This is a genomic window from Actinacidiphila sp. bgisy160 (assembly GCF_057707815.1).
In genome coordinates this window covers 1-46,142 of record NZ_JBYIQW010000058.1, presented here as the reverse complement: position 1 = coordinate 46,142, position 46,142 = coordinate 1, and the positions used below count along the sequence as shown (strand labels likewise).

Genomic DNA, 46,142 nt, shown 5'->3' with positions numbered 1-46,142 from the left:
CGGGCGCGTGCGGCAGCACTGCCGCACCTGCGGTCGGGGGCCGCCTCTCGTTTCCCGCCGGCCGCCGCACAGGAGTACACCGGACAGGAGACATCCAGCCGCAAGCAAGGGAGGGAGGGAACGACGATGCCAGCCGAGCCGCTGCCGGAGGCATTCGGGGCCTGGGCACGCGAGATCGTCAAGGCCTTCCCCCACATGTCGGATGAATCCCTGCAGAAGGTCGCGGACATTTTCGACGAGATGGATGCGCGGCTCATCGAGGAAGTCGCCCGACGCCAGACACACCCCTCCGCGGGCTCGACGCCCGACCCGCACAGCCCCGCCCCTCCGTCACCCCGGGCGGCTGCCGGGGAAGCCTGACGCGTGTTGCGTCCCTGCCGCAGGTCGATGCGCAACGTTCGCCGGCGTCGGGCTGAAGGCGGGCGTACCGGCAGCGGTGACCAGGTCGGCCAAGTGCAGGCCGTGCATCCGCCGGTCCGGCGACCCGGCCGGACGGCTGCCCCGAGACGGCAGGCGGCACGCGACAGGCCGTCGCCCCGCGTACACCGTGCGGCACGCCGCGCGGTGCTTGTTCAGCCGGTCCTGGACGACCCGATGCAGGCGCGTGAGGAGCACCGTATTGCCGAAGTCGCCCACCGCGAGCCTGACGTCGCTGTCAGGCTCTCCCACCGACCGCGTCCGCCTGGGTGCTCCTGGGCGCTGCCGGCGGTCCGGGCGGGTTCGGGCGCCGCCGTGCGTAGGTCCACAGTTGGTCGATGAAGGCGAAGCCGAAGGATTCGAAGAGCCTGGGGGCGGCCTGGTGGCCGGGGACCGTCTCCGGGAGGTCGTCGACGACGAGGGCGACCTCGGTGGCGCCCTGCTCGGCCAGCAGGGCCAGGGCCTGGCTGAGCAGCTGCTGGGCCAGGCCGTGACGGCGCTGCTCGGGCAGGGTCTCGATCCACCACACGGTCGCGGTGTGGTCGGGTCCGACGCTGACCAGGGTTTCGGCGACCGGCTCGTCCGCCTCACGGATGATCAACCGGTAGCCAGGAGGGAATTCGCAGGGGAAGACGTCGGCGACCAGCTTTGCGGGCAGCGTCTCGACGGGCAGCGGGCGGTGCAGGTAGCAGCCCCGGCGGCGACCGGTGAAGCCGGTCCCCAAGAGCGCGTCGTGGGTGGCGGCGCGGCGGGTCCGGGGCAACCCGCCCGGGCCGAGGGCGTCCGGCGGGGCACCGACGAAGGCCTCGACCAGCGGGCAGCCGGCGAGTTCCGCGACGGCGTGCGTGAGCAGGGCACGCAGCACGACGGGGTCCTCTCGGGCGTGCAGCCAGCAGATCAGGCCGACCTGCACATCGGGCCAGGCCAAGAACACGATGACGCCGCGGGGCCGGTCCTCGGCGTCAGCCAGCACACTGATGCAAGGCCGGGCAGGTGCCGCCCAATCAGCGAGGTGGGACGGCCCCCGGGCGGCGTCAGCCAGGATGTCCCGGGTGCAGCACGGCTGTCCCGGCGGCCGGTCGGCGTTGATCAACTCACGCACCACCGGCTCGTCCTTGGGGCGATACGGACGCACCACCGACCCTCTCGCAGGGCGGGGCGAAAAGGCTTCTTCATCCTTTCGCATGCTGCTGGCCTTCTTCCGACAGCTGCAGCACTCACGTCTTTCAGCGTGCCGTGTTCTGCTTGTCCTGTCACGGGGCCGCCCGGCAACAGGGCGCGCCGTCATGCGGCGGGCGTGACCTGCTGGGCCTCGGCCAGCACCGCACAGATCTCGTCGATCAACGGCTGGTGGATGGGCAGTGCCAGGTGGCCGACGCCGTGGACGAGCACGCTGCGGGCCTGCAGGTCGGGGTGGTCGATGCGGGCTCTGCCGGCGGGGATGACGGCCTCGTCCAGGTCGCTGTAGAAGGCGACGAACCGGGTTCGGCAGCCCGCAGTCGGCTCGGCGAGCTCGGCCAGCAGTTCGCTTCCCGGCCTGAGCTGGCGCAGCAGCGGGTGGGGCGGGGCCAGCAGCGCGGTTGCGGTGCCGCCGTGCGGCGTCCCGAGCGTGATCACCAGCGGGACGCAGGCGTCTCCGCCGAGCCGCTGCACGTAGTAGCGCGCGATCAGCCCGCCCAGGCTGTACCCGACCACGCGGACGGCCTGTCCGCCGCTGCGGGCGCGCAGCTGCTCGACCTCATCGCCCAGCACCTTCGCCGCCACGCGGATGTCCGGGGTGAGCACGCTGTAACCGACCGTGGTGACCGGGCCCGCGCCGGAGCCGCGCAGCCCCTGCCGCAGCAGCGTGAACACCGAGGCTCGATCGGCCAGTCCGTGCACCAGCAGCACCGGCGTCCCCCGTTCGACCGCCTGCTCCTCGGCCCGGCCCGGCGGCAGCCAGGACACGGCAGGGGCGAACCGCCCGGTGAGCTGGCGCAGACCCCAGCCGGCCAGGTCCACCGGCATGCCGGCCAGGCGCCGCGCGGCCCATCCCGCCTCCACGCCGGCGCCGCGAGCCGCCGCCACCCATGGCACCGGCAGCTGCGGCCTCCACGCAATGCTCGTGTCGTCCACCTTCTCCAGACGACCCCCACATTAATGACACGTAAATACAGGGTTACACGCACCGCCCTGGATGTGCATCCCGCGAGTGATGACGTGCCCTCATGCGCTGCGCCGGCAGCAGCCCGGCGGCCGGCTTGGACGCAGGACGTGGCGGGCGAGCCCCTCAGCGCGGCCCGGGCCGGGTTCTCGAGCCGCCCGTCGTCCGCGCCGTCCCGATCAGGCTCAGGCCGGCAGGCCTGGTTGCTATGCACCGTGGAGGTGTCGGCCTTGCGGCGGGGGCGGATGGTGCGGGTCCCTCGGTTCGGGCGGGGCGGTGGCGGCGTCGACGACAGCCTCGGCGTGCCGCTGGAGGGTGCGGTCGAGTTCTTGGAGCTGGTCCTCGTCGGCACGGCGGATGGAGCCGAGCAGGTCCGAGCTGCTGGTGTCGCCGGTGGTGTGGGCGATGTGCTCACCGGCCCGGCAGGTGGCCACGGCGTACGCGGTGACGGCGTACTGCTCCTCGATGTTCTTCAGCTGCTGTTGCTCTGTGGCGGTCTTGCCCCGCAGCAGGGCGGCCGGGATGGCCATCGCCGTGTGGAAGGGGAGCCAGGCGGCCTGACGGGTCAGGTGCCAGACCCCGCCGAGGATCTGGGCGGGCCCGGGAGGCTGCAGCATGTTGAGATGGTCGTCGAGGCGGCGCAGGTGATCGCGGGCGTCGCCGATGCTGTCTTCCAGGGACGTGCGGTCCTGGCCGGCGGGAGTGAGCGCGGCGTGTGCCGTGAGCCGTTCGGTGACGGCGGCCTCGGCCCGGCGGGCTTCGCGCAGCGCCGGTACGAGTGCCTGTGTCGTGGCGGTCATCATGCTCCCTTGGCTGGCAGGTGAGGTGTGCGGGCCCGGTCTGCCCGGCATCACAGGGCAGCCGCTCATGCGCCCGCCCCCTCTTCCACGGTGACCCGGGGCGGGACCGCGCGCACCTGCTGGGGGCGGAGGGGGATCCCGCCGCTGTCGTCGGTGGCGGATCAGGCCCGTGCGTTCGACGGTCGCCGGCAGCGGAGTGGTGTCGATGGCGGTGACCGCCTCCAAGGGGGCCGACTGCCTCGGTGCGGAAGGTGTACAGCGCATCGAGGTTCGCGGCGGCGACAGCGACGACCAGGTTGGAGGGACCTGTGGTCGCGGCGCAGAACCGGACGTGCGGGTGGGTGCTCAGGGTCTGCGCGGTCTCCTGCAGTGCCCCTGGCCGCACGGCGATCCACAGCAAGTCCTCGGTCTGCGCGCCCAGCAGTGCGAGATCGAGCTCACCACCCGCTCCGGCGGCAGACAAGCGGTCGCTGGCAGCGCCACGCCCGCCCAGCTACGCGCCGACGCCGCTCGCCATCGTCAACCGGAGCCCCGCGCGCGGCCGGCTCACCCTGCCTCCTCCGCTCCCGGCAACCGGCGGACGGTTCAGCGCGTCGCGGCGAGGTGTGCGGCCATTTCCCGAGCCGAGGAAGGGAGCCCGCGGACGGGGTGGCCGTACTGCGGGTGCGCCTCGTCCAGGCCCGGGACCATCGACCGGGACCGTTCCCCCGGCACGCGTTCCAGCACGGTCGTGCCGGTCTCCGCCTCCAGGGCCGGGGCGTAGCCCGCCGTACGCAGGGCGGCGAGGGTCTCGTCCGGGGGCGCCGTGGAGATCAGCACGGTCGGCGCGATCTTCCGCAGGCCCAGTTTGGCGAGCCCGCGCGCCTTCGCGACCTCCTCGATCAGGGCCGTGTCCTCGGACCGGACGCAGCAGGCGGAACGCACCACCCGCAGCCGCCCATGGGTCCGCGCGACGTCCTTGACCGTGTACGTGAGCGGCTGCGGCAGTTCCGTCCCCGGCCGGCACACCGCGGCGAGACGTTCGAGGATCCCGCCGGCGTCCCATCCCGCGTCGAAGGCCCGGCGCAGGGAGGCGGGGGTGATGCGCCAGACCACGGCGTGCCCCTCGGACTCGATGTCGCCGACCGCGGACAGCAGTGCCGCGAGCTCCGGTGCGGGGGTGCCGGTGACCGTCGCCGTCGAGTCGGCCTGGAACCGGGCCGTGGTGCTCGGCGCGGGGAGCGACGAACGGAGGGCATCGCGCAGCGCCGCTACCGCCTTGGCCAGCACGGGGCGTTCGGCCAGGCCCCGTCCCAGCCGGTCGGTGCCTTCTGCCGCCGGGTCGGCGTCCGCGCCGGGCACGGCCGGGTAGTGGCGGGCGGCCCCGGCGTCCAGGAGGTCGGCGACCGCGCGGCCGGCCTCGGTCAGCGCACCGTGTGCCACCAGGCCGAGCAGCTCCGCCTCCGCCAGCGTGGCCTCGAGCCGGCCTTCGAGCTCCTCGTCCTCGTAGGGCGCCAGCAGCACCGGCCGCAGCCACACGGCCCGCTCGAGGAGTCCCTCGCGTCCCTCGTCCCCGGCGGCGAGTCCGCGCCCTTCCGGCAGCGTGGCGAGCGCCCGCAGGACGCCGTGCCGCAGCGGCGCCGCGTACGGGTCCTGGGGGGTGACCAGCGCGACCGGCGTCTCGTCGTCCTCCGGCCAGTACGTGAACACCTCCGGCACCACGGCCCAGGCGGCCACCAGTGGCAGCAGCTTCCCGGCGGGCGTGGCCGCCGCCCAGGCGTCGTACCGTTCGCTGGGCAGCAGTCGCACCGGCTGCTTCGCTGTGGCGGGTCGCCGGCGCCCCCGACCGCGAGCGGCGCCTTCCTCCTCCTCGGCCTGAGGCGCGGCGAGGCCCGCGTTCACCGCGAGGTCGAGCCACAGCCGGGTGTGCTCCTCGCTCGTCCCGGCCGCCTTCGCCAGCCTCCTGGTGTCGCGCACCGCGATCCCGCCCGCCTTGCGCACCGCCACCGGGTGCGCGGCCAGCTCCCGCAGCACCAGTTCCGCCCGCCATGCGGCGGTCCCCGCCGCCACCGCGCCCTGGCCCGGTCCCGGGGCAGCGGCGCGAGGCACGTCAGCGGTTCCGGGTCCAGGCTCGGCGCGGGCGCCGCCTGCTCCCCGCGCAGTGCGCGGCCCACCTCGTACGGCAGTTCCACCAGATCCGGCCCGACCGGCACCACCATGCCGTGTTCCGCGAGCCAGTCGGTGCCCTCGTCCCCGCTGCCGCCCTCCCGGAAGGTGTACTTGTCGTCCGGCCCCGCGTAACCGCCGTACCGGGAGACGAAGCAGTGCGTGCGCAGCAGCGGGGGTCCCTGCAGCATGTGCCCGAGCAACTCGTGGGCCGCCGCCGGGGCGCCGGCGACCAGTTCCCGTACCCGGTCGCCGTCGGCGAGCAGGGCGCCGATCGCCTTCTGCGCGTCCGCGCGGGTGCGCTGCTCGACGCCGAGTACGGCGGCGATCCGTTTGATCTCCGGCGCGTTGTACGCCTGCGTGAGCAGCGTGTCGGCCGGCCTTCCGTAGCCGTCCATCCGGGCCGCCAGCGCGTGCACCCGGGACGGCAGCGCCAACCGGCCGCGTGGCGCGGGAAGCAGCAGCGCCCGCTCCCGCAGCCCTTCCAGCGCTCGGACCGTCCTCTCGCGGGGCGTGCCCCCCTGTTCCAGCCAGTCCAGCACCTCGGACTCGGGCACCAGCCGGGTGTAGGGGTCGACCGGCGGCGGCGCCGGGCGCCAGGCGTAGACCTGCCGGTCGGCGGCGGGCACCGGCCCGTACGTCTCCAGGGCGCGGGCCGCCACGCACGCCAGCAACTGCGCCTCGCCCGCCGTCCCGGCGGCGACGGCCCGCTCCACGGAGCCGTCGGTGAGGAGGTGCTCCGCCAGTTGCCGGAACGTCGTCACCGGCTCATAGCCCGCGGCGTGCGGCAGTTCACGTTCTTCCAGCAGGGCGGTCAGACGCTCGGCGGAGAGTCCGGCGAGCCACTTCTCCAGGGCGGTACGCGCATCCACCCCCTGAGCCTAGAACAACTCGAGGGGACGCCGATGCCATCCGGGACGGGCTCACCCCGGCGGGCGGCCGAACGAGGTGCGGCCTCGCGACACGGTCTGCCGCCGTGTCGCGAGGCCGCGCTGACGCCGACGGAGCCCTGTCGGAGGTGGATCGTCTGTGGTTCCTTCACGCCTCCCGGAACAATCTCTTCGACCCGGGCGGATCGTTCCTGATCAGTGCGGCGGGCCAGGACAGCCGCGCCCTCGGCTGGACTCAAGTCCAGTGGCAGGAAGGCGGCGACTGGCGCCCAACCTCCAGGACGAGCAGTCACCGGAGTTCCTGGCGCTTTCCATGGACGGCCGCTGCATTTGCGCCGTAACGACGGAGGAATACGAATACTGGATCGTGGTCCACCGTTACAACTGATCGAGGGTTCCGCCTGCGGAAAGCTCAGGCGAATTCGCCGCCGCGGAACCACCCCGGCTCGAAACCGCGCGCTCCTGCGCAGGTGGCTGGGCAAGGCAGCGGGCCGAGCCCGATCCCTCCGCCGGCGGCCTGGACCGCACCCTCGCAGGCCCGGCCGAAGGCGACTGCGCGCGCCGGCGGCTCCTCTTGCGCCCTGGCGGGCCTCCTACGGCGCGCGGGCCCGACACCCCGACCGAGTCCTGTCCGATCGGCCGTGGCGCGATCACGGCTTCCTGCCGCCCAAGCGATCTCTCTGGCGCGGTCTGCCGGCGCGGAGTTGAGGCCGGGGATACCTCGCACCGCGGAAAGAGGTCGCGTGCGTCACGCACTGACGCCAACGAGCCCCATAGCCATGACACGCGACGACTGTATACTATCCGCCTGTATACAACCGCCCGCCCCGAGGACCGGAGGAGACATGGCAGATCTGGACTCCGAGGTAGTGCTGGGCATGACGGCCCAGGCACCCGACGGCGTGGTCATCATCGACCGCGAAGGACTCATCCGTTACTGGAACCACGGGGCGGAGCGGATCTTCGGGTTCTCGTCGGCCGAAGTGGACGGCCGCAGCCTGGACGTCATCATCCCGGAACGGCACCGTCAGCGGCACCGGGACGGTTTCGACAAGTCCATGGCGAGCGGCACCACCAAGTACGGGGACGACGACCTCCTGACCGTCCCGGCAGTGGGCGCCGGCGGCCGGAAGCTGTCCATCGAGTTCAGCGTGGTGCTGCTGAACGACGCCGAGGGACGGCCGGGTTACGTCGGGGCGGTCATCCGGGACGTCACCGCGCGGCGCGCCAAGGAGAAGGAGCTGTACCGCCAGGTGGCGGCCGCCAAGGTGGACCAAACGACGGCGACCTGACTTCTGCCCCACGCGAACGAAGCCCCTGTCGGCGTCGCCGGGATCGCCACGACATCGGCAAGTGCCGCCGACTGCTCCTCGGGGGCGACCGGCGTGCTGGGTGCGGGTGCGCGGAGGCCGTCCCCTCACTCGGCACGCCCGCCGATCAAGTACTGTACCGTCTTGATGCCGCCGGCGAGGGTGGAGAGGTAGCCCCAGCCATCGCGGCTTAGGTAGCAGGGCTTTCCCTCCGAGCTGGTCCACAGCAGAAGCGGGGACCTACCCCGCCCAACGCGGCGTCGTACAGCTCTCTGCGAGGCATGCGGTCTGCATCGCTTCTGGGCCGGCTCACTGGGCACCCCCGGCCTGGATCGCTGACCGTAGCCACTGATCGACCGTCACTTCAGGCGTCATCATGGCAGCTCTTTGGCATGCCGCTCGCCCCCCGAGCGGTGCGATTACCCGGGCGCGGTGCTGCGGAACTCGCACGTCTTGACCCTATGGGCCGTTTCACCACTTATCCACGATGCGAGATCGCACCGGCCAAGTCCGTCCCCTTCCACGCCGCCATCCGCCTCGAGGGACCCAACGCCCACCAGCGTCCCGACCGCCTGGGCCACCACCGGGCTCCTCAACCACGCCATCCGCGCCGCCGTCGCACGCACCCGCATAGTGCATGAGGGCGAGCCGCCACAGTCCGCCGGGAACACCTCCAAAGCCCGGAAGTCGGCCGGAGCGGTTGGTGTTCCGGTTCGGACGGCATATCAATCCGCGCCACGGAATTCACCCGCGACACACGGTCTTCCACTCCGCATGAATCACTGCACTTCACGGCACACCCACGACCTCCGCCACCCTCATACTGGAACAGGGCGTCGAACTTATCGTGATCAAGGAACTCCTCGGCCACGCCCACATCGACGTCACCGCCACCGTCTACGTGTACGCCTCCGCCTCCAACGCAGAAGCCATGACCGTGCTCGGAAACGTGCTCTGAGCCATCCCTGACCCGCACACCACAACGGCGGCGAACTGTTGTTCGCCGCCGTTGCCGCCAACTATCGCTGTCGGACGTCGAATCTCGTGCCCTCGGAATCCATTCGCCGACGCCAGATTGGCCATCGGGAACCCCTGCACGGGATCGAGCAGATCACCGCTAGCGGTGTTCACTTCCCCAGGCGAAGCCCTTTACGCGCCATGAACTCCAGAAAGCTATCCGCCTCAAGATGAAATCGGCCATCCTCGTGATCCCGAAAATAGACCTCGGGCGAGCACCGACCTTCAGCCGACAAGAAGCCCCACCAGTCACCAGTTCCGACAGGAGCCACAGGCACAAAGTTCGCGTACTTGAACTCCCGTTCATAGACCTTCAACAGGTCATCGTCTGGCCCTTCGTGAGCAGCAATAGGCAGCAGATCAAGGAATAGGAACATTCCTCCACCGTACCGCTGCATGAACTCCTTGTATTCGGCGGGGAGAGACGTCCCCAGGATGACTTCCGCATCAGATAGCTCTGCCTCGGATGCCCGCCGCGACTCAAAGACGTCACCACCTTCCGGGCTGCTCAGGGCCGCACGCTTCGCACGGGCAGTCGACAAGTGCTCCTCGAACTCTGCGAAATCCATGACTCACAAACCGATCATTGTCCAGGCCAGTTGTCGTACCAGTGGTCAGGACTGTACGTTCCCCAGCCCTGCTCTTGAGACCTGTACCACCAGTGTAGTTGCGTGTCTTCACTCCGCATTGCACCGTCGACGCCTTGATTGATGCCTACGCCGCCCGGAGTCTTATTCCGATGAAGATCCGTACCGGCGCCTCGGTGCACGTTCTGATCTAGTTCATGAATCGGCGACCCGGGCATCTGATCCGCGTGGTGAATCTCAATTCGATCACCGAGTTGATTCGGGCGCAACCCCAGAGAGCCTCGGATGATGTCGGACCGAGTCCAAGGTCCCGAATGCCTGATTGGGTCATCCGCTGGCCCTGCCCCCGTTCCTTGAGCGCAGTTGCATTCCACTCCATCTGGAGTGTCACCGCAGTTGTGAACGAGTACCGGAGTGGCCCCCGCCAGCACATAGTACGTGTGGAGGTCGGAGACGGTCAGGTTGTTGACCGTGGACTGCTTGACGGTCCAGCGTTCGATCGACGTGATCTGGACGTACGTGCCGGCGCTGGTCCGCAGCCACTGGCCCGACTTCAGGTCGGTGGCCTTGATCCACTCACCGAGCTCGGCTACCCAGAAGGGGTGGCCGTCGGTCGCGGTGACCTCGGCGGTCTTCGAGCCGTGCTTGCCGTCGATGTCGATGGTGACCTTGACCAGGTGCTTGAGGCCCTGGCCCTTGATCTCGGCGGTGACCGTCTCGATCCGGGTCTCCCCGGACTCGGGATCGGTCGCGACGACCTTGTCGCCCACCTTGATCTTCTCGATCGCCTTGGTGGAGCCGTCGGCCATCAGCACCTTCGTGCCCGGCACGAAGCTGTTGCAGGTGTCGCCCTCCCCTGCCTTGCCAGAGCCGCCGCCGCCGCTCGTACCACCCTTGCTGCGGGAGGAACCGCCGGACTTGCCGCCGCCTCCGCCGCCGCCGGACTTGCCGCCTCCGCCCTTGCCCCCGCCGGCGTGCGAGGAGGCCTTGGGTGCGGCCTTGGCCTGCGACTGCTTCTGGACGGGGTTACCCGTCTTCCGCTTCGCCGCGGCCGCCGCGTCGGCTCTTCTCTTGGCGGCCTCGGCCGCCTTCTTCTTGGCCCTCTGCGCGGCTTCCTTCTTCGCCCTCTCGATCGCCAGCTTCTTGGCCCGTAGCGCGGCGGACTCCGCCGCCTTGGCCGCCTTGAGCACCGCCTCGGCCGCCCGCTTGGCGACCTTGAACGCCTTGATGGCGTCGATGGTGCGGTTGACCGCCTTGATCACCGCCGGGATCTTCCCGAGCTTTGCCCACGGGATGGCGTCGACCGCGATGCTGACACAGGACCACATGTCGCCGCCGAAGCAGGCGATGGCGTCGTTGATGCCGATGAAGTCCTTCAGCGTCTCCCACGCGACCGCCAGGATGACGGAGGTGAGGGATTTGCCCTGCATCGCCTGCGCCTGCGCGACCTGCGCCGCGGACAGACCCGCGCCGGCGAGGGCCGCGGCCTTCTCCGAGGCGGTCAGGCTGATGGACAGACCCGTCGGGTCGGAGTACGTGACCGGGTTGTTCTGCGCGTACGCGTACCCGTTCGACTGCAGGGGGTCGTTCAGGTCGAGCACCGGGTCGACGGACAGGAAGCGTCCGACCACCGGGTCGTAGAGACGGACGCCGAGCGGCTGGTAGCCGGAGGAGTCGTCCCTGGTCTGGCCCAGGAACCCCTTGTGGTTCTGGAGGTTGGCACCGGCGGTGCCGCGCTCGTTGCCGAAGGGGTCCTGCTTGCGGATGCGGACCGGCATGGTGCCGTAGAGGCCGACCTCCGTGTACGCGCTGCCCTGGTGGTCCGTGGTCTGGGCGACCAGGGTCTCCCCACCGCTGCCGTAGGCATAGCGCATGACCGCGCCACCGGGAACCGCGTAGGTGCGCTGGGTGCTGACCAGGACGCCGCCCTGCTGGACGGTGACCTCGGCTTCGCCCAGGTGCAGCGTGGCCTGCTTGCCCTTGATGGTCAGCAGCCGGCTGCCGTCAGGGCCGTAGATGTGACGCGTGTCGTTCTGCGGCTCCCACAGCTGCGCCGTGGAGGAGCCGTCGCAGGCGGCCAGCACGATCGGGGTCGAGTTGGCGTTGACCGCACCCTGGACCGCGAGGCACAGGCTGGGAGTGCCGGCCAGTGCGAGCTGGCCGGTGGAGTTGCGCCGCAGCTCCTGCGCGGCCGAGCCGTCGCACTTCTGGATCTGGAGCGCCGACCCGGCCGAACTCGCGGTGGGCTGGAGACACCAGGTGCCGTACACCGAGAGCGTGCCCCGGTTGGGGTCGGTCTGCGGCGCCGACGCGGTGCCCGGAGTGGGCGTGAACGTGAAGTTCTGCGCCACCGAGCCGTTGCAGGAGTACAGCTGGATCGGCTGGCCCGCCGCGCCCGCACCCGACTTCAGGTCCAGGCACTTCTGGCCGAGACCCACATACGGGGTCTTGCCGCCGGTACCCGCACCGGTGATCCGGTCGACCTGGCCGTCGTAGGTCCAGGTCAGCTCCTGCTTGTCGCCGTTCTGGATCGAGGTGACGGACTTGGTCTCACCGGTCAGCTCGTACAGACGCGTGGCCTCGGCCGTGACCTGCGCACCCGCGGGGGTCTTGTAGGTCTTCGACACCTTGGTCAGCGTGTGCGGCTGGTCCTTGGCGGCGTTCTTGCCGTACGCGTACGTGGAGACCGCGTTCTTGGTGGTGTCGCCGGAGAGGTCGTTCTCGGTCAGCTTGGTGCGGTTGCCGAGCAGGTCGTACTCGTACTCCTGCCAATAGCCGGAGTTGTCCGCGCCCGCGGAGACCCGGAGCGTGCCGTCCGGGTTCTTGTTGAGCGTGCCGTCCGAGTTCCTCGGGTTGACGCAGGTCGTCTGGTCCTTCGACGTCCAGGCCGACTTCAGCTGGCCCAGCGGGTCGTAGACGAAGCACTGGCGCTCCGCGATCCCGGTGGACTTCTCCTGGATCGAGGTGACGTTGCCGGCCGGGTCGTAGGTGTACGCCCGGTTGGACACCAGGTTGCCGCCGACGACGCTCTTGTCGTCCGTCTTCTCGCGGTAGACCGACTGCTCGGTGAGCTCACCGCTGGACTCGTCGAAGGCGTTCTGCGTCCACACGCGGTACGGCTGGGCACCGAGCGTGGAGCGGAGCACCTGGCCGTAGGCGTCGTAGCGGGTCTCGGAGCCGTACCAGTCCTTACCGGAGATGGAGAGCGGCTTGCCGTCCTCGTTGTAGCGGACGACCAGCTTCTCAGCGGCGAACTTGCCGACCGCCGGGAGGGTGGTGTCGTCCAGCATGCCCTTGTCGTTGTACGTGTAGTCGTACCTGTATTCCTTCTGCAGTCCCCAGGTGTCTGCGATGGACTGCGGCAGGGACAGCGTGGTCGAGGTCGGCTGGTAGTCCTTCGTGTAGCCGTTGACCGTCTGCGTGTACGCGAGGCCGTCGGTGTAGCGGGTGGCGGTGGCGGGCATGCCCTTGCCGCCCGTGGCGGAGTCGTACGTGAACTCCGAGAGCAAGGTGCCGGAGGAGTCGTTGAGACGCTGCTGCTTGGGCCGCGACAGCTCGTCGTAGCTGTTCCAGACCTTGACGCCTCGGTCGTTCGTGCTCGTCTGAGGCCGGCCGAAGGCGTCGTACGTCGTGCGCGTCGTACCCGAGTCGGGGTCGGTCGCCGTCTCGAGCTGGCCGTTGTGGTTGTACGTCCACGTCCACGGGTGCGTGTCGTCCGCCGAGGCGGTCGCCTTCTTGACCTGGCCGTGCGCGTCGTACTCGTACCGCGTCGAGGTGAACCCGCCGGGGGCCGCCGGGTTGAAGGTGTCCGTCCGGACGGTACGGCCGGTCGCGTCGGTCCAGACGCGGTAGGACGAGTCGCCCTCCGGCTGGATGACCTTCGACCAGTCCTCGCCGTACTCGTAGCGGACGGCCCGGTCCTCGTACGCCTTGGAGAAGGACTCCTTGGTGTCCGGGTCGATCCACTTGAGGTACGGCGTCTCCTTCAGCACGCGGCCGAGACCGTCGTAGGTGTAGCGCGTGATGTTGGGGACGGCCGTGTCGGCGAGCGGGCTGAACAGCTCGCCCGGCTTGGCCTCCTGGGTCAGGTAGGCGTTGTTGGTCTGGTAGACCTCACCGGAGCTGTTGTACAGCGTGTCGGTGATCAGCCAGCCGGCGTCGTTGTCGGCCTCCTCCTGCGTCTGCCGCTCACGGCCGAGGCCGTCGTAGAGGGTGACGGAGGTCTCGATCCGGTCCTCGTAGCCACGCGCGTACGTGGTGACGTACGGAGGCTTGCGGATCTTGAGCTTCGGGTCGTCGGGGTCGGTCTCCTCCGCCGGGATCGTGTAGACCGCACGGAAGTCCGCCACGCCGTTGCCGGGGGTACGGCCCGGGGCCCAGGCCTCGGCGAGCCGGCCCAGCGGGTCGTACACGGCCTCGCTGACCTGGTTGTTGGCGTCGGTCGTCTTGACGGTGACCGAGCGGCCCGGCTCCAGCTCCTGGATCTGGCTGTGCCCGAGGACGTTGGTCGTGGTGACCTTGAAGACCTGGCCCGTGGCCGGTCCTATGGAGTCGTAGGTGATCGTGGCGGACTTCGGAGTCGGCTGGGCCAGCTGATCCGCCGGGGTCTGCTTGACCACGCGTCCGATGGCGTCGAACTCCGTGGTACCGGTGGTCTGGAAGCCGGTACCGGTGCCGTTGAGCGTCCACGACTCGGTGGCCAGGCCACGGGTCGAGGACCCGAGCGCGGTGCCGTAGGCCGTGCCGTCGTACGCGGTGCGCTGGCCGCCGGTGAGCGTCGACAGGTCCGACCAGTCGGCGTTCTCGCAGGTCGTCGGCGAGACCAGGACCTGCTTGGACAGGCCGATGAGGTTCTTGTCGGTCCGGTGCAGGTACTCCAGCTTGGTGCAGGACTCGTCACCGGGTTCGGTGATGTCGCCCAGGGACTCCACCAGGGTCGGCAGACCGTAGGTCGCGTCGTACGTCGTGCTGGTCCTGACCGTGCGCAGGGTGCGCGGGTCGTCGGTGTTGGTGCCGGACGACCTGGTGTACGCGATCTCCTCGGGCTCCGTGACCCGCCAGGCCCGCAGCGGGCTCAGTCCGTCGTCGCGGTCGCGCCTGGCGAGTTCGGTGGCCTCGGGCTTGGTGACCGAGCGGGACAGCCAGTCGGAGTCGGCCTTGGTGGAGTCGGTGTACGTGATCTCCTCGGCGATCCGGCCGGCGAACGGCTCCTGGTCCTTGGCGATCTCGGCGCCGGTGATGTCCTTGACGGACACGGTGTCGCCGAGTCCCCGGAAGAAGCGGGTGACGGACTTGGAGCGCTGGCCGGCGGTGTCCGGGGTGTCCTCGACGACGGGACCCGTCAGGACCGTGGTCTGCTCGACGCCCGCGAACTGCGAGTAGGTGCGGGTGGACTTCTTGGTGAACTCGGCCTCGGCGAGCTTCCAGGCCGGGTTCTTGTACCGGTATTCCGTCCTGGTGGTGAAGTTGCCGTCGATGTTGGGCAGTTCCTCGACGGTGTCCACGACGTACTTGTGGAACCAGTCGATGTCCTCGACCTCGGGGTCGGGGTTCCAGAACGACGGGTAGCAGAGCCGGTCGTTCACCTTGAGCTGGGCCTGCAGCCGGGCCATGGCCGTGGCCCTGTCCTCGCCGGGCTGCTGGTCGAGCACGGGGAGGTTGCCGGTGAGGCAGTCGCCCTCGATCGGCTTGTACGTGACGATGGTCTCGCCGCCGTACTCGTTGACGACGCGGCCGATGCGCAGCCGGGAGAAGCCGGGGCGTGACGGGTGGACCTTCTTGACGCGGTTCGGCATGTCCTCGGCGTTGGGCTCGAACTTCACCGTGTTGAGCTGCACGCTCGCGTCGGTGGAGCCCTTGCGGGCGTAGCCGGTGCGCTGGACCGACTCCAACCACAGGGCCGTGTTCGGGCCGGTGAGCAGCTCGGCGAAGCTCTGCTTCAGCTGGTACTCGTCGACGACCTGGCGGGCGGCGGTGTCCGTGCGCCGCTGGGCCGAGGTCGTGATCTTGTCGAGGCGCTTGCGGGTCCAGAAGGACGGACCGGCGTTCCAGCACTTCTTGCCGGCCTCGCAGCGCATGTCGACCGGGGTGTCGAACCAGGGCCGGTAGTTGCGCGGGTCCTTGGAGGTGAAGTTGGCGTCCGAACAGGTGACGTCGTCGACGGTGTAGCAGCGCTCCGCCACCGTGAAGCCGACCCGGGCCGGGGCCTCCGCCGTGAAGATGCTATTGCTGCGCTGGCCGTAGTAGATGTGGTCGAGCCAGCCGTCGCGGTCGTAGGGGACCGGGTCCTTGAAGTTGAAGTTGCGGGCGTAGTAGTTCGGGGCGTCCTTCTTCCACCACAGCGACATGGCGTTGCCGTGGACGTCCTCGACGTAGTCGAGGCCCCAGCGCCAGCCCTGCGTGCACCAGGAGTTCGTCCAGTCGGTGGTCGTGGGGCCCTTGTAGCAGTCCTCGCCCGAGTGGTTGCCGTAGACCGGGACCGTGAGCACCGAGTCGGTGGTCGGGTCGTCGGCGGCGGTGCCGTGGTCGGACCAGCCCGGGAGCTTGTTCTTGCCGAAGTGGTACTTCGTGCCGTCCTTGGTGGTGACGACCCAGTACTCACCGTCCTTGGCGCCGTTGCCGGTGGCCTCGCCCTTGATCAGCTGGACGGTGGAGCCGTCGCCGTTGGCCGTGAACCACTTGCCCTTGTCCGCGTCCCAGACCAGCTCGGTGGTCATGCCGCCGAGGGAGAGGGTGGCGTTCTCCGAGCCCCAGCACAGGTCCGCGGTGCGGTGGGTGGCGTTGTTGGAGCCGGCCTTCTTGGAGTCCTGGCGGCAGTTGGCGTACGTGCGGGTGATGGAACCCGCGTTGTAGTCCCAGCCGTCGCCGATCCAGGAGGCCTGGTTGTTCGTCGAGGACGTGCGGCCGTCGACGGTCTGCGAGGAGTACGCCAGGTTGACCTTCGGCATCAGGCCGCCGGCGGTCTCCGGGACCTGGATGTCGTACGAGTACGTGAAGGCGCCCGAGGAGGAGCCCGACGACCAGGAGCCGGAGGACAGCAGCGGCGAGGCCGTGAAGTCACCGGTCGCCGACGAGCCGGTGTCGAGGCCACCGATGGCGGCGCCGCCGCCCGCGGAGACCGCGGGCTGGACGCCCTCCCGGTAGGAGGCCTTTGTCGCCCCGGAGGGGACGAAGCCCTCGTCGAGGAGGCTGGAGACCGGGATGGTGCCGCTGAGGATCTTGTGGGTGGGGGCGTTCTTCGCCGTCCTGGCGTTGGTCGGCGCGTCCTTGGCGGGCACGGTCGTCACCGTGCTGCGCAGGCGCTGGAAGTTCTTCCTGCCGTTCTTGACGTTCTTGTCCCCGTCGGACAGGGACATCGTGCTCGTACCGCCGCCCTCGGCGCAGTCGCCCTCGGTCGGGGAGGAGTACACGCACTCGGGCAGCAGCATCAGACCGAAGCGTTCGACGGCCTGCGGTCCGTAGAGGTCCGCGAAGCCCGCGGTGTCGATGCTGATCGCCACTTCGGCGGCCGGGTCGACCGTGGCCGGCGGGGTGAGCTTCATGATGATGCCGGAGACGCCCGCGTCCTGCGAGGTCGTCTGCGGGGCCACGCCCACGGTCCAGTCGCCGGCGAGGGCGGCGGCGTCGCCGCCCTCGGGGACGCCGATGGCGACGGGCAGGTCGTTGCTGACCGGCTTGGTGGTGCCGGGCGCGCTGCTCGCGTCGAGTGTGGCCTGACCTGTGCCGGAGGCCCACGCCGCGGTGGCGGTGGGGGTGTACGAGGTGACCGGGTTCTCCGGTGCGAGGGTCAGGGTCTTGTCCGCCAGGTCGTCGCCCTCGACCTCGGTGGCCTTCGGCAGGTCCGGGAGGTCGACCTCGGCGATCGACTTCTCTCGGTTCATGCCGGGGCCGGGAACGGCGAGCGCCTCACCGCCCAGGCTGGTCAAGGTCATTGTCAAGGACAACAGCAGGACGACCCCCGTGCGGCTTCGCCGCCGGCGCCATCGTTGTGACTCCGTCATGGCTGGGCGTCCCCGCCCCAGCCATGACAGCCGACCTGAAGCACGCATACGCGTCGACTCCCACCCTGGCGATTCAAACGACGGACGAGGTGCGGAAACACCAATAGGCACACCCCTGGCTCAGGCGCATGCGTGTGGCACCTTCTGTCATGTCCGCCGCATACGCAAGATCGCCGCAGAGTGCCAGAAGCCGGCGAAAGTGATCTGCGACACGGTGCGTAACGGTTCAGACCGCTCCAGTAACGGCCAATCAGAAGGATGGTGGAAACCCGGTGATCGCCACCAATGCGGCCCCGGAAATGCCCGCGAAACGGGCTCAGCTAACAGCCAGTCAAGTCCGTTCCATGCCCATGTAACGGATTCATAAAATCTTCACCGTGGACGTAAATACTTCACATGTGTGATCGTGTGCCCGCCTTCTGCCCCGCGGCCTGCCGACCGGGGCTGTCTGTGCTGTCCTCAATCCGCTTGGTTCCCACGGGAGTAGACCGCCGTGACCGCGCCGCCTCGCTTTCTCAGCCCATTCGTGCGCACGCGCACGCGGCTGTCCCTGACCCTCGGCCTCGTGCTGGCCGCCCTGACCGCCGCCCTGCTGCCGTGGTGGCAGCCCGGCGGCTCTCCCCCGGCCACAGCCGGCCGCGGCGCCAGCAACGCCACCCCTGCCTCCACCGGCCCGCGCGACGAGGCCGCCGCGATGGCCCAGGCCATGCGCACCCACAAGCAGGTGCTCGTCGACACGGCGACCAGCGCCACCACGCTGACCTGGGCACTGCCCAACGGCCGCTTCAAGTCCCGGATCACGGCCGCACCGACCCGGGCGAAGAACGCCAAGGGCCAGTGGGCCCCGGTCGACAACACGCTGAAGCGAACGGCCGGCGCGCCCGGGGGCCTTGGTATCGCGCCCGCGAACCCGGCGGTTCCCGTCCGCTTCGCGAGCGGCAACGCCCGCAAGACGCGGGCCGACCGCTCGTTCGCCCGCCCCGAGACGCCGGGTGAGACGGTGCTCGCCGAGGTCGAACTGGGCGGCCACACCGTCGCGTACACCTGGCCGGACGCACTGCCCGAGCCGGTCCTCGACGGTCCGCGCGCCCTGTACCCCGAGGTCCTCCCGGGCGTCGACCTGCTGCTCGTCGCCCGCGAGGAGGGCGGTATGGCCCAGGTCCTGATCGTCAAGACCCCCGAGGCCGCGCGGCAGGAAGCGCTCAGGACCGTCCCGTACGGCCTGCGCTCGGCCACGGCCGTGTTCCGGCAGGACCGCAAGGCCGGCCGGGTCCAGGTCCTGGACAAGGCCGGCAAGGAGGTCGGCTCGATCCCGACGCCGTTCGCGTGGGACTCCAGCGGCCGGGACCCCGAGCTGCCCGAGGGCACCACGCACCGTACGTCCGTCGCCACCCCGGCCGACGTGCTGAAGCTGTCGGGCCTGACCGGCATCGAGCCCGGCGCGCGGTCCGCGCCGCTGCCGGTCACCCTGGACGGCGAGAACACCCACACCGCCCGGCTCGGCATCGGCTTCGCCGCCACCGGTCTTGCGGCGCGCAAGGACGTCACCTACCCGCTGTTCGTCGACCCGTCGCTGAACCCCGGCTGGGACGCGTGGACGGTGGCCTACAAGCCGTACCCGAGCACCAGCTTCTACAACGGCACCAACTTCTCCTCCGGCACCTCCGACGCCCGAGTGGGCCACGAGGACGACACCGGCGGCACAGCCCGCTCCTTCTGGCGCATGGACTGGTCGAGCAGCATCAAGGGCGCGGAGATCACCAGCGCGACCTTCAAGGTGCTCAACAACCACTCCTGGTCCTGCACGAACCGCGAGTTCCAGCTGTGGCGCACCGGCTCGATCTCGTCCGGCACGACGTGGAACGCGCAGCCGAGCTGGTCCGACGAGATCCAGCGCAAGTCCTTCGCGCACGGGTGGTCGTCGACGTCCTGCCCGGACGAGTATGAGGCCTTCAACGTCAAGGACGCCGCCCAGTACGCCACCGACCACGGCAATTCGACCCTCACACTGGGCATGCGGGCCACGAGTGAGTCGGACACCCAGACCTGGCGCAAGTTCAAGGCGACCTCCGCGACCATCGAGGCCGTCTACAACCGCAAGCCGTACGAGCCCACGAACGGTTCCTCCAAGCCCGGCGGCTCCTGCACCCCCGGCCCCGGCGCGGGCGTGACGGTCGGCAAGACCAACATCACCCTGTCGGTGACCGCCAAGGACCCCGACAACAACATGAGCAAGGTCCGCTTCCGGTTCTGGAAGACCGGCGGCACGGTCCCGGCCGGTGTCGAGATCCCGATCGGCGGCACCGGCGGCACCGCCACGTACACCATCCCGTCCAGCGATCCGCTGCTGAAGGACATCACCACCAACACCACCTTCTCCTGGGACGCCATGGGCAAGGACTCGGCGGGTGCGACGTCCACCAACTACCCACCGGGCACCGAGCCCTGCCGCATCACGGTGGACCCGAGCGGACCGTCGCAGCCCATCGTCACCAGCGACGTGTTCCTCAAGGCCACGTCGGACGGCGCCACGTGGGCAACGGTGAAGTTCGGCACGACCGGACCGATCACCTTCGAATCCCCGGGAGCCGTGAGGTTCACCTACGCCTGGGGCGGCGTCAGCCCGGCCCCGGTCAACGCCGACGCCAATGGCGTCGCCACCGTCCCCGACCTGCGGCCGCTGAACGCCGGCCCCAACACGCTGCAGGTCTACGCCTACGACAGCCTCGGCAACGCGAGTGCGCGAACGGACTACACGACCTACGTCCCGCCGAAGGACAACGCCGACGCCCCGGGTGACACGGGCGGCGACGGCACCGCCGACCTGATCCTCATCGACAACAAGGGCGTCCTGCGGACATACGCGGGCCAGCCGGGCGGCGAGCTGTACGGCTCGCTGGTCGCCTCGTACACCATGGGCGCCGACGGCAAGCCGGTGCTGACCCCGGCCGGTCACTGGTACGACGCGACGGCCGGCAAGGCCGCGCTCATCGCGCACTACCAGGACGCCTATCCGGGCGACGGCACCACGGACCTCTTCGCCGTCACCCCGGACGGCGGGTTCTGGCTCTACCCGGGCGACGGCTACGGCTCGTTCGACGTCGACCAGCGGTTGAAGATCCGCCTCCCGTCGAACGCACCCGCGCCGGCCACCTGGACCCAGCTCAAGGCCATCGGCGACATCACCGGCGACAAGCTGCCCGACCTGGTCCTGCGCGCCGGCGCGGCCTACTGGGTGCTCTCCGGCTACAGCGGCGCCACCTTCCAGACCGCGACCTTGATGAACCCCGACGCCTGGGCGCGGCGCGACATCGTCAACCTCGCCGACATGAACAAGGACGGCACGCCCGACCTGCTCTGGCGCAACCTGGACACCGGCACCATGTACGTCCGGCACGGCAGGCCCGGCACCGTCTCCGGCAGTGTCGACCTCAACTCCCTGATGCTCGCGGCCAACGCACTCGACGGCGACGTCCAGTTCGGCACCAGCTGGACCGAGACCAACGTCGACGCGGCGATCGGCATCCCGGACATCAATAACGACGGCATCCCGGACATCTGGGCCCGGTTCCCGTCGGACGGCCACATGGCCATCTACTATCCGTCCACCACCAACACGAACCCACCGGTGAAGACCGTCATCGGGTCCGGCTGGACCGACAAGCTGGTCTTCGGGTGATCCTGCCCGTCTGACCCGGCCCGTTCCTCACGAGTTCCCGGCCCCGTCGAGCTTCGGCTCGGCGGGGCCGGGAACTCGTCACGCACACGTAAAAAGCCGCGAGTGCCCCGCGCGCACGGATCGCGCGGGGCACCCGCGGGGCACTCGCAGGGTGACGTCAGACGATGATCTGCTTCTCGCGCAGCGCCGCGATCTCGTTCGCGTCGTACCCCAGGTCCGCCAGCACCTCGCTGCCGTGCTCGCCGAGCAGCGGCGCGCCCTTGATCTCGGGCTTGAAGTTGGAGAACTTGATGGGGCTGCCGACCGTCAGGTAGGTGCCGCGGCCCTTCTGCTCGACCTCGACGATGGTGCCGCTCTTGCGCATGTCGGGGTCCTCGGCGAGCTCCTTCATGCTGAGGACGGGGGCGCAGGGCACCTCCCACTTGCGCAGGATGTCGACGGCCTCGTACTTGGTCTTGTCGGCCAGCCACTTCTCGATCTCGCCGAAGATCTCGAAGATGTGCGGCTGGCGCGCCTTGGCGGTCGCGTACTCGGGGTCCTCGGCCCACTCGGGCCGGCCGATGGCCTCGGCGGTGCGCTTCCAGTTCTGCTCCTGGATCGTGAAGTAGATGTAGGCGTTGGGGTCGGTCTCCCAGCCCTTGCACTTCAGGATCCAGCCCGGCTGGCCGCCGCCGCCGGCGTTGCCGCCGCGGGGCACCGCGTCGCCGAACTCGCCGTTCGGGTACTGCGGGTACTCCTCCAGGTAGCCGACCTTCTCCAAGCGCTGCTGGTCGCGGAGCTTGACGCGGGTCAGGTTGAGGACGGCGTCCTGCATGGACACCGAGACCTTCTGGCCCACACCGGTCGCGTTGCGGTGGATGATCGCCGTCAGCAGGCCGATCATCAGGTGCATGCCGGTGTTGCTGTCGCCGAGGGCCGAGCCGCTGATGGTCGGCGGGCCGTCCCAGAAGCCGGTGGTGGACGCGGCGCCGCCGGCGGCCTGGGCGACGTTCTCGTACACCTTGAGGTCGTTCCAGGACGAGTCGTCGTTGAAGCCCTTGACCGAGCCGAAGATCAGGCGCGGGTTGAGCTCGTGGATGTGGTCCCAGCCCAGGCCCATGCGGTCCATGGCGCCCGGGGCGAAGTTCTCGACCAGGATGTCGGCCTCGCGGATCAGCTTCTCCATGACCTCCTTGCCCTCGGGGGTCTTGGTGTTGATGGCCAGCGAGCGCTTGTTGCTGTTCAGCATCGTGAAGTACAGCGCGTCGAGGTCCGGGTCGTCCCGCAGCTGGTTGCGGGTCACGTCGCCGCCCTGGGGACGCTCGACCTTGATGACGTCGGCGCCGAACCAGGCGAGCATCTGGGTGCACGCGGGACCGGCCTGGACCCCGGTGAAGTCGATCACCTTGATCCCGGCGAGCGGCTTTTCACTCATGGTGGCTTCCTTCTTGTCTGTTCGCGGTGCGCGGGTGGGCAGTGCTGGGGAACGGTGCTTCGGGGTACGGGAGATCGCCGTACGCGGACGTCACTTCTTGGCCGGCACGATGTTGCCGACGGTGATGCCCTTGGGGTTGAGGTGGGAGATGTGGCCGCTCTCGGTGCCTGCCGAGGGGTCGATCACGCAGTCGATGAGGGCAGGGCCGCCCGAGGCGAGCGCCTCGGTGAGGGCGGCGGTGACCTCGGCGGGGGTGGTCGCGCGGTAGCCCTTGCCGCCGAACGCCTCGAACATCATGTCGTGGCGGGCCGCGGACATCAGCGTCGTCGGGGACGGCGCCTCGTCGTAGGGGTTGACGTCGTCGCCGCGGTAGACGCCGCCGTTGTTCATGATGACCGTGACGACGGGCAGCTTGTAGCGGCAGATCGTCTCGATCTCCATCCCGCTGAACCCGAAGGCGCTGTCGCCCTCCACGGCCACGACCGGTGCCCCGCTCTCGACAGCGGCGGCGATGGCGTAGCCCATGCCGATGCCCATGACGCCCCAGGTGCCACTGTCGATGCGGTGCCGCGGCACGTGCATGTCGATCACGTTGCGCGCGATGTCGAGCGCGTTGGCGCCCTCGTTGACGAGGTAGATGTCGGGGTTGCGGTGGATGACGTCGCGTACCGCCTTCAGGGCGCCCATGAACTGCATGGGGTGCGGGTCGGCCTTGAGCCGCTCGGCCATCTTGGCGACGTTCCGCGCCGAGCGCGCGCCCAGTTCCTCGCGCCAGGCGGCGGGGGCCGCGATCCGGCCCGGCTTGGTCCGCTCGACGAGGGCCTCGACGACCGACTCGATGTCACCGACGAGCGGGGCGGCGATGGGCTGGTTGCTGTCCATCTCCCTCGCCTCGATGTCCACCTGGACGAACTTCGCGTCGGGGTTCCACTGCGGCGCCTCGCCGTGGCCCAGCAGCCAGTTCAGGCGCGCGCCGACCAGCATGACCACGTCGGCCTTCTTCAGCGCCAGCGAGCGGGCGGTGGCCGCGGACTGCGGGTGGTCGTCGGGCAGCAGGCCCTTCGCCATGGACATCGGCACGTAGGGGATGCCGGTGGACTCGACGAACTCGCGGATCCGCGCGTCCGCCTGGGCGTAGGCGGCGCCCTTGCCCAGGACGATCAGCGGTCGCTGCGCGCCGGCCAGCAGCTCGATCGCGCGGTCCACCGCCTCCGGGGCGGGCAGCTGGCGCGGAGCCGGGTCGACGAGACGGCTCAGCGTCTTCGCGCCCTCCCCGGCGTCCATGATGGAACCGAGCACCGCGGCGGGGATGTCGAGGTAGACACCGCCGGGGCGCCCGGAGACCGCGGTGCGCAGGGCGCGGGCGATACCGCGGCCGATGTCCTCGACCCGGCTGATGCGGTACGCGGCCTTGCAGAACGGCTGCGCGGCGGCGAGCTGGTCCATCTCTTCGTAGTCGCCCTGCTTGAGGTCGACGAGGTGGCGCTCACTGGAGCCGGAGATCTGCACCATCGGGAAGCAGTTGGTGGTGGCGTTCGCGAGCGCCACCAGTCCGTTGAGGAAGCCGGGCGCCGATACCGTCAGGCAGATGCCGGGCTTCTTGGTGAGGTAGCCGGCCGCCGCCGCGGCGTGTCCCGCGTTGCTCTCGTGGCGGAAGCCGATGTAACGGATGCCCTGCGCCTGGGCGAGCCGTGCGAGATCCGTGATCGGGATGCCGACCACCCCGTAGATGGTGTCGACGTCGTTCATCTTGAGCGCGTCGACGACCAGGTGGTACCCGTCGGTGAGCTCGGCCGGTGCGTCGGCGTTCGCCGCGGTCTCCAGTGGTGAGGGGGCGGTCATGGTCCGAGGTCCTCCTTGGGCAAGTCATGCGTGCGGCTGCTCCTCTCACGATCGGCAGCCGGCTCCGCCGCGTCCAAGACCTATCGGCGACCAGCCGATAAACGGCGTTTATCGACGCACGCCACAGGGGCGTCGAGGTGGGTTGATAGACCTCCGCTATCGACCGTTCGCCAGTGCGTATTGGACGCGTGCCCGGCGCCCCGCGCAGTCTCGCTGAGGACGGTTCATCAGAGATTCCAGGCGCGAGGAGGTGCGGCCATGGCCGTTCCGGCCGCTGCATCGGTGCGCGACCCCGACCGTTACCGGCCGCCCGTGGTCACGGGCCTCACCGATCTCCTCGACCGGCATGCCAGGGGGCGTCCGCAGGCCCCGGCACTGATCGCCGGCGCGGACCGCGCGGAGGTCTCCTACCGCGCCCTGGACGAGCTGGCCGACGCGGTGGCCGGTCAGCTGACCGCCGGGGGGCTGTGCCCAGGGGACGCGGTGGGCCTGGTCAGCGCGAACACCGCCGAGTTCGTGGTGGCGTTGCTGGGCGGGGCGCGGGCCGGTCTTGTGGTCGCACCCGTGGACCCCGCGCTGCCCGAGTCGCAGATGTCGGCCCGGCTGGAGGCGCTGGGGGTACGGGCCGTGCTGCTGGGCCCGGCCGCGGGCGGCGCCCCGCCGCCGGCCGTGGGGAGCGGTGTCCCGGCGTGGACGGTGCGGGTGGACCTCTCCGCCGCCGGCAGGGCGATGGCCGCGCTGGCGACGGACGCCGGCGCGCCGGCCGCCGCGCGGGGCGCTGCCGGTGAACTCACCGCGCAGGACGCCCTGGTGCTGTTCACCGCGGGGACCACCGACCGGGCGAAGATGGTCCCGCTGACGCACGGCAACGTGGCCGCCTCCGTCCGCGGCGTCTGCGCCACGTACGAGCTGGGGCCCGGCGACGCGACGGTCGCGGCGATGCCGTTCTTCCACGGGCACGGGCTGTTCGCCACGCTGCTGTCCACGCTGGCGAGCGGTGGCTGCGTGCTGCTGCCCGCGCACGGGCGGTTCTCGGCGCACACCTTCTGGGACGACATGCGGGCGGCGGGTGCCACGTGGTTCACCGCGGTCCCCACCATCCACGAGGTCCTCCTGGAGCGGGCGGCGACGGATCTCACGGGCCCGCGGGTGCCGGCGCTGCGGTTCCTGCGCAGCAGCAGCGCCCCGCTCAACACGGCCACCCAGCGGGCGCTCGAACGCGCCCTCGGCGCACCCCTGCTGTCGGCGTACGGCATGACCGAGTCCGCGCACCAGGCGACCAGCGAGCCGCTGCCGCGGCACGGGTCGCTCAAGCACGGTTCGGCCGGCCGGCCGGCCGGCCTGGAGCTGCGGGTCCTGGACCCGGACGGGAAGCCGTGCCCGCCCGGCGGCGTGGGCGAGGTGTGGGTGCACGGTCCCCCGGTGGCCCGCGGCTACCTGGGCAACCCCGCCGAGACCGCGCACGGCTTCGCCGACGGCTGGTTCCGCACCGGCGACCTGGGCGTGCTCGGCGAGGACGGCGACCTGTTCCTCACCGGGCGGCTGAAGAACCTCATCGTCCGCGGGGGCGAGAAGGTGGTGCCCGAGCACGTCGAGGACGTGCTCGCCGGGTGTCCGGGGGTGGCCGAGGCCGCCGTGTTCGCCGTGCCCGACGCGACGTACGGGCAGCGGGTCGGTGCCGCCGTGGTGCTGTCCGGGGCCGAGGCGCCAGGGGCCGAGGAGGTGCTTCGGTACTGCCGCGGCCGTCTGGCCTCCTTCGAGGTCCCCGACCGCATCCGCATCGTCGCCTCGCTCCCGCACACGGCGAAGGGAGGGCTGGACCGGGCGGCGGTGGACCTGCTGTACGCGCGGGACCCCGTGTGGCCCGGGCTCACCTGACGCGGTGCTCCGCCGGCAGCGGCTCGTCGAAGAACTCGTCCAGCGACAGCCCGGCCGCGGCGTTCATGAACGCCCGCGCCGCGACCGAACCCGGGGTCGCGGCGTGGATCGCGACCGAGACCTTGGCCCTGGCGTCCGGCTCGACCAGGCGGACGGCGCGCATCCGGCCGAGCGGCGGCATCGCGCGCAGCCAGGTGTGCGGGACGATGCTGGCGCACGCGCCGGCGCCGACGCTGGCGTAGAGGGCGGCCACCGAGTCCGTCTCGACCTGCGGGGTCACCACGACCCCGCTCTCGGCGAACGCGTCGTCGATGACCTGGCGGATCCTCATGTCGGGAGTCAGCAGGGCGAGCGGCATCGTGGCAGCGTCCGCCCACTTCATGGTGTCGGTCTGCGGCAGCAGCTGGTCGCTGGAGGCGAGCAGCATGTACCGCTCCTCGTACAGCGGCATCACCTGCAGGTTCTCCCGGTCGTGCGGGGCGAAGTGCGCGATGGCGGCGTCCAGCTCGAACGCGAGGAGCTGGCGGTGGAGCTCGGTGGTCGACAGCCGGGAGCGGACCTGGACCTTGGCCAGCGGATGGGCCGCGCAGAACGCGGCGACGGGCAGGACCAGGGTGGTGGACGCGGTGGGTTCGGTGCCCAGCCGCAGTGTGCCGGTGATGCCCGACTGGACGGCGGCGACCTCGGCCTTGAAGGCTTCCTGCTCGGCGAGGATCCGCTTGGCCCAGACCACCAGCCGTTCGCCCTCGGGCGTGAGGCCCTGGTAGTTGTGCCCGCGGTTGATCAGCGTGACGTTCAGCTCCCGCTCGAGCTTGGCTATCGCCGCCGAGAGCGCGGGCTGCGACACGTAGCAGGACTCCGCCGCCCGGGCGAAGTGCCGCTCCCTGGCGACCGCCACGAAGTACTCCAGCTGACGGAACAGCATGAACGACTCCTTTCTGCCTGTGGCCGCGGTCGCGCCGGCACGTCCCGCTGGAGTCGCCACACCGTCCGTGCCGGCGGTCGAAGCTCCCCGGGGTGAGAACGTCCCAGGGGCGGCCGACGGCGGACGAGCCGGTTGCGGTGTGACCGGGCAGAGCCTACCGAGCCGGATCGCGGCCCTCGTTCGTGCGTGCCCGCGCATGCGGTGCGGGCTCCTGCCCCGGGGCCCGGTCCCGTCGCCGCGACGGGCCGGGCTCCGGAGGTGTTGCGGCGGTTCGTCCGGCGGTGGGCCGGCGATCCCGGGGTGTCCCGGGAGCGGGTGGGTGACGAGCGGGGGACGGGTCAGGCGGGGACCGGTCTCCGCGCGGTGGCGCTGTCGTCCCGGGCCGCGGTGACGCCGCGCGCCAGCAGGTCGGTCGCGGCGTGGACCGCCCGCAGGTTGGGGGCGTCCGCCCCGGAGATGTCGGCCATCTCCACGACGGCCGTCACGATGGCGTCGAGTTCCAGCTGCTTGCCGGCCTCGAGGTCCTGGAGCATCGAGGTCTTGTGGTGTCCCACCCCCTCGGCGCCCCGAAGCCGCTTCTCGATCGAGATGTCGGGGGTGCTGCCGACCCTGGCCGCGATGTCCAGTGTCTCCTCCATGAGTTGGGTGACCAGCCGCCGGGTGTGCGGGTGCTTGCAGATGTCGACCATCGTCGCCCTGGTGAGGGCGCTGATCGGGTTGAAGGCGACGTTGCCCATCAGCTTGATCCAGATGTCGTCGCGCAGGTTCGGCTCCACCGGGCACTTGAGGCCGCCGGCGATCATGGCCTCGCTCAGCTCCGAGCACCGGTCGGAGATCGCGCCGCCCGGCTCGCCGATGGAGAACCGGGTGCCCTCCAGGTGCCGGATGACGCCGGGGGCCTCGATGACCGTCGCGGGGTAGACGACGCAGCCGATGGCGCGTTCCGGCGCCAGCACCGCGCTGGTGGCGCCGCCGGGGTCGACCGCCTCGATCCGCCGCCCCTCGTAGGGGCCGGCGAGCTCGTGGAAGTACCACCAGGGGATGCCGTTCTGACCGGCCACCACCGCGGTCCTGTCACCGAGGAGCGGGGAGATCAGCGGTCCGGAGGTGGCGTAGGAATGTGCCTTCAGGCCCAGGAAGACGTAGTCGACGGGGCCGATCTCCTCCGGGTCGTCCGTGGCGTGGGGCTTGGCCACGAAGTCACCGCGCGGGCTGTTCACCCGGACTCCGTGGGCGCGTATCGCCTGAAGATGCTCACCCCGGGCGATCAGGTGGACGTCGGCGCCACCACGGTGCAGTGCCGCGCCCACGTAAGCGCCGATCGCACCGGCTCCGAGGACTGCGATTTTCACGGCGACTCCTCTCCATTCGAAGGGGGAGTGGATACTGTATGCAGTACCCTCTTGGGATGTACAGTCCCCTCACACGAAGTCGGGCGCCCGGAACCGGGCGGGGTCCCGGCTCACGCCGCATCCAGTCCCCGGCGCCCCGCTGGGCCATGAACCGGGTCACACACGCTCCGGACAGGTTGACCGAGCACGAAGCAGGGGAACGCTTCGCCGCACACACGCGGTCCCGGGCGCGCACGGCCGCGCCACAGGGCCGGGGAACACGCAGTGCGGACGACGGCTCGGCTGACGAGCCGTGACGTCGGTCAGAAGCGACGGAAAAGGAGAGCGATGTCGGATTCACCCCCTCAGCAGATCGGTGTCGTCACCGAGTCCACCGCCGGGGAGACGCGAGTGGCGGTCACACCGGACAGCGTCCGCCGGCTCATCGGCCTCGGCTACGAGGTCGTCGTGGAACCGGGGGCCGGTGCCGCCTCCGGCTTCTCCGACGAGGCCTACGCCCAAGCGGGCGCGCGGGTCGGCGAAGCCTGGCAGGCGGACGTGGTCCTCAAGGTCAACGCCCCCTCGCACGAGGAGATCGAGAAACTGCGCGACGGAGCGACCCTCATCGGGCTGATCGCTCCGGCCCACAACCCCGGCCTCGTCGAGGAACTGTCGGCACGGCCGATCACGGTCCTGGCGCTGGACGCCGTCCCGCGCATCTCGCGGGCCCAGTCGATGGACGTGCTCAGCTCGATGGCGAACATCGCCGGGTACCGGGCGGTGATCGAGGCGGCCCACGTCTTCGGGCGCTTCTTCACCGGACAGGTCACCGCGGCGGGCAAGGTGCCCCCGGCCAAGGTCCTGGTGGCCGGCGCGGGAGTGGCGGGTCTCGCCGCGATCGGCGCGGCCGGCAGCCTCGGCGCGGTGGTCCGGGCCACCGACCCACGGGCCGAGGTCGCCGACCAGGTCCGTTCCCTGGGCGGGGAGTTCCTCGCCGTCGAGGTGGAACAGGAGGCGAGCGGCGACGGCTACGCCAAGGCGACCTCCGAGGAGTACGACCGGCGTGCGGCCGAGATCTACAGCGAGCAGGCCGCGGACGTCGACATCATCATCACCACCGCGCTGATCCCCGGCCGCCCCGCCCCCCGGCTGATCACGGCGGCCGACGTGGCGTCGATGAAGCCCGGCAGCGTCATCGTCGACATGGCCGCGGCGCAGGGCGGCAACGTCGAGGGGACGGTCAGCGGGAAGGCGATCGTCACCGGCAACGACGTGACGATCATCGGCTACACCGACCTGGCGGGCCGGCTGCCGGCCCAGGCGTCGCAGTTGTACGGGACCAATCTCGTCAACCTGCTCAAGCTGCTGACGCCCGGCAAGGACGGGCGGCTGACGCTCGACTTCGACGACATCGTGCAGCGGTCCGTCACGGTGGTGCGGGAGGGCGAGAAGACCTGGCCGCCACCGCCCGTCCAGGTGTCGGCGGCGCCCGCCGGGCAGGCCCCGGCGCCGGTGGCGGCCGCACCGCGGCCCAAGGAGCCACGTCTGTCGCCCGCCGCGCGCTACGGTCTGATCGCGCTCGGCATGCTTGCCATGTTCCTTGTGATCGCCTTCTCCCCCGCCCAGCTCGTGGGCAACTTCACGGTGTTCGCGCTGGCCGTGGTCATCGGTTACTACGTGATCGGAAAGGTCCACCACGCCCTGCACACACCGCTGATGTCGGTCACCAACGCAATCTCGGGGATCGTGGTGGTCGGGGCACTGCTGCAGATAGGCCACGCCGGACCGGCCGTCACCGTGATGTCGGTCGTGGCGATCATGTTGACCACCGTGAACATCTTCGGAGGATTCGCCGTCACCCGCCGCATGCTCGGCATGTTCTCGAAGGGCTGAGGATCGATGAACACAACCACGGCCGCCCAGGCCGCCGACATCGTCGCCGCGCTGCTGTTCATCTTCAGCCTGGCCGGACTCTCGCAACACCGCACCTCCCGCGCCGGAGTGGCGTACGGCATCGGCGGCATGGCGCTGGCGCTGATCGCCACCGTCGTCGCCGCGGCACGGGACATCCCGGGCAGCGCCGTCGGGCTGATCGTCGTCGCCACGGCCGTCGGCGGCGCCGTCGGCCTGTGGCGGGCGCGCCGGGTCGAGATGACCCGGATGCCGGAACTCATCGCCGTCCTGCACAGCCTCGTGGGCCTCGCCGCGGTGCTGGTCGGCTGGAACAGCTACTACGAGGTGGAGGCGGACGGCGCCGCGCAGACCCGGGTCGCCGGCGACCTGCTCGGCATCCACCACGCGGAGGTGTTCATCGGCATCTTCATCGGCGCGGTCACCTTCACCGGCTCCATCGTCGCCTTCCTGAAGCTGTCGGCGCGGATCAAGTCCCGTCCGCTGACGCTGCCCGGCAAGAACGCCCTCAACCTCGGGGCGCTCGCCGCCTTCGTGGCCCTGACGGTGTGGTTCACGGTGAGCCCGAACCTCGGGCTCATGATCGCCGTCACCGCCCTGGCACTCGCACTCGGCTGGCACCTGGTCGTCTCGATCGGCGGCGGTGACATGCCGGTCGTCGTCTCGATGCTCAACAGCTACTCGGGCTGGGCCGCCGCCGCGGCGGGCTTCCTGCTCGACAACAATCTGCTCATCGTCACGGGTGCGCTCGTCGGCTCCTCCGGCGCCTACCTGTCGTACATCATGTGCAAGGCGATGAACCGGTCCTTCCTCTCGGTGATCGCCGGGGGCTTCGGCGCCCCGGCGCCGACGGGCGGCGACGTCGAACAGGGCGAGCACCGTGAGACCACCGCGGAGGAGACGGCCGAACTGCTGGAGAACGCCACGTCGGTGATCATCACCCCCGGCTACGGCATGGCGGTGGCCCAGGCGCAGCACCCGGTGGCGGAGCTGACCCAGGCACTGCGGCGACGCGGGGTACAGGTCCGCTTCGGCGTCCACCCGGTGGCCGGCCGGCTGCCCGGGCACATGAACGTGCTGCTGGCCGAGGCCAGGGTGCCGTACGACGTCGTGCTGGAGATGGACGAGATCAACGACGACTTCGGCGACACCACGGTGGTGCTCGTCATCGGCGCCAACGACACCGTCAACCCGGCGGCGGAGGAGGACCCGGCCAGCCCCATCGCCGGCATGCCGGTGCTGCGGGTGTGGGAGGCGGAGAACGTCGTCGTCTTCAAGCGCTCCATGTCCTCGGGGTACGCGGGGGTGCAGAACCCGCTGTTCTTCCGCGAGAACAGCAGCATGCTCTTCGGCGACGCCAAGGAGAGCGTGGACGCCATTCTGCGCGCGCTGAGCACGCCGGATCCCGGTTCCGCGGCATCCCGGGGCCTGCGCACCGACCAGCAGCCCGCACCGGCCTGACGGGCATTACGCCCATGGCGGGCGGGGCGGGGGTCGCGTGCTTCCCCCGCCCCGCCCGCTGTGCGCCGGCGACCGCCGTGGGCCTCCGCACGCCGACGGCCGATTTCCGGCAAAGCCTTGTTCAACCTCGCGACTGAATTGCATACCAAAATCTGTATTCTTGGCACTGTGCAAAGAACTCAGCCGACAGGGGTGCTCATGCGCGAGACACGTACCGCGGCCACCGTCGTCCGGGTCACCCGGCCGGCTCCGCTGCGCCAGGCCGTCTACGAGGCCCTGATCGAACTGATCGTCAACGGCACCCTCAGATCGGGCCAGCACCTGGTCGAGGCCGAACTCGCCGACCACCTCGGTGTCAGCCGCCAGCCGGTGCGCGAGGCGCTGCAACGCCTGCAGACCGACGGCTGGGTCGACCTGCGCCCGGCGCAGGGCGCCTTCGTCCACGCCCCGACGCAGGAGGAGGCCACCCAGCTCCTCAGTGTCCGCGCCGTGCTGGAGACCCACTCCGCGCACGGCGCCGCGCTGCACGCCACGGACGCGGACGTGGTCCGGCTGTGGGAACTGCAGGACGCGGGCATCACCGCCCTGGCGGCGGACGACGCCCGCGGGATCGTCGAGGCCAACGCCGCGCTGCACGGCTTCATCACCGAACTGTCCCGCAACCACGTCCTTGCCGAGCTGATCCTCCAGGTCGACCGCCGGGTGCGCTGGTACTACATGCCCATCGCCCGGCCCCGGGGCCAGGACGCCTGGAACGAGCACGCCACCATCATCGAGGCCATCGCCCTGGGCGACGCGGACCGTTCCGAGGAACTGATGCGCCGCCACACCCGGAACACCACCGACTTCTACTGCAGACAGATCGCCGCAGCCGTCGACGCCGGGAGGGCCTGAGCCCCGCCGCGGGGAATGCCCGACGGTCCGGGTGCACGGGCACCCGGACCGTCGTCGAGGGGGAGGGAGCGGGAGGAACAGGGAGGAGAAGCGGCAGGGGGAACGCGGGCGGGGCCGGGCGGAGCAGGGGGCGCACCCCACCGACCGGCCCCGCCTCGTGACGCGGGCACCCGGTCCGGAACTGCCGCCGCCCCGGGCCGGGCCTCATCGCCCGCGCACGATCGATGGGGGCTCCTCGCGGGGCCCCGGTACCGCAGCCGTCAGGTGGTCGCCTCCGCGGGGGAGGCGGTGAGGCCGCCCACCTGGGCCACGGGGCTCCCGTCGCCGCCGCGGCGGGGGGCGCCGGGCTGCCGCAGGAACAGCGTGATCAGCGCGGAGAGGAAGGCGATGCCCCCGGCCAGGGTGTAGGCGCCGGTGTAGCCCCAGGCGGCGACCACCCCGGCGGCCAGACCACCGCCGCCGACACCGCCGACCAGCTTGGCGCTGTAGACCAGGCCGTAGTTCTGCGCATTGTTGTTCTCGCCGAAGTAGTCCGGCGTGAGCGCGGCGAACAGTGGGTAGAACGCCCCTCCGCCGAAACCGTTGAGGAACGCGAAGATCAGGAACAGGGGCTCGTTGTGCGCCTGGCCCGACCACAGCACGCCGAACTGCGCCAGGCCCGCCACCACCAGGACCAGGACCAGCGTCTGACGCCGGCCCAGGTAGTCCGACAGCCAGCCCACGATGGCCCGGCCGACGCCGTTGACCACCGCGAGCACACCCGCCGAGGAGGCCGCGACCAGCGGGCCGAAGCCCAGGCTCTTGGCGAACGGGACCTGGAAGTTGATGCCGAAGAGCGACACGCCGCCGATGCAGACCAGGGCGAACCACATCAGCGGGAGCTGCCCCGTCCTGATCGCCTCCATCGGGGTGAACTGGCCCTTGGCGGGCGGGTTCTTGGCCAGTCGCTTGGCGACCCGCCTCGCGTCCTCGGTCACGCCCCGGTTCAGCGGGTCGACGTCGTGCGGCCACCAGCTCTTCGGCGGGTCGCGGAAGAACATGCCGCAGACGGCGACGATCAGCACCATGCCCAGCGCGATCAGGTCGAGGACCAGCCGGAAGTTGCCGGGGTGGAACCAGTAGTTGAAGACGAAGATGAGCGGGAGGGTTCCGTAGGCGAAGCCGCCGTTCACGAACCCGGTGCGGGCGCCTTTGTTGTCGGGGTACCACTTGCCGACCATGTTGATGCAGGTCGCGTAGACCAGGCCGGCGCCCGTGCCGCCCAGCACCGAGTAACCGGCCATCACCAGATAGGGGTTCCCGAAGTGCGAGAGAGCCAGGAAGCCCAGACCGGAGAAGGCCGCTCCGGCGAGCATCGCCGTCCTGGCCGGCAGGACCCCGGTCTCCCGCAGACGTCCCGCGGGGAACGCGACGCCCGCCTGGAAGACCGCCCAGATGCTGGCGATCCAGAACGTCTCGGTGAGGGTCCATCCATGGGCGTGCTCGAGCACCGCCTCGGCGGAGCTGTAGCCGTACTCGTAGACGCTGACGCCCATCATCGAGATCCAGGGGAGCCAGACCATCCAGGCCCGGGGCCTCCCGAGGAGGGAGCGGTCGGTCTCCCCGACCCTGTATACGCGGCCGTTCGCGTCGGTGACTTGCCGGTACTGCCCGGGAGCCACATGCGGTGTTGCTGACATCGGTGCCTTCCCTTGCGTGAAAAGAACCTGGCGTGCGCCCCCTGGGCCTTTCTCTTCATGCGGAGGGGTGGAGCGGGACCATCCCTGCGGCTCGGCCCGGCATGGCCGGGCCCGGTGGTACGTCGTCCGGGCGACTGGGGGTCCAGGGCGGCAACCCGGACCGTGACAGCGCGCAGGCGGGTGACACGGTGGTACGTCCCTCGGACACGACGATTCGGCCGTGCTCAGGGATGTCGAGGCGAACACTCAGCTGGTCGGCGCGATTCTCCATACTGGAGATTGCATACGGTATGGATCTGCAAATCGAGGTGTCCAGGGGACGACGGGAAGATTGACCAGTGCATTACCAACCGGTCGCACCCGCTCCACGCCCGTCCGGACGGCGAACTCGACTTGCTCCAGGGAGCGTTCTGCCTGGTCAGCGAAGTAACCTCCACCGCCCGCCGAATGGTTGCCTGCGGCACCCGTTGCCTTCGCGCGGCGAGCAGGGCCGAGCGTGGGTAAAGGGCCGGTAAGGAAGCCGGCGACCTCGCGCGGGACGGCAGGGGACGGCTCGAGTCCGCCCGGCCGTCCCGCGACCGCCACCGCTAAGCGCTCAGGCGCCCGAACCGCCGTACCGCCAGCGGGAGGAACACCGCCAGCAGGGCCAGTGGCCAGGCCACGGCGGCCCAGACATGACCGGGCTCGCCACCGGGGCCGCCGAACAGGTCGCGTACCGCCGTCGCGGTCCGGGACATCGGGTTCCACTGGACCGCCGTGCCCAGCCAGCAGTGGGTGTCGCCGGGACGGGGTTCCCCCGTCGCGTACGGGTTCTCCTCGCCCTGCGCGAGAACGCCGACGAACGGCTCGCCCTCCCCCGCGAAGGTGTACGCGCCGCCCTCGATCCGCTCGATGAGCCCCCGGGTCCATGCGGCGTCGGAGTCGGCCGTGTGCACCCAGAGGTTCATGATCTCGCCGATGTGGCCGAGCCGACCCGGGCCGTCCTCCGGGATGTAGTGCTCGGTGACGGCGGTCCGCCACTCGCCGATCCTGCGGATCCGCTCCCGAAGCAGCTCCAGCGCCTCGTCCCGGCGCAGATCGACGATGAAACCGATGGCCGCGGACAGGAGGTCCATCTTCTGGTCGTAGGCCACCAGCGACTCGTGCAGCAGGCGCCGGAACTCCTCGGTCCCCTCGTCCGTGATCTCGTACTCGGTGCGGGGCGGGCCGCCGGCCGTCGACGGGGCGACCTCGTGGGCGTGCAGCAGTCCCTGCTTCGCCATCTGCTTCAGGGCGTGGTAGATCGAGCCGGGCTTGGCGTTGGACCACTCGTGCGCGCCCCAGTACTCCAGGTCGTTGCGCACCTGGTAGCCGTGGGCCCGCCCGTGCTGGCGGACCGCGCCCAGGACGAGGAGACGGATCGCTGACATGCCGTCCAGGTTAGGCGGACCGGCGCAGGGCCCCGCACGCGGCCCGCGCCCGTCCCCCTGTCCGGTCAGCCCGCGGAGTTGCGGCGGCCGCCGCGGCCCTCGGTGCCGGCCGCCGGCCGCCGTCCGCCGCCGCGGGTCCCCGCACCGGAACCATTGCCGGTGGCGGCACCGGCCGCGCCCCGGCGGTCGGATCCCCGGCCGCCCATACCGCCCGCGCCATTCGCCGCCCCGCGCGAACCCGCGCGGCGGGCGCCACCGGTCGCCGCCGTCCCGGCAGCGGCCCGGCGGTCCGGACCCCGGCCACCGGTTCCGGCGGCGGTGCCCGTCGCCGTCGCGGCCCCGCCGTTGCCGCCACCGCGGCGCCGGCGAGCGGGCCGCCCGCCGTTCTCGGGCGTCCTCGGCGTGACCGGCGGCTGGGGCAGCTCGATGGTGACGGCGATGCCCGACGGCTCACGGGCGCCGGTGATGGTGGTCAGCTCCGCGGCACCCGACTGGATGCGGGCCGTGCGGGGACGGACGCCCGCGTCCGACATGAGCCGGGTGACGTCCCGTTTCTGGTCGGGCAGGACCAGCGTGACCACCCTGCCGGAGCCGCCGGCGCGGGCCGTGCGGCCGCCGCGGTGGAGGTAGTCCTTGTGGTCGGTGGGGGGATCGACGTTCACGACGAGGTCGAGGTCGTCGATGTGTATGCCGCGGGCGGCGACGTTCGTGGCGACCAGCGCCGTCACCTGGCCGTTCTTGAACTGCTCCAGGGTCCGGTTGCGCTGCGGCTGGGACCGCCCTCCGTGCAGTGCCGCGGCGCGGACACCGACGGCCAGCAGCCGCTTGGCGAGCCGGTCGGCGGACCGCTTGGTGTCCAGGAAGAGGATGACCCGGCCGTCACGTGCCGCGATGCGCGTGGTGACGGCCTTCTTGTCGGTCTCGTCCAGGACGTGGAGCACATGGTGCTCCATGGTGGTCACCGCCCCCGCGGACGGGTCCACGGAGTGCACCACGGGGTCGGTCAGGAACCGCTGCACCAGGCGGTCGATGTTGCCGTCCAGGGTGGCCGAGAAGAGCATCCGCTGCCCGTCGGGCCGCACGCGCTCGATCAGCCTGGTGATCTGCGGCAGGAAGCCCATGTCGGTCATCTGGTCGGCCTCGTCCAGCACCGTGATGCCCACGCTGCCGAGCAGGCAGTCGCCGTGTTCCACCAGGTCGTTGAGCCGGCCGGGGGTGGCCACCAGCACCTCGACGCCGCGCCGCAGCGTGGCGGCCTGCTTGGCCATCGACAGTCCGCCGACCACGGTGGCCATGCGGAGGTTCACCGCCGTCGCGTACGGGGTCAGCGCGTCCGTCACCTGCTGGGCGAGCTCACGGGTGGGCACCAGCACGAGCGCGAGGGGCGCCTTGGGCTCCGCGCGCAGACCCGCCGTACGGGCCAGCAGTGCCAGTCCGAAGGCGAGGGTCTTGCCAGAGCCGGTGCGGCCCCGGCCCAGCAGGTCGCGGCCGGCGAGCGAGTTGGGCAGCGTCGCGGCCTGGATGGGGAAGGGGGTGGTCACGCCCTGCGCGGTGAGGGTCTTCAGCAGACCCGCGGGCATGTCGAGAGCGGCGAACTCGTCGACGGGGGGAAGTGCGGGTGTCATGCTCTCCGGCAGCCGGAATTCCCTCGGCGGCGATGCGGAGGGGGCGGACGACGACGCGCGCCGATTCGGTTTCTGGGGCCTGCGGGACATGCGGTTCATTTGCCTTCCTGGAGCAGCGCAAACCGGGGTCCGCACCACGATGGTGCGGACCCCGGTGAGCGGGTACGCGTCCGGCGATCAGGCGGGGACGATGTTCTCCGCCTGCGGGCCCTTCTGGCCCTGCGTGACGTCGAAGGTCACCCGCTGGCCCTCCAGGAGCTCACGGAAGCCCTGGGTGGCGATGTTCGAGTAGTGGGCGAAGACGTCGGGGCCGCCGCCGTCCTGCTCGATGAAGCCGAAACCCTTTTCGGCGTTGAACCACTTAACGGTTCCCTGTGCCATGACATTCTCCTTCTGTAGGCAGAGGGCCCATCCGGGGAATGTCCGGAGAACAAATAATGCGCCTGCGGGAGAAGAATTCCGTCAGGCGCACATAGTTTTTATGGGTACCACAACTGCATCCCTGTCACCCTAACACAGACCGCCCGCGGCCCGCCGACCCGGGGGCCGGACGGGGACGGGGACGGGGACGGGCAGGGTGAGCCGCCGGTCGCAACGTGTTCAAGGGCAGCGTGAAACGCTCACCCGCCGGTGTCACGAAGGCCCGGCACGCCGCCGTACTCCGACGACAGGGCGCCTCCCCGTGCTTCCCCGGTGTTCCGGACCCCGGCCGGCCTGGACCGGCCGGGATTCCGCGTCGTCGTCAGCGCAGCAGTTTCACCGCCTCGACCACGAGGGGGTCCAGACCTTCCGCACCGGAGTCGACGTAGGCGAACAACCGGGTGCGCATGCGCGGGTCCCAGAACCTGCCGATGTGCCCCGCGACGGCCTCCGCCGCCCGGTCTCCGGGCAGATGGACGAGGTTGGCCGCGATGTCGTTCGCCATCCGGCGCTCCGCCGGGATCGCTTCGGCCATCTCAGTCCACCACCGTCAGCAAGGCGTCCCGTTCCTGGCCGCGGTCGTGTTCCCCGTCCGCGGCCCGCCGCGGACGGGCGAGCCCCACCTGCACCGCGGTCACCTTGTACTCCGGGCAGTTGGTCGCCCAGTCGGAGTTCTCCGTGGTCACCACGTTGGCCCCGGTCACCGGGTGGTGGAACGTGGTGTACACGACTCCGGGCGGCATCCGGTCGGAGATCTCGGCCTTCAGCGTCGTCTCCCCCACCCGGCTCGCCAGGGTCACCCTGTCGCCGTCCACGATGCCGCGGACCTCGGCATCGTGGGGGTGCAGCTCCAGCACGTCCTCCGGGTGCCAGGCGACGTTGGCGGTACGGCGGGTCTGCGCCCCGACGTTGTACTGGCTGAGGATCCGTCCCGTGGTCAGGATCAGCGGGAAGCGCCGGGTGCTGCGCTCGGCGGTCGGCACGAAGGTGGTGACCACGAACTTGCCCTTGCCCCGCACGAACTCGTCCACGTGCATGATGGGCGTGCCCTCGGGGGCCTGCTCGTTGCACGGCCACTGGACGCTGCCCAGCTTGTCGAGCAGCTGGAAGGAGACACCGGTGAAGGTCGGTGTGACCTGGGCGATCTCGTCCATGATCTGACCGGGGTGGTCGTAGGCCATGGGGTGGCCCATGGCGGTGGCGATCTCGGAGACGATCTGCCACTCGTGCTTGCCGGTCTTCGGCTTCATCACCGCGCGCACCCGGTTGATGCGGCGCTCGGCGTTGGTGAAGGTGCCGTCCTTCTCGAGGAAGGACGCGCCCGGCAGGAAGACGTGCGCGAACTTCGCCGTCTCGTTGAGGAACAGGTCCTGCACGACGACCAGTTCCATGGCCTCGAGCGCGGCGGTGACGTGCCCCAGGTTGGGGTCGGACTGGGCGATGTCCTCGCCGTGCACGAACAGGCCGCGGAAAGTCCCGTCGATGGCCGCGTCGAACATGTTCGGGATGCGCAGCCCGGGCTCGGCGAGAAGCGTGCCGCCCCACAGGTTCTCGAAGACGGTGCGCACGGCGTCGTCGGAGACGTGCCGGTAGCCGGGCAGCTCGTGCGGGAACGAGCCCATGTCGCAGGAGCCCTGGACGTTGTTCTGACCGCGCAGCGGGTTCACCCCGACGCCGTCGCGGCCGATGTTGCCGCAGGCCATCGCGAGGTTGGCCATGCCCATCACCATGGTGGAGCCCTGGCTGTGCTCGGTGACGCCGAGCCCGTAGTAGATGGCGCCGTTCGGGGCCTGGGCGTACAGCCGTGCCGCCGCGCGCAGTTCCGCGGCCGGCACGCCGGTGAGCTCCTCCGTGACCTCAGGGCTGTTCTCCGGCCGGGCGATGAACTGCGCCCACTCGTCGAAGTCCTCGCAGCGCTCGTCCACGAAGGCCCGGTCGACCAGCCCCTCGGTGACCACCACGTGCGCCATGGCGTTGACGACGGCGACGTTGGTGCCGGGCCGCAGCTGCAGGTGGTGCTCGGCCTGGATGTGCGGGGAGCGCACCAGGTCGATGCGGCGCGGGTCGACGACGATGAGCTTGGCGCCCTCGCGCAGCCGGCGCTTCATCCGCGAGGCGAACACCGGGTGCCCGTCGGTGGGGTTGGCCCCGATCACCATGATGACGTCGGCCTCGGACACGGACCGGAAGTCCTGCGTGCCGGCCGACTCGCCGAAGGTCTGCTTGAGCCCGTACCCCGTCGGGGAGTGGCAGACCCGGGCGCAGGTGTCGACGTTGTTGTTGCCGAAGGCGGCGCGCACCATCTTCTGGACGACGTACACCTCTTCGTTGGTGCACCGCGAGGAGGTGATGGCGCCGATCGCACCCGGCCCGTAGGTCTGCTGGAGTTCGCGCATCCGGCGGGCGACCGTGCCGATCGCCTCGTCCCACTCGACCTCGCGCCACGGGTCGGTGATCTTCTCGCGCACCATGGGCCTCAGCACCCGGTCGGGGTGGGTCGCGTAGCCGAAGGCGAAGCGGCCCTTGACGCAGGAGTGGCCCTCGTTGGCACCGCCGTCCTTGTACGGCACCATCCGCACCAGCTCGTCGCCGCGCAGCTCGGCCTTGAAGGAGCAGCCGACACCGCAGTACGCGCAGGTGGTGACCACCGAGCGGGTCGGCATGCCGAGCTCGACCACCGACTTCTCCTGCAGCGTCGAGGTCGGGCAGGCCTGCACGCAGGCGCCGCAGGAGACGCACTCGGAGTCCATGAAGGACTCGCCGGCCCCGGGCGAGACCTTGGAGTCGAAGCCGCGGCCCTCGATGGTCAGCGCGAAGGTGCCCTGGACCTCGCCGCAGGCGCGGACGCAGCGCGAGCAGACGATGCACTTGGACGCGTCGAAGTCGAAGTAGGGGTTGGAGGTGTCCTTCCCGGCGTCGAGGTGGTTCTCGCCCTCGTAGCCGTAGCGGACCTGCCGCAGCCCGACCGCGCCGGCCATGTCCTGCAGCTCGCAGTCGCCGTTGGCCGGGCAGGTGAGGCAGTCCAGCGGGTGGTCGGAGATGTAGAGCTCCATGACGCCCTGGCGGAGCTTGGCCACCTTCGGGGTCTGGGTGCTCACCTTCATCCCGTCCGCCACGGGTGTGGTGCAGGACGCGGGGGTGCCCCGCCGTCCGTCGATCTCCACCACGCACAGCCGGCAGGAGCCGAACGGCTCCAGGCTGTCGGTGGCGCAGAGCTTGGGAATGTCGATGCCGGCGAGCGACGCGGCACGCATCACCGACGTGCCCTCGGGCACGGTCACCGGCATCCCGTCCACTTCCACCGAGACCGTCGCCGGTCCGGGTCGCTCCGGTGTGCCGAAGTCGGGTTCCTTGAGGAGCGTCATGCCGTGCCCTCCGTCCTGCCTCCATGGGCGTGCGTGCGGGGGATCGCCCGGCCGGGGTCGCGGGCGAGGAAGTCGTCGGGGAAGTGCGCGATGGCGCTGCGCACGGGCATCGGCGTGAGCCCGCCCATCGCGCACAGGGAGCCGTCGGTCATCAACTCGCACAGGTCCTCGAGCAGGGCCAGGTTCTCGTCGCGCTGCTGACCGGCCACGATCTTGTCGATCGTCTCGACGCCGCGGACCGATCCCACCCGGCAGGGTGTGCACTTGCCGCAGGACTCCACGGCGCAGAACTCCATCGCGAACCGGGCCTGGGCGGCCATGTCGACGCTCTCGTCGAACACGACGACGCCGCCGTGGCCAAGCATGGCGCCCGCCTCGGCGAACGCCTCGTAGTCCATCGGCAGGTCGAACATCGAGGTCGGCAGGTAGGCGCCGAGCGGCCCGCCGACCTGCACCGTGCGAACCGGCCGCCCGGAGAAGGTGCCACCGCCGTACTCCTCGACCAGTTCGCGCAGCGTCACGCCGAAGGCGGTCTCCACGATCCCGCCGCGGGCGATGTTGCCGCCGAGCTGGAACACCTGGGTGCCGCGCGAGCGTTCCACGCCGAGTTCCCGGTACGCCTTCGCGCCCTCGGCGAGGATGACCGGCACCGTGGCGAGCGTGAGGACGTTGTTGACGACCGTCGGCTTGCCGAACAGGCCCTCGATCGCGGGGATCGGCGGCTTGGCGCGGACGGTGCCGCGCTTGCCCTCCAGGCTCTCCAGCATGGAGGTCTCCTCGCCGCAGATGTACGCCCCGGCGCCGACACGGACGTGCAACTCGAAGTCGAGCGGGGAGCCGAGGATGCCCTCGCCGAGCCACCCCCGCTCGCGTGCGATGCCGATCGCCGCGTGCATCGTGGCCACCGCGTCGGGGTACTCGGAGCGGATGTAGAGGTAGCCCTCGCGCGCGCCGACGGCGTGCGCGGCGATCGTCATGCCCTCGATGAGCATGAAGGGGTCGCCCTCCATGACCATGCGGTCTGCGAAGGTGCCGCTGTCGCCCTCGTCGGCGTTGCAGCAGACGAACTTGAGTTCGTCGGCGCAGTCCAGGACGGTCTTCCACTTGATGCCGGCCGGGAAGCCGGCGCCGCCGCGGCCGCGCAGGCCGGAGTCGGTGACCTCGGTGACGACGTCGGCGGGGGTCATGCCCAGCGCCGTGCGCAGTCCGGCGAGGCCGCCGTGGCGCAGGTAGTCCTCGGGCGAGAGGGGGTCGGTCACCCCGACCCGGGAGAAGGTGACCCGCGTCTGGCGGGCCAGCCAGGGAAGTTCGTCGACGACGCCGAGGCGCAGCCGGTGGTCGGCACCCTCGAGCATGCCCGCGGCCAGCAGTCCCTCGACGTCCGAGGGGGCCACCGGCCCGTACCCGACGCGGCCGGCCGGGGTGACCACCTCGACCAGCGGCTCCAGCCACAGCATGCCGCGGGAGCCGTTGCGCACCACCTCGACGGGTGCCCCCCGCTCCGCCGCGGCGCGCCGCAGCGCGTCCGCCACCTCGTCCGCACCGACCGATCTGGCCGCCGAGTCCCGCGGGACGTAGACGGTCACCGTGGAGTCGGAAGATTCCCTCATCATGCGGCAGTCCCCTTGAGGATGGAGCCCAACCGGGCCGTGCCCACTCGTCCGTACAACCGGCCGTCGACCTCGACCGCGGGCCCCAGGGCGCAGTTGCCGAGGCAGAAGACCTGCTCGACGGTGACCGAACCGTCCGGGGTCGTCTCCCCCACGGCCAGTCCCGCCTCCCGCGCGTAGCCCACCAGCGCGTCGGACCCGAGGGCCTGGCACGCCTCGGCGCGGCAGATGCGCACCGTGGTCCGTCCCGCCGGCTCCCGGCGGAAGTCGTGGTAGAAGGTCACCACTCCGTGGACGTCCGCCCTGGAGAGGTTGAACTCGTCGGCGAGCGCCGGTATCGCCTCTTCGGGCACGCAGCCCAACTCGGCCTGCAGGGCGTGCAGTACCGGCAGCAGCGCACCGCGCTGGTCCCGGTGATCAGCCACAACCGTCCGGACCACGTCTTCGACCGTCATGTCACTCCCGCCGATCGTCATTGACCACTCCGCCTTCGCCAGGTCAGGGAGTCCGGCGCGGGATCGTCACAGAGCCGCTTCGCCTTCCCGACGGGGCCGGCAGTACACGGGCGACGATACCGCATACAAACTTCTGCATACAGAATCCTACGCCAAGACTTTCCCCAAGTACCGGCATCCGCGGGCGGCTTGCCGCAGCCGAAGGCATGTTGCATACCAAAACCTGTATACTGGGCGTTCCCGCCGCCGGCGACCCTCACGGCGGCCACCAGTCCGAAGCCGTCGGCCCACAGGCTCGGTGGCAGAACGGGGGAACCATGCGCGAGGCCCTGACGGCCGCGGCGACCCGGCGGGTCGCCCGCCCGGCACCACTGCGCCAGGCCGTGTACGACGCCCTGATCGAGCTGATCATCAGCGGGTCCCTCACACCGGGCCAGCACCTGGTCGAGGCCGAGCTCGCCGAGCACCTAGGGGTCTCCCGCCAGCCGGTGCGCGAGGCCCTGCAGCGCCTGCAGACCGACGGCTGGGTCGACCTGCGCCCCGCCCAGGGCGCCTTCGTGCACTCCCCCACCGAGGAGGAGGCCGCCCAACTGCTCGGCGTCCGCTCGGTGCTGGAGACGTACTCGGCCCGGCTCGCCGCCGAGAACGCCAAGCCCGAGGACGTCGAACACCTCTGGGAACTGCAGCGGGAAGGCGTCGAAACGCTCGCCACCGGCGACGTGGAGCGCCTGGTCACGGCCAACACGGCCCTGCACTCCTTCATCACGTCCATGGCCGCGAACGCCGTGCTGGCCGAACTGATCTCGCAGGTGAGCCGGAAGGTGCGGTGGTACTACACCCCCATCGCCAAGCCACGCGGCAAGGACGCCTGGAACGAGCACGCCCAGCTCATCAAGGCCATCGCCAAGGGCGACGCCGACCGCGCCGGCGAGATCATGCGCAAGCACACCGAACGCACCGGCGACTACCGCAAGGCGGTCGCGGCGGGGGCGACGGCGCTGAGCTGAGCCGCCCCGCCCACCGACGAGGCCGCCTCCGCGGCCTCGACCGACGGGTGGACGCCCGCGGCGCCCATGGCGTCGCGCAGTTCGAGCAGCCACGGCAGCACGGTGCGCAGCACGATGTCGTGCCCCGCGCCGTCCTCGCCGAGCATCGCGTCGGCGGGGACGAGGACCGGATCGGCGAGGACCGTCGAGGTGGCGCTGCCGTGCGGCCCTCCCCCGTCCGGCCGGGCCGGGACGAACAGGTCGGGCGCGTGGGCGGGCACCAGCCACAGGGTCAGCCCGTCCGCGGCGCTGAGCGGCAGCGACGACCAGACATAGCTGTCGGCCTCCCCCGCCGCGACCACCTCGCGCTTGCGGGCGCGCAGCGCGACCACCTCACCGGAGCGCGTCGCGGTCGCGGTCGCGCCTGCGGCGCCGTCCGCGGCGTCCGCGGCGTCCGCGGCGTCCGCGGCGTCCGCGGCGTCCGCGGCGTCCGCGGCGTCCGCCAGGGCGAGGCTGCTGAGATGGCGTCCGGCAGCCGTCTCGCCGCGCAGCCAGGCGCTGCCGCACGCCTCGATGACGGCGACCGCCGCGTAGTGGGACTGCAGCACGGCCGCGGTCACCGGGCAGGTGCCGGCGATCCGCGCGACGACCTCGGCCGCCTCGGCCGGACCCCGGCCACCGCCGCCCAGGTCGGCGGAGACGGTCAGCCCGAGCAGCCCCGCCTCTCCCAGGGCGATCACCGCGCCGCGCGGAAACCTTCCCTCCCTGCCGGTCCGCTCGGCGCCGGGCGCGATGACGTCGCTCAGAACACGGGAGAAGGCGTTGCGGTACGACACGAGGTGACCCCCTCGGGAACGGTTGCTGATCTGCCATCAGGGCAGCGGAAACAGGCACGGCGACGGACGGGGCGGCCGGGCACGCGGGTACGTGGTCGCCGGCCGCCCCGCCGGCGTGCGCGCGGACCAGCCGCCGGGAGCAGCCGTTTCGCGTCTCCCGGCAGGTTGCCGTCCGCCGGTCCGCGCGCAGGTCCTCGACGGGGCAGGGGTGCCCCGGGTGGCTCAGGTTCGCGGGTCGATCTCCCGCAGCAGCCCCGTCGTGACGTCGAAGACAAATCCCCGGACGTCGTCGGTGTGGGGCAGGAAGGGGGACGTGCGCACCCGCTGCATCGACTGCCGGACGTCCTGGTCGACGTCCTGGAAGGCCTCCACCGCCCACGCGGGGCGCTGGCCGACCTCCATCTCCAGCTCGTGCCGGAAGTCCTCGGTGAGGGTCTGCAGACCGCAGCCGGTGTGGTGGATCAGTATCACGCTGCGGGTCCCCAGGGCGCGCTGGCTGATGGTCAGCGACCGGATGGTGTCATCGGTGACCACGCCGCCGGCGTTGCGAATGGTGTGGCAGTCGCCCAGTTCCAGGCCGAGGGCGGCGTGCAGGTCGATCCGGGCGTCCATGCAGGCCACCACCGCCACCTGGAGCACCGGCCGGGCGCCCATGCCCGGATCGGTGAAATCTGCGGCGTACTTGCGGTTGGACTCCACGAGGCGGTCGATGACCTTCTCCCCGCCCGGGACGCTGCCGCCGGGCGGTGCGGAACCGTACGTTGACGTCGACATGACTCCGGTGCGCTCCTTTGCTGGTGCGGTCGTCCGCGTGCTCCGATCATCCACGCGAGCGGCCGGTCCGGGGCGGACCACGGCGGCTCCTGCCGCTCCCGCGTCCTCCCGACGGTCGATAGACGGGGTGAATCAACGCAGGCCCGACCGCAGCGAGCAGCGGCCCCGGTACGGCGGCAGGGGCCGCCGCGCCGAGGGGCCACGCTCCGTGCGCCACCCGTACGGGGGCGGGTCGCACCGCCGGGTCGTGTCGCCGCCGGCGGGGCGGTGCGCGTGGTCCGCGGTCATGGTCAGATCACTCCCTGTGCCTTGAGCTCCGGCAACTCATCTTCGCCGATG

The 46,142-nt window shown here is 70.8% G+C and carries 28 protein-coding genes and 3 pseudogenes; 9 read left to right on the top strand and 22 right to left on the bottom strand.

Annotated elements, in window-relative coordinates:
- The coding region (locus AC3EUJ_RS31250) for a hypothetical protein (protein WP_431967299.1) at positions 1-360 on the top strand (360 nt) is incomplete at its 5' end.
- Positions 361-655: 295 nt separating this feature from the next.
- Here AC3EUJ_RS31250 and AC3EUJ_RS31245 read toward each other — a convergent pair.
- From AC3EUJ_RS31245 to AC3EUJ_RS31220, 6 genes and pseudogenes are all read right to left on the bottom strand, one after another.
- On the bottom strand, positions 656-1,519 hold the full coding sequence (locus tag AC3EUJ_RS31245) for a GNAT family N-acetyltransferase (protein WP_431967298.1): 864 nt from the start codon (positions 1,517-1,519) through the stop codon (positions 656-658).
- Between the two features lie 182 nt (positions 1,520-1,701).
- Complete coding sequence (locus AC3EUJ_RS31240) at positions 1,702-2,484, bottom strand: alpha/beta fold hydrolase (protein ID WP_488180982.1); 783 nt, start codon at positions 2,482-2,484, stop codon at positions 1,702-1,704.
- 282 nt (positions 2,485-2,766) lie between these two features.
- Positions 2,767-3,360, bottom strand: a complete 594-nt coding sequence (locus AC3EUJ_RS31235; RefSeq protein WP_431967294.1) for a hypothetical protein — start codon at positions 3,358-3,360, stop codon at positions 2,767-2,769.
- 295 nt (positions 3,361-3,655) lie between these two features.
- Positions 3,656-3,745: pseudogene (locus AC3EUJ_RS31230) on the bottom strand (hypothetical protein); the annotation flags it as partial.
- A gap of 200 nt (positions 3,746-3,945) precedes the next feature.
- Positions 3,946-4,629: a helicase-associated domain-containing protein gene (locus tag AC3EUJ_RS31225; RefSeq protein WP_431967305.1), complete on the bottom strand. Its 684-nt coding sequence runs from the start codon at positions 4,627-4,629 to the stop codon at positions 3,946-3,948.
- A gap of 608 nt (positions 4,630-5,237) precedes the next feature.
- On the bottom strand, positions 5,238-6,377 hold the full coding sequence (locus AC3EUJ_RS31220) for a hypothetical protein (protein WP_431967292.1): 1,140 nt from the start codon (positions 6,375-6,377) through the stop codon (positions 5,238-5,240).
- An 863-nt stretch (positions 6,378-7,240) separates the two neighbouring features.
- Between AC3EUJ_RS31220 and AC3EUJ_RS31215 the strand changes: the two genes are divergently transcribed.
- On the top strand, positions 7,241-7,687 hold the full coding sequence (locus AC3EUJ_RS31215) for a PAS domain S-box protein (protein ID WP_431967290.1): 447 nt from the start codon (positions 7,241-7,243) through the stop codon (positions 7,685-7,687).
- A gap of 826 nt (positions 7,688-8,513) precedes the next feature.
- Positions 8,514-8,663: pseudogene (locus AC3EUJ_RS31210) on the top strand (site-specific integrase); the annotation flags it as partial.
- A gap of 169 nt (positions 8,664-8,832) precedes the next feature.
- On the opposite strand, the gene AC3EUJ_RS31205 reads toward AC3EUJ_RS31210, so the two are convergent.
- A complete protein-coding gene (locus AC3EUJ_RS31205; RefSeq protein WP_431967288.1) occupies positions 8,833-9,291 on the bottom strand; it encodes an SMI1/KNR4 family protein in 459 nt (152 codons plus the stop codon).
- A gap of 14 nt (positions 9,292-9,305) precedes the next feature.
- The gene (locus AC3EUJ_RS31200; protein ID WP_431967286.1) at positions 9,306-17,240 is read right to left on the bottom strand and encodes a polymorphic toxin-type HINT domain-containing protein; all 7,935 of its coding nucleotides are present in this window, start codon (positions 17,238-17,240) and stop codon (positions 9,306-9,308) included.
- Between the two features lie 562 nt (positions 17,241-17,802).
- On the opposite strand from AC3EUJ_RS31200, the gene AC3EUJ_RS31195 reads away from it, so the two are divergent.
- On the top strand, positions 17,803-20,988 hold the full coding sequence (locus AC3EUJ_RS31195) for a DNRLRE domain-containing protein (RefSeq protein ID WP_431967284.1): 3,186 nt from the start codon (positions 17,803-17,805) through the stop codon (positions 20,986-20,988).
- A 157-nt stretch (positions 20,989-21,145) separates the two neighbouring features.
- On the opposite strand, the gene frc is transcribed toward AC3EUJ_RS31195, so the two are convergent.
- Together frc and oxc are read right to left on the bottom strand one after the other, a co-directional pair.
- Positions 21,146-22,402: a formyl-CoA transferase gene (gene frc / locus AC3EUJ_RS31190; protein WP_431967282.1), complete on the bottom strand. Its 1,257-nt coding sequence runs from the start codon at positions 22,400-22,402 to the stop codon at positions 21,146-21,148.
- A gap of 90 nt (positions 22,403-22,492) precedes the next feature.
- Positions 22,493-24,244, bottom strand: coding sequence for an oxalyl-CoA decarboxylase (gene oxc, locus AC3EUJ_RS31185; RefSeq protein ID WP_431967280.1), 1,752 nt, complete (start codon positions 24,242-24,244; stop codon positions 22,493-22,495).
- 258 nt (positions 24,245-24,502) lie between these two features.
- Here oxc and AC3EUJ_RS31180 point away from each other — a divergent pair, with 258 nt between their 5' ends.
- Entirely contained in the window at positions 24,503-26,122 is a 1,620-nt protein-coding gene (locus tag AC3EUJ_RS31180; RefSeq protein WP_431967278.1) for a FadD7 family fatty acid--CoA ligase, read from the top strand.
- Here AC3EUJ_RS31180 and AC3EUJ_RS31175 read toward each other — a convergent pair.
- Positions 26,115-27,047: a LysR family transcriptional regulator gene (locus AC3EUJ_RS31175; protein ID WP_431967276.1), complete on the bottom strand. Its 933-nt coding sequence runs from the start codon at positions 27,045-27,047 to the stop codon at positions 26,115-26,117. The two genes, AC3EUJ_RS31180 and AC3EUJ_RS31175, sit on opposite strands and share 8 nt — an antisense overlap.
- Positions 27,048-27,385: 338 nt before the next feature.
- Positions 27,386-28,399, bottom strand: coding sequence for a 2-dehydropantoate 2-reductase (locus AC3EUJ_RS31170; protein ID WP_431967274.1), 1,014 nt, complete (start codon positions 28,397-28,399; stop codon positions 27,386-27,388).
- Positions 28,400-28,726: 327 nt separating this feature from the next.
- Between AC3EUJ_RS31170 and AC3EUJ_RS31165 the strand changes: the two genes are divergently transcribed.
- From AC3EUJ_RS31165 to AC3EUJ_RS31155, 3 genes are all read left to right on the top strand, one after another.
- A complete protein-coding gene (locus AC3EUJ_RS31165) occupies positions 28,727-30,271 on the top strand; it encodes a Re/Si-specific NAD(P)(+) transhydrogenase subunit alpha (protein ID WP_431967272.1) in 1,545 nt (514 codons plus the stop codon).
- A 6-nt stretch (positions 30,272-30,277) separates the two neighbouring features.
- Positions 30,278-31,750 (top strand): Re/Si-specific NAD(P)(+) transhydrogenase subunit beta, encoded by a 1,473-nt coding sequence (pntB, locus tag AC3EUJ_RS31160; RefSeq protein WP_431967270.1) that lies wholly within the window; start codon positions 30,278-30,280, stop codon positions 31,748-31,750.
- A 198-nt stretch (positions 31,751-31,948) separates the two neighbouring features.
- Positions 31,949-32,644, top strand: coding sequence for a GntR family transcriptional regulator (locus AC3EUJ_RS31155; RefSeq protein WP_431967268.1), 696 nt, complete (start codon positions 31,949-31,951; stop codon positions 32,642-32,644).
- A 260-nt stretch (positions 32,645-32,904) separates the two neighbouring features.
- On the opposite strand, the gene AC3EUJ_RS31150 is transcribed toward AC3EUJ_RS31155, so the two are convergent.
- The 8 genes and pseudogenes from AC3EUJ_RS31150 to AC3EUJ_RS31115 form a co-directional block, all read right to left on the bottom strand.
- The gene (locus AC3EUJ_RS31150) at positions 32,905-34,323 is read right to left on the bottom strand and encodes an OFA family MFS transporter (protein WP_431967266.1); all 1,419 of its coding nucleotides are present in this window, start codon (positions 34,321-34,323) and stop codon (positions 32,905-32,907) included.
- A gap of 776 nt (positions 34,324-35,099) precedes the next feature.
- Positions 35,100-35,732 (bottom strand): annotated as a pseudogene (locus AC3EUJ_RS31145) (PadR family transcriptional regulator); the annotation flags it as partial.
- 65 nt (positions 35,733-35,797) lie between these two features.
- The gene (locus AC3EUJ_RS31140) at positions 35,798-37,447 is read right to left on the bottom strand and encodes a DEAD/DEAH box helicase (RefSeq protein WP_431967303.1); all 1,650 of its coding nucleotides are present in this window, start codon (positions 37,445-37,447) and stop codon (positions 35,798-35,800) included.
- Between the two features lie 87 nt (positions 37,448-37,534).
- The gene (locus AC3EUJ_RS31135; protein WP_319137404.1) at positions 37,535-37,738 is read right to left on the bottom strand and encodes a cold-shock protein; all 204 of its coding nucleotides are present in this window, start codon (positions 37,736-37,738) and stop codon (positions 37,535-37,537) included.
- A gap of 361 nt (positions 37,739-38,099) precedes the next feature.
- A complete protein-coding gene (locus AC3EUJ_RS31130; protein WP_431967264.1) occupies positions 38,100-38,312 on the bottom strand; it encodes a formate dehydrogenase subunit delta in 213 nt (70 codons plus the stop codon).
- A 1-nt stretch (position 38,313) separates the two neighbouring features.
- Positions 38,314-41,142, bottom strand: a complete 2,829-nt coding sequence (gene fdhF, locus AC3EUJ_RS31125) for a formate dehydrogenase subunit alpha (RefSeq protein ID WP_431967262.1) — start codon at positions 41,140-41,142, stop codon at positions 38,314-38,316.
- The gene (locus AC3EUJ_RS31120; protein WP_431967301.1) at positions 41,139-42,752 is read right to left on the bottom strand and encodes a formate dehydrogenase beta subunit; all 1,614 of its coding nucleotides are present in this window, start codon (positions 42,750-42,752) and stop codon (positions 41,139-41,141) included. The genes fdhF and AC3EUJ_RS31120 overlap by 4 nt, the downstream gene beginning before the upstream one ends.
- A complete protein-coding gene (locus AC3EUJ_RS31115; RefSeq protein WP_431967260.1) occupies positions 42,752-43,207 on the bottom strand; it encodes an NAD(P)H-dependent oxidoreductase subunit E in 456 nt (151 codons plus the stop codon). The genes AC3EUJ_RS31120 and AC3EUJ_RS31115 overlap by 1 nt, the downstream gene beginning before the upstream one ends.
- A gap of 317 nt (positions 43,208-43,524) precedes the next feature.
- Between AC3EUJ_RS31115 and AC3EUJ_RS31110 the strand changes: the two genes are divergently transcribed.
- Positions 43,525-44,214 (top strand): GntR family transcriptional regulator, encoded by a 690-nt coding sequence (locus AC3EUJ_RS31110; protein WP_431967258.1) that lies wholly within the window; start codon positions 43,525-43,527, stop codon positions 44,212-44,214.
- Here the strand turns inward: AC3EUJ_RS31110 and AC3EUJ_RS31105 are convergent.
- Both AC3EUJ_RS31105 and AC3EUJ_RS31100 read right to left on the bottom strand, forming a co-directional pair.
- Positions 44,172-45,029, bottom strand: a complete 858-nt coding sequence (locus AC3EUJ_RS31105) for an acyl-CoA dehydrogenase family protein (protein WP_431967256.1) — start codon at positions 45,027-45,029, stop codon at positions 44,172-44,174. The two genes, AC3EUJ_RS31110 and AC3EUJ_RS31105, sit on opposite strands and share 43 nt — an antisense overlap.
- Before the next feature lie 222 nt (positions 45,030-45,251).
- Complete coding sequence (locus tag AC3EUJ_RS31100) at positions 45,252-45,803, bottom strand: beta-class carbonic anhydrase (protein ID WP_431967254.1); 552 nt, start codon at positions 45,801-45,803, stop codon at positions 45,252-45,254.
- Positions 45,804-46,142 lie beyond the last annotated feature (339 nt).

Bases quoted from the DNA above. Each gene is read 5' to 3' on its own strand.
- AC3EUJ_RS31235 (WP_431967294.1), bottom strand. From the start codon at position 3,360: ATGACCGCCACGACACAGGCACTCGTACCGGCGCTGCGCGAAGCCCGC.
- AC3EUJ_RS31215 (WP_431967290.1), top strand. From the start codon at position 7,241: ATGGCAGATCTGGACTCCGAGGTAGTGCTGGGCATGACGGCCCAGGCA.
- AC3EUJ_RS31205 (WP_431967288.1), bottom strand. From the start codon at position 9,291: ATGGATTTCGCAGAGTTCGAGGAGCACTTGTCGACTGCCCGTGCGAAG.
- AC3EUJ_RS31200 (WP_431967286.1), bottom strand. From the start codon at position 17,240: ATGACCTTGACCAGCCTGGGCGGTGAGGCGCTCGCCGTTCCCGGCCCC.
- frc (WP_431967282.1), bottom strand. From the start codon at position 22,402: ATGAGTGAAAAGCCGCTCGCCGGGATCAAGGTGATCGACTTCACCGGG.
- oxc (WP_431967280.1), bottom strand. From the start codon at position 24,244: ATGACCGCCCCCTCACCACTGGAGACCGCGGCGAACGCCGACGCACCG.
- AC3EUJ_RS31180 (WP_431967278.1), top strand. From the start codon at position 24,503: ATGGCCGTTCCGGCCGCTGCATCGGTGCGCGACCCCGACCGTTACCGG.
- AC3EUJ_RS31175 (WP_431967276.1), bottom strand. From the start codon at position 27,047: ATGCTGTTCCGTCAGCTGGAGTACTTCGTGGCGGTCGCCAGGGAGCGG.
- AC3EUJ_RS31165 (WP_431967272.1), top strand. From the start codon at position 28,727: ATGTCGGATTCACCCCCTCAGCAGATCGGTGTCGTCACCGAGTCCACC.
- pntB (WP_431967270.1), top strand. From the start codon at position 30,278: ATGAACACAACCACGGCCGCCCAGGCCGCCGACATCGTCGCCGCGCTG.
- AC3EUJ_RS31155 (WP_431967268.1), top strand. From the start codon at position 31,949: ATGCGCGAGACACGTACCGCGGCCACCGTCGTCCGGGTCACCCGGCCG.
- AC3EUJ_RS31150 (WP_431967266.1), bottom strand. From the start codon at position 34,323: ATGTCAGCAACACCGCATGTGGCTCCCGGGCAGTACCGGCAAGTCACC.
- AC3EUJ_RS31140 (WP_431967303.1), bottom strand. From the start codon at position 37,447: ATGTCCCGCAGGCCCCAGAAACCGAATCGGCGCGCGTCGTCGTCCGCC.
- AC3EUJ_RS31135 (WP_319137404.1), bottom strand. From the start codon at position 37,738: ATGGCACAGGGAACCGTTAAGTGGTTCAACGCCGAAAAGGGTTTCGGC.
- AC3EUJ_RS31130 (WP_431967264.1), bottom strand. From the start codon at position 38,312: ATGGCCGAAGCGATCCCGGCGGAGCGCCGGATGGCGAACGACATCGCG.
- fdhF (WP_431967262.1), bottom strand. From the start codon at position 41,142: ATGACGCTCCTCAAGGAACCCGACTTCGGCACACCGGAGCGACCCGGA.
- AC3EUJ_RS31120 (WP_431967301.1), bottom strand. From the start codon at position 42,752: ATGAGGGAATCTTCCGACTCCACGGTGACCGTCTACGTCCCGCGGGAC.
- AC3EUJ_RS31115 (WP_431967260.1), bottom strand. From the start codon at position 43,207: ATGACGGTCGAAGACGTGGTCCGGACGGTTGTGGCTGATCACCGGGAC.
- AC3EUJ_RS31110 (WP_431967258.1), top strand. From the start codon at position 43,525: ATGCGCGAGGCCCTGACGGCCGCGGCGACCCGGCGGGTCGCCCGCCCG.
- AC3EUJ_RS31100 (WP_431967254.1), bottom strand. From the start codon at position 45,803: ATGTCGACGTCAACGTACGGTTCCGCACCGCCCGGCGGCAGCGTCCCG.